The following is a 57,671-nucleotide window of genomic DNA, read 5'->3' on the forward strand; positions in this document are numbered from 1 at the left end:
ATGAGCCGCATCAACTTCAGGAGTAAGGATCTGTTCCAATCCGAAAGCTTCCAAAACAGCCTTGTGCACGTCATCGATGGCACGCGCATAGATGTGTTGCACTTTTCGCTGTTTCAACAAAGCAACGACACGCACCGACGCACCAAAATTCTCACCGATAGCAACAATAACAACATCAACGTTATTCAAAGGAAGAACAGAAAGTGACATTTCATCGGTGACATCCATCACAAAAGCTGTCGCAATCTTGTCTTTGATGGCATCAACACGACTCTCGCTTATATCAGCGCCAATGACTTCATGCCCCAACGAAGCTAACTCTTCAGACAATACTCGTCCGTAGTCTCCTAAACCCAAAACTATGTATTTCATACTTACTAATTAATGATGTTCATTTTCTGTTTTACCGCTCCGGTAATCATCCTTAAGGCTGTTGATAAAACAAATATATCCTTTTTTATCCTGATGAACAAGATAAAAAAGGATATAATATTAGAGCCCAAATACCTAAGACGATTAAAAGCTTAGCTAAATTCCATCATTGAGTATTCTTTTTTCGCTACTTATCTATTAGGTGTCATCCATTTCTTAGTCTGACTGCACGTCACATTCAGTGTCTGATTACCGCTCTGCATACGGAAATCACCTTTTTCCAACACCCATTTACCATCTGCACCGACAAAAGCCAAATCGCTACCCTTAATAGATAGTGTAACAGTTTTTGTTTCACCGGGTTGTAGCTCCACTTTATCAAAAGCTCTCAACCTGCGATTCTCGGGAGTCAGCGATGCCACCAGGTCCCGACTAAATAGCATCACAGCTTCTTTTCCTGCACGGGCGCCACGGTTGGTCACATCTACAGAGAAGTGTAATTCGTCATCCGCCGTGAATGAATTTGCATTAACTCGGAAATTATGATATTCAAAAGAGGTATAACTCAGGCCAAATCCAAACGGCCATTGTACCGAGACAACCGCATCATAATCATAAACACCTTCCATCTTATCCATTTCTTCACTCACCCTGTAATCATAGGTAGTTAGTTCCGCTTGATTGCGAGGGTATGTATAAGGCATCTTAGCACTGGGATTTACATCACCGGCAATTATGTTAGCCAATGCATCGCCACCGTAATTTCCGGGCAACAAAACATTGATGATGCCTTTAGCCAAAGGCTCAATATCACTGATGATACGAGGTCTTCCCTCATTTAGTATGAGAATAATAGGCTTACCTGTGGTAGCCAGCGCTTTTACCAACTCACGCTGATTAGCAGAAATAGCAAGGTCCGAAAGATTACCGGGTGTTTCACAATACGAATTCTCGCCAATGCAAGCAATGATAACATCCACATTACGGGCAGCCTCAACAGCTTTCTCTATTTCAGGCTCATTTTCTTCTGTGTAACTGCCTTCGGGTTTATAAGTAACGCCTTGTTCTAAAGAAACATTTCCTGAACCGAATTTATGGCATAATGCTTCATAAATAGTATTGTATTTACCAGCAAACCTATCGGCCAGATGTCCCTGCCACGTGTAACTCCACCCGCCATTCAAACAACGCATGGAATTAGCGTTAGGACCTGTCACCAGCATTTTTTTACCAGATGCAAGCGGCAATATGTTATCTTTATTCTTCAACAAAATCTGTGATTCTTCTGCCGTGCGAAGGGCTACCTCAGCATGTTCGCGACTTCCAAAAAGCGGATAATCAGCAGATTGAGTATTAGGTCGGTCGAAAAGTCCTAAGCGAAATTTCAAGCGGAGAACCCTACGAACAGCATCATCAATACGACTCATGGGCACTTTACCTTCCTGTACAAGTTCTTTTAGTAAGGTGCAGAAATTAAGATCATACGGTTCCATTGCCATGTCTATTCCTGCATTAATAGCTATTTGAATAGCCTCTTTTTTATCGGCAGCAATGTGCTCACGCGTATAAAGGTTATTGATATCGGCCCAGTCGGTTACCAACATACCGTCCCATTTTAAATCTTCTTTCAGCCATTGAGTAAGCAAATCATAATTGGCATGTACCGGTACTCCGTTTATTGAGCCGCTATTCACCATAATAGTCAAGGCTCCTGCCTCAACGCACTCTTTAAAAGGTGCGAAGCATTTTTCACGTAGTTCAGAGATGGGAATATAAGCCGGTGTACGATCCTTACCTGTGCGCGCCATGCTATAACCCATGTAGTGTTTCACCGACGTAGCAATACGGTCGGCCGGAATGTTATTAGGATCATCTCCCTGAAAACCACGCACCGCAAAACTACCCATTATTGAGTTTACCAGGCAGTCTTCACCATAATTCTCCCACACACGAGGCCAACGCGGGTCTCGTGCCATGTCTACCGTCGGAGAATAAGTCCACGGACAATTACTGGCACGTGTTTCATACGCGGTAATACGTGCAGCTTCGTAAGCTAATTGAGGGTTAAACGAAGCGCCTACATTGATGTTTTGAGGGAAAAAAGTACCATCAAGCGTATAAGTAGTACCGTGATTCTGATCTAGTCCATAAATGCACGGAATACCTATTTCTTTCATTGACACAGACTGTATCTCGCCAATAATCTCTTGCCACTTCTCTCTGCTTTGTGCAACAGGTCCCGGAGCATTCAGTACAGATCCTACTTTGAACTTCCCGATGGCTTCATGAAGTTTATCCTTATTCAGTTGGAATTCGCCATTGACAACACTTCCCAATACATCGATGGAAAGCTCTGTCATTTGACCAATTTTCTCATCCAACGTCATCTTTGAAAGAACTTTTTCAATCTTTTGTTCTGTTCGGACATCTTTTTTACGGACAGAAGCGGCTGCCTGCATAGAGCAGGTAGCCGTTGTAACTAATATTAAAATATTTATTATTCTTTTTACTGTCATAATTGAAGTTATTTATATTTCAGGTGATTATTACTGTAAAGTCACCATATCAACGTAATATCCATGTCCCACACAAAGGAATCCGGCCTGTTCTTTAATTTGATTCAGAATGTCTTGCGTTAATTGTATTTCCTTTACACCATCTGTAGAGAACTCTATCACCGAAGTACCAACCAAATCATTCCACCAACCACTTGTTGTGCGCAACTGATGATATTCGGCTTCAGGTGCCACAGAATAATGTATGCTCATAACAGCACCTGCTTTTATCTGATCAAACGCATTTGCCCCGATCAAATTAAAAGTCTTATTCGGACTTTCATCCGGAAGATCCCATGATACATAGTGGTGTCCTTGCCAAAGAACGACTTTGGAAGAAACAGTAACCACCTGTTCAACGCCTGTTCCTTGGGTACTATAGAACTGTACATCTTCTCCACCCTTTGTCTTGCCTACCAGCTTATAATCTCCGTCTGACAAAGCAGGACATATCAGTGCTATCTCCGTTGCTGATTGTTTCGTAAACTCTGTAATGACCTTACCGTCAAATGTAAATGAAGCAATCTGATCCAGATTGATACCGGTCATGGTCCACTCTCTGTTAGCATTTGTTCTACTAGCTCCCGAAGTGATCAGTGCAAGCTTAGTTGCCTTCACTACATTGCCACCATATTCATTACCATCAGCATCAACCAAAACCACGCGATAATCGGCTTCAGCCAAATCAGCAGGCACAACATATTCAATATAACTTTGATCTTCAGCGGCAACAAAAGCATCAACAGGTATGGTTTTACCATCAATCACGAGGCTTTTTACTTTGTCTAGGTTGGTACCATAAAGACGTGCTTTAGCCCCCGGAGCAATCATGCGTTCGAACCCGACTTCCGTTGCCCACGGATCATCAGTCAGCGGATTAACCTGTACAATACCTTCGCGATAAGTTGATTTACCGGCTTCTGTTGAAACAACAACCTTCAGGTTATATGTTCCGGCTTTGAGATTCATATCAAGTGCTGTACCGGTATGAACTACAGTACCGTCAAGCTGCCACGCAACCGTGCAATAGTCGGCCGGTGTAACTGTCAGCTTCATTGTAAAATTAGCATCCCGACTGATATTGGCAACGGTGGGTAAATTTCCGTTTACACGATCCGGAAACACCGGATCGAGTATTCGTGGTTCATCATTTGGCGTAGCCGTTGAGAAGGGCGCTTCGTCACTACAAGCTGTGAATACAAAATTCATAGCAAGCATGGCAAGCAGCATAAAATATATCTTTTTCATATTTGCTCTTATTTATTGTTATCGTTATTCCGTAATATCTTTATCCCACCATACATGTGTGTACCAGCTATCGGTTCCACCCATACGGCTCAATGCTTCATTATAGCTCTCCTTGTTGTATGACGATTCGAGTACGGGATAGCAAAGACGCACAGGGATTTCGGCACCTCCGGTCAGGAATTGTCCAAATCCGTAAGCTTCGGGCGATTTCAATTTAGGATAACCAGAACGACGCACGTTGGCCCAGCACTCAGCAGGATTGGTAAAGTGAAGAATCCAGGCTTGTGTATTGATAGCCTCTTTCTTTTGTTCATTGGTATAACCGATTCCGTTCTTTTGCATAAACTCATTAAAATCGTCGTCAGATACTGCGGGGCAACCATAATTCTTGGTCAGAAAGTCCATTGAAGCACGCACGCCTTGTTTGTAGAGATCATTTACAGATGCGCTACCCACATTCCATCCTTTCAACTTAGCCTCAGCCAACAAGAATTTCACCTCTGCAGAAGTCATTACCACACCCGGATTACTTCCTTTAAGGAAATTATTGGCCAGCTTAGGCTCCGTTTCACGGGCTACACTCGGATTTACGGCCGCATTATTCTTGGCGAGTTCTTTTAAAACATCGCTGTCATATCCCGTAGGCCATGGTTCCCAAGAGTAAGCACCCGGATCGCGTGGCTGAAACTTGATGTTTTTGGTTATCATCTCATCCGTGAGGTCAACACGGTTAGCAGGACTTGTTGCACTCATAAGTCCGTCATAATAGAAGCGTGCCATTCTGAAAGTACGCGGGTCGCCGGTATTGTTGAGCTGGTTAAACAAGGTAGAGCATAAATAACTGGGGTTGTTAGCGGGATCATTACCGAAAAGCAATTGCGACAACGCATTGCCACGATAATCAGAATACGCCTCTTGCCCGAAACTGAACGATATATCCATGTATTTTATAAGCGCGTCATCGTCGGCATTTTCAAAGATACCGCCATCAGCCTGAATGGCTTTTTCAAATTCCTCTTGAGCCTTTTGAGGAGCAGCATTCGAAATTCGCATGGCAAAACGCAGGCGAAGAGAGTTGGCTAACTTCTTCCACTTGGCAACATCACCGTTGAATATCACATCCCCCGTAATTGGATCCTTGCTAGCATCCAGATTGGCAACAGCAGCAGTCAACTCCAAGAAGAAATCATTATATATATCTTCTTGTTTATCATATTTAGGATTGTATTTGCCTTCGATAAAACCTTTTCCGGCCTCGCTGTAAGGCACATCACCATAAATATCCGTAATAATTGACATCAGATAGACTCTGTACACGCGTAAAACCGAGTTGATATTTACCTTTTTAGCATCATCGGCAGTACGATGCTGTGCATCTGTAATGTTTTTAATGGCCATGGGATAAAAAGAGGTCCAAATGCGACTCATCTCACTATTATCCACTGTGTGCCTACCACCATAGTTCGTAGTATTCCAACATCCCATCAGATGTTGATTGAATGCATAAAGATAGTTACGGTAAATTTCTACCATACCGAGATCACCGTAAGTCTGCAACTGTGCCGTAGTAAGCTGTGCATTCGGATCAATGGTGGCTGCTTTTGACGGATCGGTATTCATCTTTTCCATGTATTCATCACTACACGCAGAGAAGAACACAGCACATGCCACCCATATCATTATAATATATGATTGATAATGTTTCATTGTATATTTTCTTTATATGTGAATTAAATTTGAGGTCTCCTTAAAATTTCACGTTAACGTTGAAACCGTAACTTTTACGCGATGGCAACGAACCATATTCCATACCCATACCGGTTGTGTTATTGTAATTAGAATCCGGATCTATGTTCGGAATGTTCTTCCAGACAATGAATGGATTACGCGCAACAAATGAGAGGGTCAAACCTTTCACCACGTCTTTCAGCCATAGTTTGGGCACGTTATAGCTCAATGTGAGCTCACGACATTTCACATACGAATTGTCATAAATAAACATAGAAGGAGCATTACGAGATACACTCATCCAATAATCTTCGGGATTGATGCGAATATCGTTGGCACGATAAGTACCATCACCATTATCGATAACGCCGGGAGCAACGAAGCCCGCAGTTGGTTTCCATGCGGCAGAACCTTTGGCAATACCGGCAGCCTGGCGTTGTTCTTCGGACATATACCATTCTTCACGGCCGGCAAGTGTTTCTTTGCTCTTACCCGATTCATAGGCAGCACGAGCCGACATGGAGTAGAGATCGGCACCTACTTTCACATCAAAAATAGCCGAAAGAGAAAGATTTTTGTAAGTCAAGGTAGTAGAAGCACCTCCTGTCCAGTCCCACGAAGCATTACCTAGCACATGGTTGCTTTTATCATATTCGGGCAAACCGGTTTGAGCACTAATAAGCACGTCGCCGTTAGGGCTTCGTTTAAAATCGGGTCCTACAATTGAGCCGAAGTTCTCACCCACTTTCGCAGCAACCTGCACATCAAGCCAAGGAGCTTTTTCTAATTCAAACATATCCATACCATCAACAAGTTTCTTTACCTTGTTACTGTTTTTCGAGAAGTTCAGATTCAAATCCCAAGAGAAATCTTTAACCTGAATGGGGCGCGTATTAAGCGCAATTTCTATACCCTTATTTTGAATCTCACCTGCATTAATCAAACGGTAAGTGTAACCGGATGTCCATGAACTGGCCATACCCATAATTTGATTCTTACTGCTTTGTGTATAGTAAGTAACGTCAAGCCCGATGCGGCTTTTCAGGAATTTCATTTCCAGACCCATTTCAAACGAGTTGGTTTTGGTTGGCTTCAGGTCTTTGTTGGGAATTGTATTGTTGTAAATGGACCCAATGGTATAACCCGGATACGCGAACTTCGATTTGGTGTAAACGAGCCCTAACTGATAAGGATCCGTATCACTACCTACTTGCGCCCATGACATACGTAGTTTTCCGTAAGGCATTAAATCGCCTAATTTCGTTAATTCAGAGAACACAAAGCTACCCGAAAAAGAAGGATACACATACACGTTATTGTCAACAGACAAAGTAGATGACTGGTCGCCACGCAAAGTTGCATCCAGGTAAAGCATGTGTTTCCATCCTACGTTGACCGCTCCATAAACAGAATTAATTTGCTTGCGATAGCTATTCTGTTCTATACTGATTTCATTGAAACTCATCAGAGCCACTACATCACGAATTTGCATATCTTTGGCAGTAGTCAAAATTGTCAGGTTGTTCACCTTATACACACTTCCACCCAAGGTACCATTGAAATCAAAATCGCCCCAGCTGTTGTTGTAAAGACCAAGCACTTCAAAATTGTACATCCGGTTTCGGAAGTTACTATTTTGTAAGCGTCCGGCTTCATAGCCCGGTGTTGTAGGCGCTTTATAATCTTCAAAGATGAACCAATTGAGTTCAGTACCAACAGTTCCCTGCACCTTCAGGTGTTTGTTGATATTCCAAACTGCTTTACCGTTAAAACGGAATTGGTCTTTTTTAGAGTCATTTGAATTCTTGTAGATGTCCCAGTAAGGATTCACGTTATACGGATCCATACCATTCCAGTTGGCATATTCACCCCTTTCATCCTGATAAGTTTTCAACCACTCTTGGTCATACGTAGTGGCCAGTGTCATCAGGTTCTTACCAATGTTCGACTTGCTATCACCCAATGCCGGACGATTCTTCACATTCTCGCGCGTGTAGTTAACACTGAAGTCAAAGTCAACATTAGCCAAAGAAGTATTGGCACGCAGGTTAAAAATATCACGACTCATGTGAGTCTTTGGTACAATATCTTTGTTGCGCATGTCAGTATAAGTAAATCGCACACCTGTGTTGCCATTGGTTGCACCGATTATAGCGGTGTTACTTGCGGTAAGTCCTGTACGAAAGAACTCCGAGGCATTATCGGGTATGATAAGATAAGGACGTTCAACTCCATCAAAATACTTCAGCATGTTGCTTCCGTCGGCCTTAGGGCCCCAGCTCTTATTAGTGTTTGACACCGCATCAATGCTATAAGTACCGTTACTACCCATACCATAAACATCTTGTACGTCGTTCCACTTGGCCAGCTGTGTGTCAAAAGTCAGCGTACCGTTATACTCTACAGTCAGTTTCTCTTTGCCATTGGCTTTCTTGGTGGTAATCAAGATAACACCGTGACTGGCACGGCTACCGTAAAGAGCAGCTGCTGCAGGTCCTTTAAGAACCGACATATTCTCAATGTCATCGGGGTTAATGCTCGAAATGCCATCACCTAAGTCGAATCCTCCCGATGTGCCGGCGCTTCCGTAGTTGGTGTTATCAAGCGGCACACCATCAATCACATACAGAGGTTGGTTATTACCTGTCATCTCAGTGCTACCACGCAGAATAACACGAGTTGATCCGGCGGGTCCGCCCGCAGTCTGGCTCACAACCAGTCCCGGTACGCGACCTGCCATGGAGTTAATCACGTTGGTTTCTTTTGCTTTCGTGAAAGCATCACCTTTCACTTCATCGATTCCATAACCCAACGCCTTACGCTCTCTCTTGATACCCAATGCGGTAACCACCACCTCGCTAAGCATCTTACTATCTTCTTCGAGTACAATGTTCAAAGAACTTTGAGAAGCCTTCACTTCTTTGGGTTTGTATCCTACATAACTGATAACAAGTGTAGCGCCGGACCGAACGTTCAGACTAAACTTACCGTCCAGATCCGTTATGGTTCCGTTGCTGGTTCCTTTCTCCATAACAGATGCCCCGATAATCGGGCCAAGGGCATCTTTCACAGTTCCCGTTACTTTGTTGGCTTGTTGTACAACTGCTAAATCATTAAGTTTGGTTGTTGCTTTCATTTGCGGAACAACTCCCAACAGACAGAGAGACAGTGTACCACAGAACAACGTGTACTTACAAATTCTTACTTTCATAGAATGTATAATAAAGATTAATAAAAGATTTTCACCCAGTCAATATACATGTTCACCTTCTCTCCATCTTTCAATGCTGTAATATCATTGATGTTGGTGATTCCGGTGAAAGAACCGCCCACAGCGAGATTAAACAACATATAGAAATTGTCATGGAAATAATCATAGCGTCCGCTATCTTTGCTGATATCGAAAGAATGCAGTGTCATGTTATCTATGGCTATAGTGAGGGTATTTTCGTTCCAGTCTAATGAATAGGTATGATACTTGCCATCTTGCAAACTGCTTGCGACATTTGCTAAATGGTATTCTTGCCTATGCCCGGTGCCGGCATCGATTCCATAATGAATTGCAGTGTTCACCTGAATTTCGGTAGTTCCCGAAGCAATACCTCCGTGTTCACCCATCTCCATGATGTCAATTTCGCCACATTGCGGCCAAGGTTTATTATTGTCTCCCATCATCCAAAATGCCGGCCATAAGCCGTTGGCTGTTTTGGGAATTTTGATGCTGGCTTCAATCCTTCCGTATTTAAAGCTCTTTTTCCCTTTGGAATTTACCCGTCCGGAAATGATTTTGTTGCCTTTACGTTCGGCTGTTAGAATTAACACTGATTTACCATCGTCTTTACCGACTGACACATGCGCCTCATCGTATGCTTGCAGTTCCTGGTTTGTCCACCCGGCTTCATGCACTTCTTTCGTCCATACGTTAGCATTAAAGGAGTCGAATTCTTCTTTGAAAACAGTCTTTTCTTGTTGTTCGTTGGGGTTTAAATCAATATCGTTCGATGAGCAGGATTGCTGTATGGAACACACTGACAATAACAATAAGGCTGTTACCTTTTTCATAATAATAGTATTTTAGTTAAACTTATCCTTTAAGAACCACTTTGTCTTAAAGCCGGGTACAAAGTTGGTAAGAGTGGATAAAATCAATGGATTGATAGCTGACATTAAAGGTTTGATTGCAGACAATTTTGCATTCAAACCTCTCAAAAGCAGCTTTTAACTAAGGCTGTGACAGAAATAGGAACCTCAAAGTATTACTGAGAAGAATCATTTTGTTGGTACTTGCTTGGTTGGGTACCAAACTGCTTTTTAAATAAAGAACTAAAATATTTTGTGTTTACAAATCCTGTTTCAACTGCAACTTCAGTTACGTTTTTACCTTCTTTCAATAACTCAGCAGCCTTTTGCAGTCGGATGATGCGGATGAATTCTTGCGGTGCTTTACCTGTCAGTGATTTAAGCCGGCTATAAAAGAGCGTTCTGCTCATAGCCATTTCCTGGCATAACATGTTTATATTAAAGTCCGTTACATCTATGTTGTTTATAACCAGTTGAGTGGCGCGTATCACAAACTGACGATCGCTTTCAGACATGGAATTCACCTGCATGGGCTCTTCCTTGTCACTACGAGTCTCTGTTATTGCAGTTTCCTCCATGCTCTCTTGACTAGTGAACTGATTTCTGTGTGCTTCAACCTGCGTTATAGCCTGTCGCATAAAGAAATCTCTTTGCCTCTTTCTATTTTCAATCAGGCCCTGTACCTTCATTTTCAGAATCTCCGTACTAAAAGGTTTGGGTATGTAATCGTCGGCTCCTTTCTTTAGTCCCTCAATCACTGCATCATGGTTGACTTTTGCCGTTAGCAGAATAAATGGGATGCCTGACGTATCGGGATTGTCTTTGACCAATTTACAGAGTTCATCTCCCTGTATTCCCGGCATCATAACATCAGACAAAATTAAATCGGGGTACTCGTTGGCCAGGAAAGAAAGAGCCTCGTTGCCATCGGGTACTTCCACCACCCTATAATCCGGTTCAAAGGTCTTGCGAAGATAATAACGAAGAGCTTCGTGATCTTCCACAATCAGCAAAGTGTCTTTAGCCGTCTGCTTACTGGACCTTTGCTTTTCTTCACTTTTATATTCTACAACGTCGATAGCCTCGGCAGGTAACAATTCTCTGGAAGCCAGCGTTTGTTGGCTGGTAGCCGGCACAGGCATCAAATCCGTTCTTTTTAGCACCACCGTAAACACACTGCCTTTGCCCTCCTCTGATTGAAAAGATATCTTTCCACGTAACATTTTCACGATGCGATGTACCTGCAAAAGGCCGAATCCCGTACCTATTTCATGCGTATCAAGTGCGTTGTCTGCCCTATAAACATCTGTAAACAGGTGTTTCCATGCTTTCTTGGGAATGCCGATACCGTTATCTTTCACCTCTATCACGACTTTACGTTTCGTGCAGTTTAAGCTCAGTTGAACCGCACCTTCAGGTTTGGTGTATTTACAGGCATTGGAAATCAAGTTATCCAATAACATTTCCACCAGGTACCTATCTGCCATGACACATACCTCCTCATCGGGAAAAGAGACGCTCAAATGCAACTGCTTCTTGTCGCAGAAAGATTGAAAGCTGGCAACTTCTTCGGCCAAGATATCATTCAGATTCAACGGAGTTAGCGTGAGTTGTTGTTTGCGGGTATCGACCTTCTCGAATTCCAGCAATTGGGTAATAAGCGAATTAAGCTTACGGGTATTACTACGTGCCAGATTTAATAGATAAAGAGCCTTATCCGAAAGTCCTTTTTCTTTGTATAAGTCTTCCAAAGGCGCCATGACGAGTGTCACCGGGGTTCTGATATCGTGTGCCGTATTGATGAAGAATCGAATCTTATCTTCATCATATTTCTTCTGAAGTTGATTGCTCTTGTATCGCAATATGAAATAAAAGACGGTGCCCAGCACACAAATATAAAACACCCATGCCCAAATGGAATTCCACCAAGGCTGAGAGACTTCCAACACCAGCGTGCGTTCGGATATAATCTTTCCATCGCTGCGACGCAGGCTACGCACCTTGAGAACGTAGGTACCCGGAGATACATTGGTGTATTGAGCCATGCCGTTAACCGACAAATCACTCCAATATTTATCATATCCGTCTAAAATATACTGATAGGCAATGTCACGCTGGAAGCGGTAATTAATAGACTCGAATGTGATAACAAATGAATTGTGGCCATAGTCCAGTTGAACCCTACCTTGTGCCAACATGTTGTGAATCACAGGCCGCAAACTACTTTCCTCGTCTTCACTAAGGTAATCAACCGTGAGTCCCGTAAATCGTAGCGGAGCCTGATAGTCGGTTCCGGTTATTGCATTGGGGGTAATAAACACAACGCCATTAGTGCTTCCATAGGCAAATTTTCCATTGGCTAGCCGGGCAAACGACGACTTATTGTATTCTTTATCTATGTCGCCCACGTAATTAAGGTTGGCAACATGAGAGCGATCAATCAGCGCAAGCCCTTTTCCGGTGCTCACCCATAAACGTCCCTTTGGGTCGCGTTGCAAACTATACACATCGTTTGACGGCAAGCCTTCACTCGTGGTGAACGTTTTCAGCTGGCGCGTTTGCATATCATATAGGTTCAGTCCACCGCCTTCGGTGCCTAGCCAAACTGTGTTGTCATCATTGAAAAGCATAGCAACAATATAGGCGCTCGTATTTTGTTTGTGGTACTCTTGAGCAGTGGCATAGCGCCGTATCTTTCCTGTGCGCTTGTTCACCAAACAAAAACCATTTACGGTAGCCACTGCTATGTGGTCATGGTCAACCACTTCAATGGATTGAATCCATTTTATATCATAAAGTTGTTTGCCTTTTCCTCCTTTTTTCATCATGAGCAGACTGCCATCTAACCCTCCAATCCATAAATCTCCATCTCTATCTTGCTTGATGGAGAAGATATGGTTGGTAGTGAGCCCTCCCTGTTGTTTGCTGAGATGCTGGATGACACGCCCTTGAGCATCTAACAAATAGACTCCGTCTCCATAAGTGCCAACCCATACTGAACCCTTCTCGGCTTTGCACAACGTAACCGCTACGGCACCTTTCAAACAATGATTCCATTGGCGGGAAGATCTATTCCAAATGCTGATACCGAGATCAGTAGCAAACCACCATTCTCCATTGGCATTTTCTTCTATGTCATTCACATTGTTGTTTGCCAGGGATTGCGGATTCCCTCTTTCGTGTGTCAAAGTCGTAATAGGATATTTCAATAAGATAGCGATAGATACCCCTCCTGTGTAACTTCCAATCCAGATATTCCCCTGTTGATCTCTCGTTACTGCATAGATGCCATTGCCCCGTAAAAAGGTATCCGTACTATCTTCTGTATTCATAAGCAGATGCGCTCTTTTCAGTTCCCGATCAACAACATATACACCGCCGCCGTCTATTCCTATGAGCAGGGTGTGTGAGTCATAGTTGGTGATGGCACGCACCGGATTAAGAAAACTAGGAGACTGCTCCTTCAAAGGAAGTAAACTGTGTGTATTCAAATTCATGACTAGCAAACCGCTATTGAAAGTGCCTATCCAAAGTTCTTTTTTGGTCGTATCACAGAACAGTGTTTGCACATCATGTCCGCCCAGCAACTGACGCGGTTTGTCTAAGTTAGAATATGAAAGTTGTAAAACCCCTGTAGAAGTACCTATAAAAAGTGTTTTCTCAACTACCACAATGTCGTTAACGTACTTTTGCTGCACAATAGGAACAACGTTATTATCCGCATCATTCTTATAAAGTCCTTTGTTGAGCCCGAACCAAAAAGTTCCTTCGTGATCAAGATAGAGCTTATTGAGAATGATTTCGCCCGTAATAAACTCACCTAAATAGAGATATTGTTCAAAACAATCGTTCTCGATGGAATAATGATAAACTCTTCCGGTGTGGTCATACGCCCAAAGGCCGTACTTTTCATGGTAGAGGAGGCCTAGTTTACGCCCCGCCAAATCACCATAGTAAAAGTTGCCAGGCAATGTATAGCTTTTTATAATGTGCCCATTGTAACGATCTATTCCTGTTTTGGTAGCAATCCACATAGCACCGTGGCTGTCTTCTACAATAGAAAAGACCCGTTGACTACTAAGGCCTTCGGCATAACCAATATGCCTAATATTGAACATGTTATTGGTTAGGGCGGCCCTGACAGTAGTGCCTGCTATCCATAATGTTAAAGCTATAAAACATTTCAATATTATTCTCATCATTCGAATCTCACAAGTACATAATCGGCTTACATCTAAGGCTAAAATTGCTATGCATTGCAAAAATAGTCAAATCATATTATAAATAAAATGTTTTTCCATAAAGTTGCGCCATTATCCATTCGCTAGTTAATAATGATATTATCACTGGGGTATTTATACTTCGTATTTTTCTTCTGTTTCACAATACCTAGCATCATGGTGATAAGTCCCACACGTCCCACAAACATCAGTACGACTATAACCAATTTGCTGCTTTCTTGCAAAAGCGGAGTTAAATTCAGACTGGAGCCTACGGTACTCAATGCAGAAACAGCCTCGAAGGTAAGTGATAATAATGGTAAAGTAGGTTCCAGCCACGACAAAAGGAAAATGGACACAAAAAGTATAATCAACGACATAACTACCGTTGCATTGGATCTTCTGATGGAGTCATGCGCCAGCTCTCTACCGTGCACTTCCACGCGTTGACTGCCTCTGATTACAGCTGCCAGATTCAATATCACAACTGCAAAAGCATTGACTTTAATACCACCGGCGGTTGATTGGGCTCCTCCTCCAATCCACATCAGCAAGATGTATATTAAAATAGACTGAATGCCGAACAAGGAGAAATCAACACTGGAAAATCCGGCTGTACGCGGACAGGCAGCATTGAAAAAGGCATGGGTACATTTCTCGGCAATGCTCATTCCGACAAATGCATGGTTCCACTCAAATGCCAATAGAATAAGGGTTCCCGCCGCCAATAACAGAAAGGTCATAGTTACTACAATACGCGTATTCAAATTATAGAGTTGAACCGACTTGGCAGAAACTTTATTTTTCCGCAGCAGGAACTGAGTCATACGTTTCAGGCGATAGAAAATAATCTCTTTCAAATTCACCAAAATAGGAAAACCAATACCACCCAATATCACTAAAATAGAAATCAAAACATAGAACAGGTTGTGGTTATTCATCATTAACGGATTGCCTAAATTGCCCGGAAGCGTGGAGAATCCGGCGTTACAAAAGGCCGAAATAGAATGAAAGACTGCAAAGGCGAGTTCTTCTTCCAAGTTCATATCCATGGTTCCATGTATGCTCAACCAAATGGTTATCATTCCCATGGTTTCAATAACAAGGGTAAATCCCAGCGTATAAAGCAATGTGGAGAGTAAAGAACCTAACGACTTTGAATTAACCATATCTCTTACCACCAATTGGTTATACAAAGAGGTATTTCCCATAAAAAACAAAGCAAAGAAACTAGTTAGTGTCATAACACCCAAACCACCAATTTGTATTAACAGTAGTATAACGACAAAACCTTCGGTGGTGAATGTGGTCGTTAAATCGACGGACGTTAATCCGGTTACACAGACAGCGCTGGTTGAAATAAACAGCGAATCAACCCATGATATGCCGCTGATGGTACAACGTGGAAGCATAAGCAGCCCGGTGCCAACGAGGATGATAATAAAAAAACTAACGGCCAAAATCAAAGAAGGGTTGGTACGCTTGCCCAACAAACGAACTAATCCGTTGGATAACTGCAACAAAGACAAAACAGACAATACAACTACGTGATAAAGCTTGCTGTGCAGTATTTCCCAAAACATTAATATGCTACCATTATCCTCCGGACGATGAAAAATGACCGGAACAAGGGTCAGGTAAAGCAGTATGCTTAGCACCCACGCCAGCTTACGGTATTTTTTTCGGGTATCGGCATACTCCAATAGCCAGTGTAGACTCATATCTGCAAGAAATACAATCCATACTGCCTTATACAAAGTATTTAGTTTGTCGGCGGTTTCAGGGGTTAGTTCAAATCCGTACTGATAAATCAATGCACACAAAAAAGCAATGGACGCAACGTAGGTTATCACTGCGGTTGCCGCCAAAAAAGAACGGATATAGGGTTGCAGTAGTTTATTCTGGTATAAGAAGTATTTATGATAAAGTTTCATTCGTACAACAGTTTTTAGGCTACACAAACATAATGAAAATACGGTTGAAAAACTATTCTCTGCTGCATTTTAGTCGTTATCAGAAAAAAAACTGCTATTTTTGGCTTCGTATTCATTTAAATTATAATATCATGAGCAATAAAACAAAGAGATTCATACTTCCTGAAGAGGAAATTCCACACTATTGGTACAACATACAAGCCGACATGGTAAACAAGCCCATGCCTCCGCTTCATCCGGGCACCAAACAACCTTTAAGTGCAGAAGATCTTTATCCGATCTTTGCAGAAGAACTTAGCCGTCAGGAGCTCAACCAGACTGATCAATGGATTGAAATTCCCGAAGCAGTCAGGGAGATGTATAAGTACTATCGAAGCACTCCACTAGTGAGAGCTTACGGTTTGGAAAAGGAACTGAATACTCCCGCTCATATTTATTTCAAGAATGAAAGTGTAAGTCCCATTGGTTCTCATAAGCTCAACTCTGCCTTGGCGCAGGCTTACTATTGCAAGAAGGAAGGGGTTACCAATATTACCACCGAAACCGGCGCAGGCCAATGGGGAGCAGCGCTGGCATACGCTGCCAAAGTCTTCGGGTTGGAAGCTGCTGTTTATCAGGTAAAGATCAGTTACGAGCAAAAACCTTATCGCAGAAGCATTATGCAAACGTTCGGTGCTCAGGTTACTGCATCTCCGTCTATGTCGACCCGAGCCGGCAAAAACATTCTGACGGCTCATCCTAACTATCAGGGTTCCTTGGGTACAGCCATTTCGGAAGCCATTGAGTTGGCTCAAACAACTCCGAACTGCAAATATACATTGGGGTCTGTACTGAGTCACGTCACTTTGCATCAAACCATTATCGGTTTGGAAGCAGAAAAGCAGATGAAGATGGCGGGTGAATACCCCGACATGATCATTGGCTGTTTCGGAGGAGGTTCCAACTTCGGAGGTATTGCGTTTCCGTTTATGAGGCATACAATTTTAGAAGGAAAGAAAACTCGCTACATAGCCGCTGAGCCGGCATCTTGCCCTAAACTTACCCGTGGTAAATTCCAATATGACTTTGGCGATGAAGCGGGTTATACTCCCCTACTTCCTATGTTTACGTTGGGTCATAACTTTGCACCGGCCAACATTCATGCGGGTGGTTTGCGTTACCACGGAGCAGGTGTTATCGTTTCGCAGTTGCTGAAAGACGGACTTATGGAGGCGGTTGACATCAAACAACTGGAATCATTCGAAGCAGGTTGTCTGTTTGCCCGTGCCGAAGGCATCATTCCTGCACCCGAATCTTGTCATGCCATTGCTGCTGCCATCAACGAAGCCAATAAATGCAAAGAAACCGGCGAAGAGAAAGTGATCCTGTTTAACTTATCGGGTCACGGACTGATTGATATGGCTTCTTACGATCAGTATTTGTCGGGCAACCTGACTAACTTCTCTCTCTCTGATGAGGACATTGAGAAGAATTTGAATGAAATTGGTGATTTAGTGTAAATGCAAAAGCCTCTGTACCAATTGGCACAGAGGCTACAAACAAAACAAACAAACATAACCGTGATTCACATCATGGGTTTTATCATTACCATTCTTTGACGCACCGCACGTTCATACCGAACGCGCGGCTTGCGTTATTTAAAGGATGTACGTACGTATCAGCGAAGCTCAAAAGTCCTCCGGCTACAGAATTGCAGGTATAGGGAGAAGAAGTCCAACAATGGCCACTTGTATTGACATCAAGCAAAGTGCCTAAATTCCAGGAAAGAGAGCCGCAAGCTCCCCAATAAAAATAAGAGCCATAAGCATCACCCGTACTATAAAACAACCATCCTTTATCAAAATTGCTTTGGTATACATTATATTCTGTTAGAGAAATCGTATTGAGTCCTGATAATGTAAAGCGTGTAAAACTATCCTGAAGAGGGACACGCCAGCCTGGCGGACAAGGATCATAAATAGACTTACTACCACTTTCAGTATTAGGAACCTTTGCCGTATAATTCGGATTACCCCACAGATTATCGCGCTGATCAGCGTAAGCAGTAACATTAAGCCAGTCATAAGTTATTCCTCCATCATTCTGAGGCGCATAAATAAAATGCGTGGGATGCTGAATTGAATATGCAATTGTGGCACTTGCACCACTACCCGTTGTCTCTCTTTGAATGGCATTTCCACCAGTACGACCATCAAGCCATTCACTGCCCGTGGCATTAAATGTTTCAATACGAGAACCTCCATTTATCCATCCAGCAGCACCTACAAACGGATCTTTACGACCCCACTGATAAAACAATCCCAAATCACCGGCATTATCAGTTGTGTTATCAGTGGCTATTGCTCCCAAATTATATTTCATTATTCGATACACACGTGAATTAGAATGATTATAATCGGGGTAGTCAAGACTATCTATTTGACGAGTATCATGGACAACATAGTCCGTTTCCGGGTTATAATTGGTTTTCCATATATGCCAACTCCACAAAGTATTACCTTCAGTATCTTTTATTCCGATTAAGGCATTGCCATTTTTCAAATTATCAGCAGTCTTAAATAATACATACCCATCCAAAACCTGCAGGCTTCCATCTTCAATTACGTCTCCTTTATTTCCGGTTTCCCAAATAACATATGCCGAAGCAGGAGCAAGAGTTGAAGGCTTTATTTCAGGAGCGGTTTGAATAATATCTGAATTACTATTTTTAATTATAGCGGCAGGCGTCACTTTACCGTTTCCCATTATTGTAGCATTAAATTTATACAGATGATTATTCGTGTTGACAACATAACAATTTGCCGTCGACAGAGTCTTCGTATTATTAATACTTAGATTTTGCGGCACTATGATTCTGCTATCTAAATCATTCATTCCTTTAATAACTACAGATAACTTATAAATCTTATTTCTTAAAACATCAAAGTTGGTAGTTAGATTAGTGCCAAGATATATCCTATATCGTATATATTCTTTTGCTCCTGAAGCAAGTTGATAAATCCCGTCTATTTCGACATAAGTACTATTTACAGGTGCACTTTTTTCCCCTTTATCAACAGGCAGTAGGATTGTTTCAACAGAGCCACGGATGTTTTCTGGGATATACCAAATCAAATTAGTATTCTCCGGGTATGAGCTAATACTACTGCAATCAATATGACTATCATTGTTGACAGGGGTTTGATTAGGAGTTCCCATCAATACTTTATTTGATACAGAACACAAGCGAACTGATTTTATAATAAAGCTCTCAGAAACATCTGAGAACTCTGTTTTACAAGTAAAGTTCACTTTTGCTACCATGCGTTCCATCGTAAGATTGTAAACATTAGGTTTTGTGGTTCCCACATAAACTCCAATCATTGGAAGTAATGACTCTGAAAAAAGAGATTCTGTATTAAAATTAAAACTGGAATTCTGAAAAGAGCTTAATGTCGTAACACCAGTAGAATAAATATTGGTAATATCTCCAACATTAGCAACGATACAAACCGTCTGCGAGCTAGAGGATTCGATTAATGTGGTGATTATATTAGAAGTACTACTCAATGCATAATACTCCTTTTTCACGAGTAAAGCATTGGCTGTTGTTCCATTAAACTGAAAAACAGAAATATTTTTAATTGTAGCTTCATCAAGTACTCCGGTAAATCTTGTCGTTGAATTATTATACGTACCACCAAGTGTCACGTTGCAACTTTCATTCTTATTTTTAGTCGATACTGCGTCAACCCCCTCCATCTCAATTGGATTTAAATTGAAATGTAATTGCACAACAGGAGCATTCTCCATATTATCATTATCACAACTGCATCCAGGAACCAAAATAAAAACTAGGTTGACAAATAGAAACAGAAATAATTTATTAGAAATATACATTATTGTAATACTATTAATTTCATTCTTTTACACATCTAATACCACATGCTATATCTCGGTTCGAACCGCCAGTGCCTCCATAACCATTCATAAAATTAAAAACAGTACCTAGATTCGCCTGATTACTATAATATGGATAAGCTGACCAATAACTTCCACCACTTCCAAATATTTTTGTTCCGCTCATATATCCATTAATCGGATAATAACCAATAAAGGAACCATTCTTTGTGAACCTATATCCATAATTTTCATAAACACCACCATACCCTTCGTCAGCGTAAAGAAATTGTCCCTGAGCTACGACAAGCTTTTCCCATGGGTAACATTGCCCTCCATCATACGAATCAACCGGTACACGCCAACCTTGTGGACAAGGGTCAAAGGCTGTTTTCTTACCCAATTCGCTATTCCATAAATAATAGTTGCCGGAAACTGACCAGTCTTTAGTGATTGATGAATTGATAACAAGTTCCGGATGACGAATTGCCTGAGTGATTCCGGTTGTCGTTGTTTTTTGTATCTGATTAATTTCTCCATATAAACGAGTTAATGTACCGGTCCAATCGGATCTATTAGGGAACGGATCTTTCCTACCCCATTGGTAAAGCAAACCCACCGTACCAATATCTCCTGGTGTAGCAGATGTAGCTCCAAGATTCCTATCCATGAATATATAATCTCTGCGTCCGTTACTAATAGTAGCGTGTTCTGTATCTGTGGAGTTTGGGTTATAATCTGTAACCCAAATGTGCCATGACCATAAAACACTATCCGAAGCATCCTTAATTACAACAACAGCGTTTCCATGAACAGAAGTATTATTGGCATTAACTGTGAAATGACTTAAGTATCCAACGCCACTCATCGTGTTTTCATCTATAGATATTAAATCTGGTGCTGTTTGCCATAAGACAGATGCTTTCCATTGTGTAGCAGAAAAAACCTGCAGGTATTTGCCATTAGCAGCTAATGTCGCTCCTTCTATAGGGAATACACTTTCATTGGCCTGTGAGACCGGTATTTCCACAGATGAGCCAGGGGCAACAATGTAGCAATTCGATGTTAGCATGGTATTGGCCCCTAAATCATCTGTTGACAAGTCGACCTCATACCAAGAGCTTATTGATAATTCCACTACAATCTCGTCTCCATAAAGTTTGAGCGTATAAAGATATTCTTTCCCTTTTTCAAAAGTAGTTGACGGCAATGGCACCGGTCCTAAATTTCTCGCCGCAGTATGACCGTTAAAATTCACATTCATACTTAGTTCCATTGCACCATCACTCTTTGGCAGCACAATAGCTGATGCTGATGCTTGCCAAGGATTGCTGCCCATTTTGAAATCAGTATTTAAAAGCGAAAGTTCCGTTTCGTTAGTAGATGCCATTGGCAAATCCTGAGCAGGTATTGCCATTAAAGGTCCACTACTCATACTTGTCAACGTCAATGAATTCACCGAAACATTAGTGATTGAGCTTGCGCCACGATCTATATTAAACGTTATTTTGCTACATTTCCTATCTAAAGTCGTAAGCATCACATTTTGCATACCAGTTTCCGAATTAACATTAACTGCTCCTGTTAGAGACGTAGCATAGTCAACCCCATGAGAGACATGCAAAGATGCCCCTTCAGTCCTTGTAACACTAATGGCAGGCGAAATTGCATAAAAATCATAGCAACCGGAAAGTAAAACCATATCCGTACCGTTGTCGGAAGTTTGATTTCCATTTTCATCTGTCAAACAAGCCTTTAAAGAACCATCATTCCCTATTACATATGTGTTTTCATCAACGTATGTATCTGATGATATATCATTTAAAGATCCACTACGTTTATAAACAAGAATACGTACTGTAGAATTGACTGACAATTGGGCACGAGTAGTACTAGCCGAAGATGCAGAGATATCTGCTTGTATTGCCTCAAATGAAAAACGAATGGTTTTATTACCATATTCATTTTCATTTTCGGCGTTACAAGAAAACAAACACAAACCTATTATTGGTAGTATATACAACTGATACAAAGTCAATCTTTTCACCTCAGGAATCTTATTTATTGAACATTTATTTCACCATTATCAATAGGAGTACTCCACTCACCAATTGAAACTGTAGGAGAAATGTCTGAACCGTTAAATTTTAGTGTTATCTGGTATGCATTGCTCTTCAAATAATTGAAAGAAGGAATTGTCACTTCTGTCTCTCCTAGAACTCCTCCTTTCTCAGTCTTGATTTTAAGTGTTATAATTTTTATTGCAGGAGGTATCATTATGTGACCACAATCTAGGGCAGATGCAGACCCTATTGGTAGACCAACAGGATTAGTATATCCTTTAAGAGATATATTTTGCACTGTAGTTCCTTCAGCAAAAGTATAAGTAGTACTAGTTGCATCAATAGGAAATGTGACTATATATTCAGTTGGACTACCCACTACCTCAATACTTTTAATCGTTCCCCAAAGCTCACTTACAACAGCAGAAGGCGAGTATGCTTTGATCTTTAACTGTGTAAGGAGGTGTTTTAAGGTAAATGAAGAGAAATTCGCACTCCTACTTCCTGACATATCCTCACTGAGCATCACATCCGTGTCACCATCACTAATATCAAAAGTAGCTTTTGCAGTCGTCTCATCTAAAGCTATTTGAGGATACCAACACACCATACGTGAACTATTACTTGCCGTCCTAGCAAGGTAATATTGTGGAGTTGAAAAAGATGCTTGTTGATCATTAAGAGTCGCATTTGTAGAATTGATACCTTTGTAACCATTTATAGGATAGTTACCATCCGCATCCATGTCTATGCGAGCAAAAGACAATAACAGCTCTCCTGAATAATCCTTATCAATAATCCCCCCTGCTCTTGTAGAGCTATTCACAGATTCAATACCAGCAGTTAATTTAATTTCCATCTGTTCCATATTGTTCGCTATTTGCGGTTCATTGTCTGAGGAACATGCTACAAGCAACAATGCAGACAATGCAATAAAAGATTTTTTTTTCATATCATTTTGTTTTTAGTAATAAGATCACTTTTTATAAATAGAGCAATTACATATCCGTATTTTGAGTAATATCTTCCCAATCGCTGACGGTCACAATTATTTTTGAATGCGCTGAAGAAAAATCAATATTTAAGTTTAATATCTTTCCTGTTAGTGCACGCAATGTATTTCCATCTTCGTCCATGGACGTTGAAAAGACTTTATTTTGTCCTCTATATAAGTCTATTGTAAGGTTGCCATCTTGTTCAGTCGGAAAGATCCGAAAAGGAGGTACATAAAGATCTCCGGAAGCATTCAAAACAGTCTCGGGTTCATAACCGGATTGTTTCCCTGTTGTACAACCTAAAAAGTTTAGCGAATCACCCGCACCGTGAACTATGATGTGCCATGTTTCTGCAGACGCACCGAAGTATTTCTCCAATGCATTGGTCCTTATGCTTATTCCGGCTACCAATCGTTGTAACACGATAACACTGGAGCTTCCGTTTACTGATGTTCGTGTATCAGCATTCAAATCTAATCTATTGTAGAATAAATCCGAAGAAGGTAGATTGTTGCCGTTACTACGCTTAAGCAATGCGATTCTTGCATCTTCCAAGGATGTACCCACAAGTAACTCCGGCACTTCTAAACTATCTGTTTCTAAATTACCCCATGCAACTAAAGTCAAATCTTTATCTGAAGCTTCTCCGATAAGATAATCAGTAGATGTTCCTTTGGGAACCATTCTAAGAAATCCGTTTTGGTCAAACAAATACAAGTTCACAGAAACAACCGCTCCTGTAGATGTTATATCATGGTTCTCTGCATCAACAATCTTAACGGAAACTGCATATTGAGCACATCCGTCTGTATCTTCACGAATACAACCGTAAAACATTAACAGCAGCCCCATGCCTAGCATAAAAAAGCAAATATGTTTGTAGAAGAAGCTCATTCTTATCGTTTCTTTTATCCTTTAAACGAATTAATAGATCACGACATCTTGTAAAAAAGAGAGTTCCCAGTCAGCAACTGTTACAGAGAGCTGTACGCTCACTGGTTCCATATTTTCTTCGGGGCTCTCAACACCTACGCCTTTTATTGTAGCGGTTATTGCATAATCACGATTGCGTAGAACTGTAGATGTTCCTCCTCCTGATCCCGTTATGTCAGTTCCCGTTTGCGCCTTATTCACTATAATAGGATAGTACACTCTCCGTTCACCATAATTTACACCAAGGCCATCAGCATCAAAAAAACCAGATATAACTAATTTGGTTGGTCTGCCGTTTGTGGTATTAGAAAATGTATAAAACCAATAAGGAGTAGTCACTATACTTTGAGCTGTAGATAACTCATCTAGCAAATATTCAGTTTCTTTCTCCCAAACCCCGTTGCTAACAACTCCTCCACTCAGCCATGTAGGTGTATCAGGCATCGTTTGATCATTTGTAGCCGTTTTTGAACTTCCGCAAGCATTATATAAAAATATCCGATCCGTTTTGAATGTTGCATTGGCATACTGACCTTTACTATCGAAAGCTGTTTTTATGCTATTCACAGATACTTTAGCGACCAAACGAGAAAGATTAACTGTGGCTTGCGCTATTAATCCTACTTTCAGTGTAACCCCATCTGTTTCTCCTGACATAGGAAGATTATTGGATAGTTGTTTCCCTTCAGAAGTGGTACAATCTAAAGAAATAGTCCTATTTAAAAACTCGGTTTTATTAGTTACTCCAATAAATGTTCCCGACGGAGCATTAGCAACGACTATGATATCACAGGTTCCCGGATTACAATTAATTTTAGAAACAGCAGTACCCGACAATGTAGGTTCAGCAATCACATTAGTTGTTCCGTCAGCATTAAAGATCCCCACAGCCAAAGTATTAATTTTATCTTCTTCGGATGGAAGTGAAGGAGCAGTCGCTTTTGTATGTGTACCGGTACCGGCTATATTAAGTTGTAAGGATGCGTTAACCTCATTGGACGGATCATTATGGCCTTTGCTACAAGCCTGCAAGCACAAAAGGATGATACAAACAATAATATAAATAGTTGTTTTCATATTCTTATATTATTTATTTTCGTTCAAATATTCAAGCGCCTCTCTTGCTTGCGAAACACCGGTCGCCGCAGCCATTTGAAGATATACCTCTGCCTTATCACGGTTTCCTTCCAGCAGATATAAAATGCCCATGTTATTGTAAGCTGCAGGAAGCGTTGAGTGCTTTTCCAAATAAGCACGAGCTTTAGTAACATCTCGTTTACTCAATGCCACAGCAGCCGCATTGATCGCAGCCTCGGGCGAATCAGGGAATAAACGGGCAGCCAAATCAAATGCATCATTGTACTCGTTACTACCTTTGGGATAACTTTGTGCAACAGCGAAGAATTCGGAGAGTTTCAAACTGCGAGATCCCATTTCAAACAAACGTCGTCCTTCGGCAGTGTCCATATTACGTTCCGTGTAGCTAATGGTGTATTCTATGCGACGAACTTGAGGAAAAATACGATCCCGCAAGTAACGATATGACGTTCCATCAGCCAACTGCATTAGCATCCGTTCTCTCCCTTTGGTCAAATCAACCGTATTGATTATATCTGAGACTGCGTGTCCTAATGGCATATCCGACTTTGATACCAGTGCACGAATCGAATCCCAATCTTCTGCAACCCAGTTCACACGAATAGGAAGATTACCTATAAGGTAATTCTCACGCAAATAATCTTTGAGTGCTAGTGCCCGTAAAGAAGCGGTCTTCTCATTTTTCCGATAATTTCCTTGAGGAGCACCATAGCCCGTAATACTTAATTCCGTAACAGTAACTCCGTTGCGGGATTGCAAAGAGCGGATTGCCTCGCGAAGGCGAAAATATATTTCATAGTCTAGTTTTTCATCGGAAAGGGTGGCTAAATTACCGTTCCCGTAAAAGGGAATAGTGCCTCGGTTCACACTGAAAGTATCTTCTTTTTGGATTAAGCACACAATATTGGCTAATGACAGGTATCTATCGTCAACATCACTCCCCATTGAAAATAAGCGTGTTTTAGGAGCAGGAATCATATCGGATATCTTATCTTCCACAGTTAAAGCAGGCCTGCCGTTACAACCGCATTCTTGTGTACGAAGAACTAATACCGCATCCTTCATCCAATCGCTATAAGGTACCTGAACTTTATAAGAGAAATGACGTGCCGAATGTGGATCGTCTTTAACTACCACAGAAGGAATCTTATTACGCGGAGTATCCTTCCCTTTGGATAGCACTCGGTTGCGGTTATAAACCTTTTGTTTTAAAGGACCGTTAATCAAAATGGAAGGAAGTTCCAGACTTTGTCCCGAACTCTGCAAAACCGGAGTCAGTGTTAGTGACTCATCCGAGGGCAGCTTTAGATCCTCATAGCTGATACCCATACTCAGGTGTAATTTACCCGAAGAGACAGAAAGAACTTTGTTTGTAATCTGCAGCTGTCCTTTGTAAGCCGACTGACTGTGTACCATCCCACAAACAAGCAGGAGAAGTAGCAACGCAATTGCATCCTTTTTCATTGTCGTTAGATATATCGTTTTCTTATTTATTTTGTTTATCATCTTTTTATATGGTTATATTACTACTTTAGTAGGTAAACCAACGAAATTGCCACTTTTGTGGGGCCCAAATAATATTTGTAGCCAGAGCCTGTCTGCTCCCCACAATGAGCACAGCGGTAACGCGTGTAGCTGGCACGAACCCAGCCAGCACCGATTTCCGTTTCTATTCCCCAGCGGGGAGAAATAATCCACTGGTAACCGTAAGACAGACCTGCACCCATAACCCTACCTTCATAACGCCACGAGCGGGTACCTCGATAAAGCCCCAGCGGCAAAACCATATTTCCTATATTATACTCACCTGCTAAGATATGCATACCCCAAAAGTGACCACTGAAAGGTTGACACTGCCAAAATCGTAATTCCGGCTGAACAAGCCAATGCTTGGAACGATGCATACCATTTGAAAACGGATTATAATGAGCTGCAATATCTAGACTAAGGCGTCGGCCAAGCTTCAACTCCGTTCCTAAATTAGGGGAAGCCACAGCATCAGCAGCCAAGTTACTCTTCAGAGCAAACACCTGAGCATTAAGAGGCAGGCATGAGAATAAAGAAAAAGCCATTAATATAAATATCCGTGTTTTATTTATAACCTTCATTTTGTCTGTTTATCTGTGAGTTTGTCTATTAGTGGATTATTTATCTTCCCCTCCAAGCCATTCATCAGGCAAGACTATTTCTGCTAAATTAATTTCCGAGAGAAAATGACAGGTCATAAAATTAGCCACTCCAAGTCGATGGCCTGCCATACCGTAACGGTCATAAATTTCTATTTCATCATCAAAACACAACTTTATATTTCCGCCTGTCACTTGAATAATATCACAAATGCTAATTTGCTGCAAGGGACGACTAAGTTCATAAAGATATCTAATAGAGCCATTCTTTTCTTTTTCAGATTTACGGAGTAAACCTGCCATGCATAACTGATCCAACAACACAGGTTCAAACTCACCAACAAATTCATTTCGGGAGAAATCAATCTTCTCGGAAACATTTTGAACGTAACTGATATGTTTTAATAAAGAAATCACTTTTGTTATTTCGTTGGTTAACATTGAAACATATTTAAAAAAATACTCGATTATAAACTAGTTCAAACATCTCCGTTACTTCACAGGTAACGGAAAAATGTAATAAAAGAGTATATTAAATATTTATTTATATGATAAATATTTAATATATTCAAATACATAGAAGGAACTACACCAAATGGGGGTAAGGGGGGATTATATCGCTATTTAAAAGAATTCAATTGATTTTAAAATCAAAAAAAACATTATTTTAAACGCTAAGATATTTCAAAATAAACACACACAAAGAAAGATAAGCTAAAATCCTAAAAAGTTATTTTTTGCAAAAAAAGCAGAAAATAGAGGAGCGATACAAACAGTAAATGTTTATATAATTTAAAAACAGGTATCATGTATATTATAAGACACCAGTAAAACAAACAATAAATAGTATGAAAACAGATACAAATCGAGGTCAGCTAATAATATTTATTCTTTTATTTAAAATTATAGTGATTTTATTTGGCTTATAATGAAAATATTTCAATATTTGCACCCGTAAACCATTTTTCCGTTACCTGTGAAGTAACGGTACCTTCCACAAAGGGTAAAAGCACTAATTACCAGCAATTTACATTTTAATTTTGTCGATTATATTTCGTAATTCCTGCTTCATCATAGAACGCTATCTCAGCATAAAGCAATACGTTTCTTCACTAATCATAAGCCTTAAAATTCATGTTACTAAATTTCCTTGGATAACTAAGCGATTTCATCTCAGACTCTTTTTTAGCAAAGATTAAAGCAATTATTTTACGATTAGCTCGCTTAAGCGTACGATTATCGAAAGAAGCCAAATAAGTATAAGTAACTTTCTCCGAAGCATGGCCCAAAGATTCACTAATGACTGCCACAGGGATTCCTTCATGATAAGCTGCCGTAGCCCACGAATGACGAGCAACATAAGACGTCAGGTTCGTTTTTAACTTCAGTAATTCTGAAAGTTTATGCAAATGCAGATTATAGCGCCTTAATGCATTTTGATATTCTCTATATCCAGAATACCCTTCGCTACAAATCACAGGCAGCATATATGGAGAACCGCTTGTTTTATGAGAATACTTACGCAAAATCTCTTGAGCACAAGGTTCTACAGCCACAGTAAGCAATCGTCCAGTCTTGCTTCGTCGATAACGAAGAATCCCTCTATTTATATCACACTTACGCAGTCTGATGAGATCCACAAAAGGGATGCCTCTCAAATAAAACGAAAGTAGAAATAAGTCACGCGCCATCTCAAGAGTAGGATGACTGCTCAAATCAGCCTCACGGAGTCGACGAATGACAACCGGTGACACAGCTCGTTTCTCCGAAGAGTCTGTACCTGTAAATACGTCATTAAACAGTCCTGAACGAATCCCTTTCACTCCACGCCGTTGGGCTTGATTACATATAGAGCGCAACATGCGCATGTAGAGAGAGATAGTGTTTCGCTTACAACCTTCCTTAAAAAGATGCTGTTCATAACGCTTTAGTAAACTTGGATTTAAATCAGATAAAAGCAAGTTTTTGTTTCCTGTAAATTCCGTCAGACGACGTAACGAGCTCATATAGGCTCGGGCTGTACCATGTCGACCACTCAATGAGAGGTCTTGCACCAATAAAGGCACAAATGAGTTTAAGGATTCCATTGATTTTGTTAGTTTGTTTGCTTTGAATGTTAATTTGTCCATTGTAATTATATTTAATACAGAATACTGCTTACACAATATTAATTATAAAAATCAATAAAGTAAAATCAGCACAAATGGATTATTAACACATTTTTTTGAACATAATTATAAAAAACAAATAGTATTTGTCATATTTAATCTAAAAAAAACATAGCGAATTAATAACGCATAATAAAAAAGTCTTGATATGAAGATTTCATAAAATAAAACGTTCTGTAACTCACGAATGATTTACGATCAGCGTATTACAACAATAACATTATTAAAGTGGAGAAGCTTGATTAGTACTACTCACCTCACTCAAGTTGTTCATAATGAGTTGTCTCAACTCATCTTCAGGTAATATAACATTGAAGTGCTCCCAAAAGTCAGCATCGTATTCGTGTTTCGTCTCCGAAAAAACATTGCGTGTTGATAACCGCTCTTCCCGTGGAAAGCTGTTCACATTCTCTGTATCCGTTCTGCAATTTACCATCTCAAACCAAATATGCAACGGTGAGCTGAAGAAATTTCTATTGCGTTTTACTTTGAATTCCAAATCCCCTCTGATATGATTTAAATAATAGATATGATCGCTGGAGGGTTTATAAGAAATTTTATAGGTGGCCGAACGAAGGGTTAACTTATAATCACGGCTTCGCTTTTCCAGAAACATATTGGTTGCTTTCTCGGCATACAAGGGATTGATTTCAAAACGAATCTCCACCAACGCATAATTGTCGGTATCAATATAAAGTTGCCCTTTATAAAGAGGCTCTTTAATCTCTTTTTTCTGCTCGAAAGAGATGACATACACTCTTCTACCATCTATCTCGGTTATATCTGTATAGGTGTAGGTGAAGTTTGACTCTATTCCGCGAGTCTCAAGGAAATCGGGCATACTTCGCATGACATCCAGAACGAGACAGGTATTGATACCCGATTTCATCTTGGTAAAAATGGTATCTGTGGCTTCTTTTTTAAAAACTCTACGCATTTTAATCAGCTTAACCTGATCAGTCATGACTGTAGTCCGGTAAGACTGTTTATAGATTTTCAGGACAGACTCCGTAATATCCAACTTCTTATTTTTGTGTTCAATCGCTTCACGGTAAAAGGTGGTCAGGTAAACCGGACGGGATGAATAGTTCAGCTTGCGGTTTTCAATCATGCGGTTAAGTACCTGCACGGGATTTACAGCCCGCACAATGACTTCCTGAAGCGGTATAATCTTTGGTTCTAGGTAAAAATCAATGTGTTTACCATTCAAAGCGGAAATCTGATATTCGGAACTTTCATAACCTACATGTGATAACTTGACAGATAAATGACTCAGTGAATCGGGCACTATCAATTGAAATTGACCGTTTTGGTTTGTCACCGTTCCGATAGAAGTACCACTCACCCCCACCGAAGCATAGGATATGACTTCTTTGGATACCCGATCATACGCCATGCCTTTGATAACATAGGGTGTCTTTTCAGGGGAAGTGAGTGGTGTTACAGGCGCCTTTTCGGGCACGGGAAGGCTTAATAATATATGATTACCTAAAATACCTATTTTGATTTGTTCGTTTCCCGTTATAAGATGTATGGCGTTTCTGACTGTATATTCTCCTTTGCGGATTTTAACCTCTTCATCATTATTGATTACCTGACTATCGTAAATAAAATAATAACCTGTTTGATCTGACACTTGCCTAAGTAACTGATAACGGCTGCCTTTCGTCGTCGTTATCTTCACCAGACGACTAAGTACATCATCTGTACCTCCGGCTTGAATGGCTACTGAAACAAAGAGTAGCACAAACAGCGCGGAGAACAAACGAACAATATGTCGTCTTTCTTTGCTCACAGTAATTACCTAGGTTGGTTGATATTAATAATATTCTGTTGTACAGTCAGTTCCAAATTTAGAGCCAAGCAGATAAGCTGAGCCATGGTTTGCGGTGAATCATTGTGGAATGTCACTGTTAACAACCGGTCACCCAATTCGGGGGATATTTTTAGCTGTATAGAATCTGTATTCTCATTGATTATACGTACCACATTCGACAAACGCTGATCTTTAAAATGAATGAATTTCAAGTAACGGTTGAACTGGTCAAAATCTCTTGTTTGCAATGCGCGTAGCTGATCATCTCTTAATAAAGCAGTTTGTCCGGCCGTAACAAAAACGCTTTCCCCGCTTTTTTTAGACGTAACCTTCACCTTGCCGGTGCGCACAGACAGAGAAAATGACTCATTATCTTTGCTTCGCACATTGAAAGTAGTACCTACAACTTCAATCCGTGCCTGTTGAGTTTCTATAACAAACGGCCTTTGCTTATTACTGCTCACTTCAAAGAAAGCATCTCCTTTGAGATAGATCTCCCTGCTGTCTTCAGCAAAATGCCGGGGGTATTCCACAGAGGCCTGCTCACTTAAATAAGCAATGGATCCGTCTTCGAAAGTGGTAACCAACGTAGGTTTTCCTTTCTCGTTAGCCAACAAAAGCTTATCTTCTCCCGCATAGAAATTCGTTTTAATAAACCATGCCGCCACTGTGCCTGCTAAAAGCAAAGCGATACAAGCCGCCCACCGCAACGGAACAGACTGCATAAAATGCTGCTTTACAGGAGCATCTGCTTGTGGCAACAGACCGTCTTGTTCCAAACGTGCATAGAGTTCATTCCATGCTTTGTCTGTTTTCTGCTGTTTTTCTTCTCTGCTTTTCATAAAACATAGGTATATTTTTCAATTTCACGTCGTAATTCCTGATAGGTCTTTGTCATTTCTGCCTCGATGGTTTTCACTGACAAAGATAGCGTGTCGGCTATTTCTTTATATTTCAACCCTTCCAAGCGATGCATCCTGAATATGGCCTGCCTTCTTTGGGGTAACTTCTTTAACGTGCGGTTTATCACTTCCTCCAGTTCTTTGTATTCCAACATTTCTTCGGGGGTTGAGTCCGGCACCTGTTCTTCTGCATTCAGCTGGTGTTCCTTATATCGTTCGCGCACATTGACGTGTTCGCAGTACTGAAGTGATTGGTTCCTGATGGCACCATACAGATAAGATTTAACCGAATGAAGAATCTGCAATTTATCACGATCTTTCCAAAGAACATAAAACAGTTCCTGAACAATTTCTTCTGCAATATCTTTGCGACCGGTTATGCTGAATGCATACAGACAAAGAGGGGAATAATAGAGTCGAAAGACAGATTCGAATGTCTTGATATCCCCCTCTTTAATTTTTCGTAGAATAAGTAAATCTTCCAGCATAACCATTATGAGTTAACCAATTGAATATCAAATATATATAAAACTTTTCAATGTATGTTCGAAAAGGATTAAATTATCTGCTACCATTTCTTTTTCAATTTGTTGACCGCACTTTCTAATGATTCGGTAGGTTCTATAATGTTATAGTCTTCCCAGAAATTCTCATCGTAGAAGTTAGAGACTTTATCGGAAAGTGAATTTCTTTCGTGGAACGCCAATTTGTAAGGAATAACAGCAACACCCTTCTCTTTTATATTGGTAACAACCATCTCTGACAAAACCGAATAGTTGGTAGAGAATAAACGGCGCTTCCAATCACACTTGAAATTAAATTCCGACCGGATGTAATTCAGGTAACTTCGTCCGTTATGTTGTTTATACGTTACCAAGTAGGTTATCTCCTCGGGTTTAAAGCGCAGATTAAACGGTTTCTTCTTTAACACAGCCTGTGTTACTTTATTTCGGTCTTCCATGCTAAAGCTGAATTCAGCTTGTGAAAAGGCCAGACTTTCCTGATCAATATAGAGCTTGCCGTTAAATAAAGGGTACGGCATAGTTACCTGTGGTTCAAAGCCTACTACAAAGTGAGGGCGTTCATTGATCATGACCGATTTGTCCATCCAAAAACGGTAATAATGAAGCGTTTCTATATCCAGCATCATGTCACGGTTCTTCACAAAATCGAGAAAGATAGACAGGTTCGGACCGCCGGCCAGCTTCACAACCAGCGTATCACCCGCTTTGGGACTTAATAGTCGTCTGCCTTTATGAATCTGTATCCGATCCAGATTAATATTTTCTGTATAGGGGGTTTTATAGATGTTGATGACTGCTTCTGATATATTAATATAACTCCTTCTTTTCTTAATTGTTTCACGATAAAATCCGGTCAACATATTGGGGTTGGCACTATTATTCACCTTTATTTTTCTAATGGCTTCGGTTACCAGTTTAATGGGATTGGCCCCGCGAATAACCACTTCCTGAAGATTTACCGCATTGGGCATCAAGAATACAGTTACATCGTGCATGTCATGTCTCTTTATTGATAAACGTTGATTGAAATAGCCTACATGAGAAATCTCCAATGCTTCTGCATGGATACTGTCCGTTACTTTAATTGAAAAGCCGCCGTCTGCATTAGTGATGGTACCTATACTCGTACCGGGAACAGATACATTCACATAGCCCAGCTTTTTCTTTGTTTGTCTATCCTTCACCACACCGCTGATCTCAGTGTATCCCGATCCGTCTTTTGCAGAGGCTGTAACAGCTGTTCCGCCCAGAAGTAAAAGGGTAAGGATGATTGCTACTGTAATAAAATGCAAGGTTTTCATAATTGTATGATTTTAGACATTAAACATAACTTGAATAACCGGTTCACTAATATGATGGGTTAGCAAAGAGAAACCCTATGCTTTATTCCACTTTTTTTTATCTTCACTGAAAATTTAGAAAACAAAAGCCTCATAGCGGGCGTTGAATAGAAAAAAATAATCAGATGAAGTACATAGGAGCACATGTCAGTGCATCAGGAGGCGTTGAATACGCACCGGTTAATGCACACGAAATAGGGGCCAATGCCTTTGCCCTTTTCACAAAGAACCAACGTCAGTGGGTTAGCAAGCCGCTTACCGCAGAAAGTATTGATTTGTTTCAGCAAAACTGTGAGAAATACGGTTTTCTTCCGGAATACATCTTACCGCATGACAGTTACCTTATCAACCTGGGCCATCCAGAAGAGGAAGGCTTAACCAAAAGCCGGGCAGCTTTCTTAGATGAAATGCAACGTTGCGAACAACTTGGACTGAAACTGTTGAACTTCCACCCCGGCAGCCATCTCAATAAGATAGATACCGAAGCCTGCCTCAGTCGCATTGCGGAGAGTATCAACATAGTCCTCGATAAAACAAAAGGCGTGACTGCTGTTATTGAGAATACAGCCGGTCAGGGCAGTAACCTGGGCAATGAATTTTGGCACCTAAGGTACATTATCGACAAAGTAGAAGATAAAAGCCGGGTTGGTGTTTGCCTGGATACTTGTCACACCTTTACTGCCGGATACAATTTCTTGCAAGATTACGATCAGGTGTTCAATGCTTTTGAGCAAGAAGTCGGTTTTTCTTTCTTACGGGGAATCCATCTGAATGATTCTAAGAAAGAAGTAGGAAGCCGAGTGGACCGCCACGACAGCATTGGGCAAGGATACATAGGCAATGCCTTTTTTGAGAGGTTGATGAAAGATACTCGTTTCGACAACCTACCTATTATACTGGAAACACCCGACGAAACTCTTTGGACAAAAGAAATCGCCTGGTTGAGAGCAATCAGTCAAGGGTAAGTATCCCCTCGCCTTTTTCAGAACTCATCATCATTAAGCCTTCCCGACCACAAGTACTTGCGGGTTTCCCTGACTGCCACTCCCGACAATAACAACAGTGCTATCAGGTTGGGAATGGCCATTAATGCATTCATGCTATCGGCAATGTTCCACACCACGGTGAGATTCATGACCGATCCCACGAATGCCGCTGCAATGTAGGCTATGCGATAATAAATGATCCACTTCTTCCCTCCCAAATACTCCATAGCCTTTTCACCGTAGTAAGACCATCCCAATATAGTAGAAAAGGCAAAAGTCAGGATCCCGACCGATAAAATGGCAGGTCCTACATAAGGAATCTTTCCGAATGCCATTTTCGTTAGTGCTCCGCCTTGCGTATGGTCAATTTCTGGATAAGCAATGATGCTGCTCACCAAAACCAGTCCGGTGAGCGCACAGATGATAACCGTATCCCAAAACGTACCGGTAGAAGAAACCAAAGCCTGACGTACCGGATTGCGCGTGCGTGCCGCTGCAGCCACAATGGGTGCCGAGCCCAGACCCGATTCATTTGAAAACAGTCCGCGAGCAATACCGAAACGGGCAGCCATCATCACCGTGGTACCCATAAAACCTCCTCCGGCTGCTTGGGGAGTGAAAGCCGAATTGAAAATAAGAACGACGGTATCTTTGAGATAGGCAGCATTCAGCCACAAAATGATGATACATCCCACAATGTAAAAGGCAGCCATGAAAGGCACCAGAGTAGAACAAACTTTTGAGATTCCTTTTAATCCGAAAAGGATTACCAGCGCCAGAAGCAAACAAAGAATGCCACCGGTAACATACGTTGAAATGCCCCAGCTTTCATTCAGCAGCATGGAAATAGAATTTGCCTGAACGGTATTACCAATGCCAAACGCCGCAATTGCCGTGAACACGCAAAACAGCACAGCTAGCCATTTCATTTTCAGTCCGCGCTCCAAGGCATACATCGGTCCCCCAAGCATCTCACCGTTTTCTGTCTGCACCCTATATTTGATGGCAAGCAACCCTTCCGCATACTTTGTTGCAATACCAAACACGCCGGTCAGCCAGCACCAGAGCACCGCCCCGGGACCACCAAACGCAACCGCGGTAGCCACACCCACAATGTTGCCTGTACCAATGGTAGCAGCCAGCGAAGTGGCCAATGCACCAAACTGGCTAACATCACCACTCGCATTATCGTCTTTCGTGACCGATAAACGAATTGCCGTGAAAATCTTGGCTTGAGGAAAGCGCAGTCTGATGGTAAGAAACAAATGTGTTCCCAGAAGTAATATAATCATCGGCCACCCCCATAAAGCCGAACTAATCTGCGCGGTTAACTCTTCGAACCGTTCCATACGTGCTATGTATTACAATTGTACAGCAAAAATAGTTTTTTAATATCAAATAGACAAGTATAAATCATATTAGTTGCATTTAGCAGATAGCCATTAATTCTATTACTCTTCTTAAAAACCTTTCGTAACCACTATAATAAGTAAGGTATTTTCCATACGCAAGAGAAGGCTAAACGATTGCATAAGCAAGCAAATAGTTGGTTCACCCCAATTTTCGAAAGGAAGAAACAAAAACAAAATTACTACCTGATTATCAGAACATTAAAAACAAAAGAGAGGCAGACAAAAAAGAAATTTAGGGTCACTTTAGGGTCACACTTCTCGGGGCGACCCTTCCCGTACAAGGTAGCCCTTTACAAAAGGGCTATTTGTATAGTAACAAGAAAATATTAGCACAATAAATCCGCCTACCTTAATAAGCTGTTTTTTTCCACTTCCCCCTACCATTCTGCTAAAAGCAGTGAAACATGTATATAGTCTTTGCAAGCGAGCCATCATGTACATGCACGCTTTATCGAAATAGAGCCTGCTGCTCAGTAATTCGTTTTTCTAAAGGCAGCAAACAGAAAATACAAGCATTGATCCCTCATAGCAAAATGGTAAATAGAATAGACTTGGCGCAAGTTTCATGAAAATGTTAAGTGTTGGTTGTGAGAGGAATTTCATTGGCACTTTTACCAGCATCAGCAAACACCTTACTCAGAAAGATATTATATGCTAAAAAGCCTATGAATAGGGCTATTCACTCTAAAAAAGGCAGAAATGAGCCACGAAAAGATACGCTAAGGGAGAGTGAACCTAAAGTGACCCTAAAAGTGGTCCTACCTTCCTTTAAATCAAGTGAGTATTTTGTTTATTTAAAGAGAATTACATAGTAATAATTAATAACATTAAAGTCGTTTTATCTTTTTAGTTAAGTTCTGCCAGAAACCTCTTTATGTTTTCAAAAAAGCTCTTTATGTTTTTGAAAAACATAAAGAGCTTTTTAAGTGAAGGTGATAGCAATGAAATACAGAACATTTCTATAACTTTGGCTCCCAATTGACTTTTAAAATGGATACTAATTAAAAAGTATTTCAGTTACCAACAAAACCACCTACGAAAGTGTTAAATACAAAACAAATCCGTGGCAAGATTATATATATATAAATATAAGCAGTAAATTTGCCACGGAAATAAGAACCACGAAATAATAAACAGCCATGAATAAGCTCGTAGGAAATAACCTCAAGAAAATAAGATCTATTTCAGCTTTCACTCAAGAAGAAGTAGCTTTAGCTCTCGGAATCAACCGTTCTGCTTATAGCAATTACGAGAGTGGAGAACGTGAAATGCCATTGGATTTATTGGAGAAAGCAGCAGATTTATTCGGTTGCGAGCTATATGTATTCTTTGAAGAAAATGTTTCTGAAGACATGATTTTGGCAACAGCTTTCAGAATAGAAGATCTTAATAGTAATGATTTACAAGAGATTATTCATTTTAAAGATATTGTTAAATCTTACATCAAAATGGACCAATTAGTAGCATCTCTATGAGAACAAATCAAATAAGATTGATCGAACAGATGGTTGTAAAATTCCGCCAAGATGTTGGATTAGGAAATACAGATGCCATCAACCTAAAGAGCTTACTTCTTAAACTGAAAGTTGTTAGTATATTCCGTCCATTGTCGGATGATTTCTGTGGAATGAGTTTAAAAGACTCTTCCTCGCATCGTTTCATGCTTATCAATTCCAATCATTCCAAAGGAAGACAACATTTTACTATTGCCCATGAGTTGTTCCACCTTTTTATAGAAGAGAATCCAAAACCACATAAATGTACCTTAAGTAACGGATCAAAAAATCCAATTGAGCAACAAGCCAATATGTTTGCTTCCATTCTACTGATGCCAGAAGATGGGATCCTACAATTATTATCAAAAGATGAAGTTGAAAAAGGCGAAGTGACTTTGGCTTCTGTATTGAGAATAGAACACTACTATTCTGTGTCACGCCAAGCCCTTCTAAACAGATTAAGTGATTTGTCATTCATCAACAAGGCATCAAAAGAAGAATTACTAAAGATATCGGCTACTCAGTCTGCACGTGAATATGGATATGACACCTCCCTTTATCAGCCAGGAAATGAAAATCTAATTGTCGGTGATTTTGGTGAAAGAGCTCGTATTCTCTTTGATGCAGGTAAAATATCGGAAGGCCATTATATTGAGCTTTTGAACAAATTGGATTACAATGGCAAATAATAAAACAAAAATTGTACTTGATTCAGATGTTGTCATTCATTTCATGAAAGGTGATTGTTTTACTATCCTGTTCGATATTTTTCCAGAATATCAATATTTGATACTTGATGTTGTTTATGCAGAGCTAACTAGAAACCCACAGACTAAAACTTTCATTGATAACATATCTAAGTTCATGACTTCCAAGATTCAAATAATTAAATTCAAACCTAACGGTTCCATGATGAAAGAATACGCTTTGTTATTGAAGACTTTAGGCAAGGGAGAAAGTGCTTGCATGATTTATTGCTATAAGAATCACGATGTACTAGGAAGTAGCAATCTCAAAGACATCAAAGAGTATTGTGAATCACATGATATCACCTATTTAACAACGCTTGATTTTCTATATTACGCCTATATAAGGAAGAAGATGACAAAACAGGAATGTGATTCATTTATTCAACAGGTTATAGCTAAAGGCAGTGTATTACCGATTGTTGATATATCAAAGTATTCTTGTTCAGTTATAATCTGATTAACGTATCACATCGTCTAACAAAGAAGTACCGGTACGAATATAACTCAAATTGCGAAACGAACGATAGTCAAACACAAGATATAAAAGAAAGGAGCGTAACTCATTGAATTACGCTCCTCTTATATTTTTTGATAGGTATTTATCTATTTCTAGTTATTCACCTTACTTCACTTCCTCAAAAACAACTTAATATGTCTATCAGCGACTTGCGTACAAGTGTTGCAAATATAACGCAAACCCAAAAATCAAAAGAAAACGGTGATTTTAACAAATTCTTCAGTTTTATCCGTATCTTTCCTCTAAAGAAAAAAATGATTTCTTTATTATGCCGGTGTAAAAACTCATGCTTTTTATGTACTTTTGTATGTAATATTCTGTTATGCATCTGAATAATAAACAAATCAATTGCATTAGTAAAAGTAAACAGAGAAAATTGACTAACAATATAAAAAAGAGTAACATGAAAAGAATAACAACAGTCATTGCCATACTTTTATGTTCAGCAATAGGGGTTGCCCAAACGAAAAAAAGCAACCAACAAGCCCCAAAAGATTCTGTTTTAAATAGAATAGATAGCCTTTTTCAAATAACGAATGCTTGGCTAGAACAAATAGAACTTGACTGTTCTCTGAAACAACGTTATAAATTATATCAGACAGATAACATATACACCCTACTTCAATTAGATACTAAAACAGGAATGATAGAACAAGTTCAATGGTCTTTAGATTCAGAAAACGAAGGTAGCGTAACTATAAATAATGATGACTTGAATTATGGATTTGGTCATGGTTCTGGAAGTTTTGAACTATATCCCACAAAAAATATGTACCAGTTTATTCTACTGGACAAAACAAGTGGAAGAAAATGGCACGTTCAATGGGGAATGAAAACAAAGGAACGTTGGATTAGAAGAATTTATTAGTATTTTCACAAAAGTGATATATATGAGAGTAGGAATATCTATCAAGAACAGTAGATTCCTCTAAATAATAAGGGAAAATATGCATATACATAACAATATATTGATAGCGGAATGTTCGAGTTACGATTTCAAGGAAATGTTGGAACGCAAGAAAGTGAAATCATGGCTTAAATCCGTGTCGGCTTTTGCCAATACAGACGGTGGTAGTCTATTTTATGGAGTGAACGATGACGGAGTTATTGTGGGGCTAGAGGAGCCTCAAGCTGATGCTGATTTCATCAGTGAAATGATAAAGGCAAGGCTTGATCCAGTGCCGGAAATACAGCTCATCCCTATAGAGCACGAAGGTCATTCTTTGCTTGAAGTCAAAGTAAAAGCCGGAACGTTGACACCTTATTATTATTATCAAGACGGAACACGTACAGCTTATACACGAGTCGGTAATGAAAGTGTGGAGTGTAATTCGCAACAACTTCTTTCACTGGTATTGAAAGGCACACACATGACTTGGGACTCGCTGCCTACACAAGTGGATGCCAACAAACATTCTTTCATAATCCTTGCCAACACGTTCCGTGAGCAAACCCGCCAGGAATGGAATGACAAATACTTGGAATCGTTCGGGCTGGTAACATCGAATGGAAAACTGACCAATGCCGGATTGCTGTTTGTTGATAACTGCACTGTATTTCAATCTCTAATATTCTGTACCCGTTGGACTGGACTCTACAAAGACGATGCCATCAGTTCCATAGAACATCGGGCAAATCTTGTATTGCTTTTGAAATATGGCATGGATTTCATCAAGAACTACACCATGAGCGGATGGGTTAAGATGCCGAACTATCGCTTAAACCTCCCCGACTATTCCGACCGTGCTATCTTTGAAGGATTAGTAAACCATCTTATTCACAGAGATTATACCGTAATGGGTGGTGAAGTACATATTGATATCTATGACGACCGAGTAGAATTGGTATCACCCGGTGCGATGCTTGATGGTACGCAAATTCAAGACCGTGACATATACAAAGTGCCGTCCATGCGCCGTAATCCCGTCATTGCGGATATGTTTACACAATTGGACTATATGGAAAAACGTGGCTCGGGTTTACGGAAAATGCGGGAACTTACGGAGAAGTTGCCTAATTTCCTGCAAGGCAAAGAACCGCAATATCAAACGGAAGCGACTTCATTCTACACCACTTTTTATAATTTGAACTGGAACGAGAATGGTAGAATACCTGTTGAAGAAGTGGCTGAAAGAGTAAATGATACTCTCGAAAAGCGTTCAATAAATGAAGAAAAGTTCGGTGTAAACAACAATGGTTCGGAGAAAAAGTTCGGAGACTCCCCTAAAAGTTCGGAGAGAAGGTTCGGAGAGGTTGTGGATAAACCTAAGAATATAGGAAAAACAGCACAACAAATTATTGATTTTGTCATTTCCGATCCCTCAATATCAGCCGAAGCTATGGCTTATAAAATTGGAATAAGTTCTCGAGCTGTAGAAAAGCAAATCGCTAAGTTACGTTCTATGGGTATTTTGTCTCGTGAAGGCGCAGACTTTGGTGGTTATTGGCGCATTGTAATTAATCCTCAAACAGAGCAATAAACCTATGGGAACATCTTTCATTCCACTTTATGCAATAATTGCCGTTTTGATTATCGCCTTTTTGTTTGCCTCCTTGCCACAGGTAAACCATAAAACGCGATACAGAGCGCTTTATTCAATAGCCATCATCATGTTATTAGCCGTCATTCCCATCAGTGAATACATGGCTAGAGATACTCAAAATTCAAACAACAATTATCTGCTTGTCCTAATATTCTATATTGCAGTAGGGTATTTCTGTATGTACATTGCCGCATTGCTGAAATTCAACGTCCTTAAACAGAAGAATCAAGCATTGGAAAATGCCTTGACCGAAAAGCAACAAAAGTTTATGTACTTTGTCTGCTTTGATTTTTTCAACATGGAGAAAAATCGTAGTGATATTATAAGTTTCTTATATCAAGCTTTCAGTCTCTACTTTCCAGCCGAAAAAAACACATTGACAAAGAAGATGCAAGTATTGGAAAAGGTCAGTGAAAGAAAATAGTTTGAAATAGAACTTTAATTAATAAAATATGGATAAAACAGTAAACATCAACTCTAATTTCTTTACAAACAGAGATAATAACACCCTTATAAAGGAATTTGAGGGTGTATTACATCATAATCCTCATATTAGCAATCTTGACGCTGTTGTTGGATTCTTACGAGCATCAGGTTATTTCTCATTGCGTCCATTCCTTGATGGTATTAATAAAGCTAGAGTGCTGATAGGCATTGATGTAGATAAGTATATTGCACAAGCTGCAAGACAAGGAAAACTTTTTTTTGGTGCAGAAGAAGAAGTTAAAGAAGATTGTCTTCGTAAAATACGTCAAGATATTGAACAGTCACACTACAGTAAAGAGGTTGAGGATGGTATGTTCCAAATGGTACAAGACCTTATTGAGAGTAAACTAGAAATACGTGCTCATCCTTCAAAAAAAATTCATGCTAAAATTTATGTGCTCTATCCTAATGAATTTAACCAATACACTCACGGTATGGCTATTACCGGGTCAAGCAATTTATCTGGCAATGGACTCGGCATTACAGAAAATCGGCAATACGAGTTCAATGTAAAATTGGATAGATATGATGATGTTAAATTTGCAAAAGATGAATTTGAGCTGCTGTGGAAAGAGGCTGAGGGATGTGAAATTACAGCCGACGATATTAAAGTTTCTATTGATAGAACTTATCTAAAAGGAGATGTTTCTCCTTATGACCTTTACATCAAAATGCTCATGGAATACTTCTCCGATCGAGTAATGGCTACCGATGATAATAATCCTTTTGATATGCCTGATGGCTACACAAAATATGATTACCAGATGGATGCTGTCGAAGAGGGATTTCAGAAACTTATTCGCTATGACGGTTTTTTCCTCGCCGATGTTGTTGGTCTTGGAAAAACAGTCGTCGCCACCATGATAGCCAAAAAGTTTTTAATTGAAAATGGTCGTGACAAGACAAAAATCCTTGTGATATATCCTCCTGCTGTAGAACAAAACTGGAAAGCCACATTCAAAGATTTCGGTATTGATAAATATGCAAACTTCGTTTCTAATGGAAGTTTATCAAAAGTGCTTGATGAAGACAACTATAATTATTGGAACGCTGACGAGTTTGACCTTATATTGGTGGATGAAGCACATAAGTTCCGTTCGCATACAACAGCAGCTTTTGAACAATTACAGGAAATTTGCAAAATGCCACGCATCGAGAATGGCAATATACCCGGTTATAAAAAAAAGGTCATGCTTATATCTGCAACGCCAATGAACAACACTCCTGCCGATATATACACTGAGATACAACTCTTTCAAGATCCGCGTCGTTGTACAATTGATGGTGTTTCAAATCTAACAGCCTTTTTCGCTCCGTTAATTAAAGAATTCAAACAATTAAGGAGAGAATCAGATTTCGATGTTAGTCGTTTCAAAAAATTAGCAGAAAATGTTCGTGATCGAGTTATAAAGCCTTTAACAGTACGCCGAACAAGAACAGACATCGAAAACATAATTCGTTACAATAAAGACATGAACGGATTTCCCAAAGTTGAGCAACCTAATGAGAGCCGCTATGAATTAAATGAACATCTTGCTGACTTATTTGAACATACTATACTTACGCTCGAAAAAAATCTGACATACGCACGTTATCAGGCAATAGCTTATTTAAACCCTAAAGTTGCACAGGGACTATACGATAATGCAGAGTTGATAAGCCGGAGTTTGGCTGGTATTCGTAAAAACGGATTAGTAAAACGTTTGGAGAGTAGTTTCTATGCCTTCCAGGTTTCTTTGGATAATTTCCGACAAGCGAATCAAAATATGATTAAGATGTTCGATCGTAACAAAGTATTCATTGCTCCAGACCTCGACATTAATATGTTGTTGGAATCAGGTTTGAGTGATGAAGAAATAGAGGAGAAACTTAATGCTAAAGCGGAAGATAATCCGAAAAATGCTGTATTTGTTGCTGACGATTTCAAACCTGAATTTACAACGATGCTCTATAACGATCAAAGCATACTTGAGAAGTTATGTGCAGAATGGAAGAATATAACAGACGAAGACGATTCTAAATTTACTAAGTTTAATGAGTTACTTAAACATGAGTTATTTATGAGAGAACGTAATCCAGAGCAAAAGCTTGTCGTATTTTCTGAATCTATTGACACTGTGAAATATTTATATCGTCGCATCAACCGTAAAGATGTATTAGTCATCTCTGCTGATAATCGTAGTAAGCAATTCAAAATCATTCGTGAGAACTTTGATGCAAACTACAAAACAAAACTCAACGATTACAACATCATCCTTACTACAGATGTGTTAGCAGAAGGTGTAAATTTGCATCGTGCCAACGTAATTGTAAATTACGATACACCATGGAATAGCACACGACTAATGCAACGCATTGGTCGTGTAAACCGTATCGGTTCCACATCCAAGCATATATATAACTATGTATTCTATCCGTCGCGTGAAGGGAACCGTGAAATTAATCTAAATCAAATAGCGTTAAGTAAAATTCAAACTTTCCACTCAACATTTGGAGAAGATAACCAAATCTATTCACAAGAAGAGATCCTTGATCGTGACCTCAGTAAACTTTTTGACGAAGGTATGAAACAGCAGAAAGAAGAACGCAATCAGGAACTTCCATATTACGAAGAACTCCGTACTCTCTATCAAACAAATAGGAAAGAATACAACCGTATAGCAAAACTATCGTTACGTAGTCGCACAGGTCGTGAAACTAAAAATTTAGATAGACCGACACTTTCAGATAATACTCTTGTTTTCTTGAAGACAAACTTCCGCAAAGTATTCTTCTTAGTATCTGAAACGGCAGAAGAATTGTCCGTGCTTGATGCACTTAAATATTTCAAGGCGGTAAAAGATGAGCAACCTATAGAACGTATAGAACAACACCATAAGCATATAAATATGGCATTACAGAAATTTCGCTCAATGCAAGATGATGAAATGCGCTCACAAGAAACGAATCACGATGAACAAACATTGATGGGAGCCCAAGTCAACATCGCTGTCAACTTACTGAATAACTTTATTCGAGAAATTGATGATAATGACTTATACATGAAAGTCATTCAACTCAAAACTTTAGCAGAACGCGGTGTTATAACTTATATAGCCAAACGTTTACAACGTATACAAAAGGATTTACGCAGAACAGGAGGAAAAGCTAGAATGACCCATAACGAAGCTCTTGATGAAATCATTGAAATGGCAAAAAAATATGCTCCCTATTATACTGCGCAAGAATCCTTACTAAACACACAGGAAACCAAAGCAAAAATTATCCTATCAGAGTCATTTAAATAAATAAAAAGCAATATGAACTACAAAGAAATCATTGAATCTAGATACAACCGAGGAGCATGGCAACAATTGCTTCACGACATATTCCTCAACAAAGTGAGTTTTTGGAACCGGCCTTCGACAGTGCAAGTGAACAGCCGACTAGCCAAAGAAGCTCTCAATATAGGTAAGATTTCGCTTTCCGATGATGAAGCCATTGCCATCTACGAGGTAGAACTGACCGAGAAAGTTGATATCGAGTATAACCGTCAAGGTATCCGTGATATGCTTACTTCTGATTGGCGCAACATGGGGTATGCTGGTGCGTTCATGTTCTACTATCGTAAAAATGAAAGTGTACTTCGTTTCTCATATATAAGTGAAACGTGGGGTTTCAACAAGCAGGGAAATTATGAGAAAATATCGACCAACACCAAACGCTATACCTACCTCCTAGGTGAAGGGCGTGGATGCCGTACTGCAATAGATCAATTTGGTATTCTAAAAAAAAGTAAGCAGACGCTCAGTGACATTACAGCTGCATTCTCTGTCGAAGCACTCACTAAACAGTTCTACAAAGACTTGTTCGGATGGTATCAATGGGCTGTAGAGCCTTCTTCTCATGTGTCTTTCCCAAACGACACAACAATAGAAGATGATGACCGTGAAGATTTGGAAACAAAAATTATCCGCATGATTACCCGTATTATGTTCGTATGGTTCATCAAGCAGAAAGATTTAATTCCCAATAAAATCTTCAACATAGATTATTTACAAACTATTCTGAAAGAATTCGATCCCTATAGTGATACGGTTGGAAACTTCTATAATGCCATTCTTCAAAACTTATTCTTTGCCACGCTCAACCGTGCAATAGAAGATGAACAGGGCAATAAACGTAAATTTGCCACTAACGTGAAGAAAGATATTAAAACCCTCTATCGCTATGCTGAAATGTTTTGTATCAGTGAAGATGAAGTCATAAATCTATTTTCAGAAGTACCATTCCTCAATGGCGGTCTTTTTGAATGTCTTGACAAGACAAAGATGATTGACGGTGTGGAACAGGCTTTCAATTATGACGGTTTCAGCCGAAACGACAAACGGTTTGCAGATGGGCGTTATCGTAATCGTGCGATTGTTCCGAACAACCTTTTTTTTGAACCTGAAAAAGGACTAATTTCAATTCTTAGTCGCTATAATTTCACGATTGAAGAAAATTCACCCGAAGAGTTGCAGGTAGCCCTTGACCCTGAATTATTGGGAAAAGTATTCGAAAATCTCTTGGGCGCATATAATCCTGAAACGAAAGAAACAGCTCGTAATCAAAGTGGATCGTTCTATACACCTCGTGAGATAGTCAACTATATGGTAGACCAAAGCCTTATTGCATACTTAGGCAATACACCATTAGTCCATTCACTGTTTGAACAGGACTTCTCTTTCGACAAAGATAGAATAGAGGACTATAACTCTATTGCCGACAAGTTGAAGGCAATAAAGATTCTTGATCCAGCCTGTGGTTCGGGGGCCTTTCCTATGGGGTTACTCAACCGTATGATTGATATTCTTGTTCGTATATCTCCAAACGAAAAATTATACGATTTAAAACTAGTAATCCTAGAGAACTGCATCTATGGTAGTGATATTCAAAGTATAGCTGCACAGATAACCAAACTACGTTTCTTTATCTCACTCATTTGTAATTGTGAGAAAGATGAATCCAAACCAAACTTTGGCATTCCAACATTGCCTAATCTTGAAACAAAGTTTGTGGCTGCCAACTCTCTAGTAGAAAAGAAGAAAAAAGCTGCACAATACAATCTCTTTGAGAATCGTGAAATTGAATTAATAAAAGAAGAACTAACAAAAGTACGTCATGATCATTTCTCTGCAAAGACAGCAAATCGCAAAAGCATTCTACGTGAACAAGACAAGGTTCTTCGCGAAAAATTAGCAAAGTTGCTTGCTGACAATGAAGATTTTGCACCAGAAGATGCAAAACAATTGGCTGCATGGAATCCCTACGACCAAAACACAGTAGCAGAGTTCTTTGACCCAGAATGGATGTTCAATGTGAAGGATGGCTTTGACATAGTGATAGGTAATCCTCCTTACATCCAGTTACAGAATAATGGTGGTGAATTAGCAAAACTTTACGAACCATGTGGATACAAAACATTTGCCAAAACAGGAGATATTTATTGCCTCTTCTATGAACGTGGTTGGCAGTTGCTCAAATCGAATGGACACCTTTGCTATATAACATCCAATAAGTGGATGCGTGCAGGTTATGGCGAAAAAACTCGCAATTTCTTTGCTAATAAGACTAATCCGCAATTGCTCATAGACTTCGCAGGTGTTAAAATATTCGAAAGTGCTACCGTAGACACAAATATATTACTCTTTGCTAAAGAAGCAAACAAGCATAAGACCCTGTGCGCTGTTACCAACAAACAAAATAAAGATAGCGTTAATAATTTGAGCGTTTTCGTCCAGCAATGTGGGTCGTTATGCGAGTTTAGTAGTTCTGACTCGTGGGTGATATTATCGCCAATAGAACGAAGTATTAAGAGAAAAATAGAAGCTGTCGGAACTCCTCTCAAAGACTGGGATATAAATATCTATCGAGGTGTGCTTACTGGTTATAATGAAGCATTCATCATTTCCACAGAGAAGCGTAACGAGATTCTTGCCAACTGTAAGTCGGAAGAAGAACGTATCAGAACCGCTGAACTTATACGACCGATTTTAAGGGGCAGAGATATTAAAAGATATAGTTATGAGTGGGCAGATTTGTGGATTATCAATACTCATAATGGCATCAAAAGAAAATTTCCACGTATAGATGTGAATGAATATCCTGCTATAAAAGCTCATTTAGACCAATATTGGGATAAAATCTCAAAGCGTGCAGACAAGGGGGATACACCATATAATCTTCGCAACTGCGCTTATATGGAGGATTTTAGTAAGCCAAAAATTGTCTACCCTAATATGACAAAATATATGCCGTTCGTTTATGATGATTGTGCATATTATACCAATCAAAAATGCTTCATTATTACAGGGCAAGCAATAGCATATCTTACAGCCTTCCTCAACTCCTCGCTTTTTAAGTTTTGCTTCCGCGATTCATTTCCAGAATTGCAGGGCGGAACTCGAGAAATGAGTAAAATATTCTTTGATAAAATTCCTGTACTTCAAATATCAAGTGAGACAGAATTCGTCTTTCAACATCTAATAATTGAGATTCAGAGAGAATATACCAAATCAAAAGCCATAGCGATTGATGCTATGATTTTCGATTTGTATAAGCTCACAGATATTGAACAGCAAGTCATAGGCTTTGTTGAGATTGAGTGACATAATCAGTAACGTATCCTATCTCTTCAGGAGATAAATCGTATAATTTAAAGACTAAGCGATTTATCTCCTTTTCTGTTACATTGGAGTCTTCTGATAACAGTTCATACAATAATTTTTTGAAGATGATTTCCAGTTGTATGTCGATTGGAATCAAAATTGGTTCAATAGCCTGAACGCTAACAAGTAAATCTCCTGTCCCTGTTTTTGGAGAATCCTTGAACATATAATGCCCCATCAACGAGTTCAATATACAGCACAAATATGCAATGTGTTCTCCTGTTGCAAAACAAGTGCTATCAAGTCCGAAGCTCCCATTTACATCATATGCAAAACGAAGTATAGAGCCTATACGTTTCCATATGATTTTTGGCTTACTAAAATCCTCCCAATAACTGATACTATCTTGTGTCTCAAACCATTTATTATTAGTTTTCTTACGAGCTTTAATCTTCTCTCCATTGATAGTATATGTCTTTCCTGTTTGTTCCAATCGCTCCTTTCCAAATGAAAGTAGATATTGTTTCACTGTTGGATATTGTTCAATATCGTAATGACGAGAAGGAAATGTAGCAATAAGATACTTATCTGCCCACTCATAACCATACCTCTTAATATCCCTGCCTCGCAGAATCGGTCGTATAATTTCAGCCGTTCTGGTACGCTCCTCCTTTGTTTGGCAATTAGCGAGTATTTCATCTCTTTTCTCTGTGGTAATAATGAATGCTTCATTATAGCCTGTCTTTATTCCATAGTTGATTTGGATATCCCAATCCTTCAAAGGTGTTCCGACTGCCTCTATCTTGCGTTTGATGCTCTGCTCAATGGGTAAGAGAATCACCCACGAGTCAGAACTACTAAACTCGCATAACGACCCACATTGCTGGACGAAAACGCTCGGTTTCATTCCGTCAAAAACTGTTTTATGAAACGGTCAAGCGTATTTCTATCCACTTTACATAATTTGGAAATTTTACGCTTAGAAACTTTTGCCTTTAAAAGTTCATGGATAAGATTCTCTTTCCCATGAAGTTTATATTTTTCCACAGAGCTTTTTCTTCCCTTTGGTCGTCCCAACGTCACACCTTCCGCTTTCTTTCTTGCCAAAGCCTCCTTCGTGCGCTGGCTAATAAGATTACGTTCTATCTCAGCTGATAGTCCAAAAGCAAAAGCAAGTACCTTACTTTGGATATCATCACCAAGGCGATAATTATCTTTTATAGTCCATACACGGCATTCTTTAGTCATACAAGTATTTAATATTTCCATAATCATGAACAAATTTCTCCCCAAACGTGACAACTCTGCACAAATAATGAGATCATCTTTCTGAATTTGTTTCAAAAGTTTGCCCAATTCACGTTTATTATACGATTTCATACCGCTAATAGTTTCCTCAATCCAGCCATCAATTACAAGTTTATTGCGTTCACAAAAATTATTTATTTCGAAACGCTGATTCTCTACCGTCTGCTTGTCGCTACTTACCCTAATGTATCCGTAAATCATAATATTCAGATCTTTTATATTAAGAGATAAAAAGTCCATAATAAGAGGCATATAACAACCATGAGCCCCATAAAAGCAAAAAGCGTGCAGCTCAATGAGTTGCACGCTTTTCCTTATTGTCCGTTATCTGTTTCCTTATCGAAATTACTTCACTTCTTCAAAATCAGCATCTTGAACATTATCACCATTCTTGCTGTCATCTGCATTAGCTTGTCCGGCATTCATGTCCGGTCCGGGCTGTGCTCCGCTTTGTGCATACATCTCAGCACTTGCAGCTTGGAAAGCAGTATTAACCTCAGCCATAGCTGTGTCAATTGCTGCTAAATCCTGAGCTTTATGAGCATCTTTCAATTTGGTAAGTGCAGCTTCAATAGGAGCTTTCTTATCAGCAGAAAGTTTATCACCTAGTTCTTCCAATTGCTTTTCAGTTTGGAAAATCATGCTGTCTGCCTGGTTCAGCTTATCAATCTTTTCACGTTCTTTCTTGTCAGCTTCTGCATTGGCTTCCGCTTCGGCTTTCATACGATCAATTTCCTCCTTGCTTAAGCCGCTGGATGCTTCGATACGAATAGCCTGCTCTTTACCTGTTGCTTTATCTTTTGCAGAAACCTTCAAGATACCGTTTGCGTCAATATCGAAAGTAACTTCAACTTGAGGAATACCACGACGCGCAGGAGCAATACCTGTCAGGTTGAACTGACCGATTGATTTGTTCTGTGAAGCCATGGGGCGTTCACCTTGCAACACGTGAATGGTTACCTCAGTCTGGTTATCGGCAGCTGTCGAGAATGTTTCGCTCTTCTTGCAAGGAATAGTGGTATTGGCATCAATCAGTTTGGTCATTACACCACCTAATGTTTCAATACCCATTGAAAGAGGAGTTACATCCAACAATACCACACCTTTAATTTCGTCAGTCAAAACAGCACCCTGTACGGCAGCACCTACAGCAACTACCTCATCGGGGTTCACACCTTTGGAAGGAGTCTTACCGAAGAAATCTTCAACTAACTTCTGAATAGAAGGAATACGTGAAGATCCACCTACCAAGATCACTTCATCAATGTCTGAATTGCTAAGTCCGGCATCGTTCATCGCCTTCTTACAAGGTTCCAAACAAGCCTGAATCAAATCGTGAGCCAATGATTCAAACTTAGCACGAGTCAGCGTTTTAACCAAGTGTTTAGGTACACCGCCAACCGGCATGATGTATGGCAGGTTGATTTCTGTTGAAGTTGATGACGAAAGTTCTATCTTTGCTTTTTCAGCAGCTTCCTTCAAACGTTGCAGGGCCATTGGATCCTGAGTAAGATCTGCTCCTTCATCGTTTTTAAATTCTTGTACCAACCAGTTAATGATAACCTGGTCGAAGTCATCACCACCCAAGTGAGTATCACCGTTGGTTGAAAGTACCTCAAACACACCGCCACCGAACTCAAGGATTGAGATATCGAAAGTACCACCTCCTAAGTCGAATACGGCAATCTTCATATCCTTATGAGCTTTGTCAAGACCGTAAGCCAAAGCAGCAGCTGTTGGTTCGTTCACAATACGTTTTACCTCAAGTCCGGCAATTTGTCCGGCTTCTTTGGTAGCCTGACGTTGTGAGTCGCTGAAATAAGCAGGTACAGTAATTACGGCTTCAGTTACCTCTTGTCCCAGGTAATCTTCTGCTGTCTTTTTCATTTTCTGAAGAATCATGGCAGAGATTTCTTGCGGAGTATAAAGACGTCCGTCGATGTCAACGCGCGGAGTATTATTATCACCCTTCACTACTTTGTAAGGCACACGTGCAGTTTCCTTCTGAACCTGATCCCAGTTCTCTCCCATGAAACGTTTGATGGAGAAGACTGTTCTCTGAGGATTCGTGATTGCCTGACGTTTAGCAGGATCACCTACTTTACGTTCGCCGCCATCAATAAATGCCACAATAGAAGGAGTTGTACGTTTGCCTTCGCTATTTGAAATAACAACCGGTTCGTTTCCTTCGAATACAGAGACGCAGGAGTTTGTTGTTCCTAAGTCTATACCAATAATTTTTCCCATGATTATCTATTTTTTAATTGTTATTATTCGTTTTGAATGCTACCAAAGTCAAACCTCGGCAGACGTCAATGAAAGGACAAACCTTGTGCCAAAACGTAAAGCCCAGAATCCGGCATCGGTATCTGACAGTAGAAAATGTCGTTTTTAGTCCTTATAAGAAGAGAAAACTGACAGAAAGGCAGAATTTTGAGAGCCGAACGTGAAGAGTTGGTTCATTTAGATGCTTCATTAAAGACTGTGGTATTTATAAAATGAATATCTTTGTGTACTGAATCATTTTAAATAAAAAAACGAATGAAAAAATTGCTTTGTTTACTATACCTGCCTCTGTGTTTATTGCTTCTGTCTTGTGGCAATTCCAAGCAGAATCGTAACTCCGAAGTAGCTGAAGGCAAACCAGTAGATTTGTTATACGCCAAACGCTTCAGCATCGTTCACAACACTGATTACACAACGGTAACCGTATATAATCCGTGGCAGAACAACGAGGTATACGATACGTATTACTTGGTTAAAGACGAGAATGTTCGGGTTCCCGAAAATGGTCATAAAATAAAAATCCCTTTGCAATCGCTGATGATCAACTCGGCAACACATTTAGGGTTTATGGAGTTATTGGAAGAGCTTGATAAAGTAAAAGGGGTGTTTAGTTCTGCCTATATCTATAACCCTACTATCTTAAAAGGGGTAGCAGAAGGAAAGATAAAAGATTTGGGAGATGCGTTCAATCTGGACATAGAGAATCTCATCTTATTGCATCCGCAAGCTATTATGACATCGGCTTATAACGCCGATGATGAGAACAGCAAACGTATGAAGCAGACTGGTATTGCTATTATTTATAATATTGAGTGGCAGGAGAAATCGTTGTTGGGCAGGGCAGAATGGATCAAGTTCATGGGAGCTTTCTTCGACAAAGAACAGTTGGCCGACAGTATTTTTCATTCTGTTGAAACCAGATACAACGAAATCAAGGCAGCTGCTGCAAAGGTTCAAAACAAACCCGGCATTTTATCGGGACAAGATTACAGGGGCAGCTGGTCTATGCCTACCGGACTAAGCTACAACGCTCAACTGTTTCGTGATGCGGGAGGAAGTTACTTTTACGCCAATGACACAACGGCAAGCGGTAGCCGGAGCAGTACCATTGAAGAAGCTCTGGTACACTTCGGACAAGCGGATGTTTGGGTGGGTGCCGATGCCTCGTCTTTAGAGGAATTAGGAAGTATAGACAAGAAATACCAACTATTCAAAGCATTCAAAAACAAACAGGTATACAATATTAATAAGCGCAAAAATAAAAACGGGGGGAATGATTATTGGGAAAGTGGTGTAGCCCGGCCCGACTTGTTATTGAGTGACATGATTCGCATCTTGCACCCCGAATTGCTTCCCGACTACGAAACGGTTTACATGGAGAAACTAAGATAACCGACTGGCTAATGAGGTACAGATTTACACTATTATTCGTCGCATTCGGAATGGCATTGTTGGCAGATATCATTCTGGGCAGTGTTAACATTCCGCTCAGTGAAATATGGGGAACATTGACCGGGCATGAAGGGAATGAGATTTACCGTGAAATTATTCTCAACCACCGCATTCCCAAAGCGTTAACAGCCATATGTACCGGTGCAGCCTTATCGGTGGCGGGCGTGATGATGCAAACGCTGTTTCACAACCCGCTGGCCGGACCGGATGTGCTCGGGGTGACCTCGGGTGCCAGTTTGGGAGTTGCCTTACTTACCTTAAGTACTGCTGCACTTCCTTTTGCTTTTGTTTCGGGTTGGGGACAGGTACTGGCTGCCGTAATAGGAGCCACTGCTGTTTTGCTGCTTATCATCGTGGCCTCTGTCAAGATTCCCCAAACCGTGTCATTACTCATCATCGGTATGATGTTCGGCAACTTTGCCGGAGCCATTGTCAGCATCATGCAAAGCATCAGCAACCCCGACATGCTAAAGCTTTTTATCACATGGACCTTCGGCAGCTTATCATCCGTTGGTTGGGAGCAGATGTGGGTGATGGTGTTCGCTATCATGGGCGGACTTTTTATGGCTTTCTTGTTACAGAAGCAATTAAATATCTTCCTATTGGGAAAGAATTACGCTGCCGGACTGGGAATTTCCGTCATGCGACTTCGTTTTCTGGTCATCCTTGCCACGGCATTACTTGCCGGCACATCAACCGCATTCACGGGTCCCATCGCATTTATAGGTATTACAATGCCACACATTGCCAGGGGATTGATGGAAACATCCAATCATCGCATTATTTTTCCGGCTGTGATATTGTGTGGTGCCACCGTTATGTTGTTGTGTGATATTATTTCTCAACTTCCGGGTACGCAGGGAACTCTTCCAATTAATGCCGTCACCGCTTTGTTTGGCGCCCCGGTTATTGTGTGGATTATCATTAAAAATAAAGGATAAACAGATGGAAAAACGTGTATTCGTTACCGGAGCTGCATCCGGAATAGGCAAAGCAATTGTAGAGGCATTTTGCATGGACGGAGCAAAAGTCGCTTTCTGTGACGTTGATGTGGTCAAAGGAAATCTACTCAGCAAACAAACCAATGCCCGCTTTTTTGAGGCGGATGTGAAGAATGAAGAGGCTCTGGAATATACCATGCGCGTTTTATTCGATGAGTGGGGCGACATTGACGTAATCGTTAACAATGCCGGTATCAGTGAGTTCTCTCCGATTACAGAAACTACCGTAGCGGAGTTTGATAAGATTTTGGCAACCAACCTGCGCCCTGCATTTATTACTTCTCGTTTGCTGGCCGTTCACAGAAGCCTACATACAGAGACTAATCCTTATGGGCGTATCATCAACATTGCCTCAACCCGGTATTTGATGAGTGAGCCTCACAGTGAAGGTTATGCCGCATCCAAAGGCGGAATTTATTCACTAACACATGCTCTGGCTCTGTCGCTGAGTAAATATGGTATCACCGTCAATTCTATTGCTCCGGGGTGGATAGAAAACAATAACTACGAAACATTAACCGACGCTGATCATGAGCAACATCCGTCACAACGGGTAGGCAAACCGGAAGACATAGCCCGTACCTGCCTTTTTCTTTGCCAACACGAGAATAATTTTATTAACGCAGAGAATATTGTGATAGATGGAGGCATGACAAAGAAGATGATCTATATATAATTGCGTTCCGATTTATTTTTTTATCTTTGCTCTGTTTATTTCAAACGACGACCTAACAAACCTGTTCGTTCGTTGTTATAGATTGATACTAAATATATAAAGCTAAATAATTAAAATGGGTAGAGTACTTATTATTGGTGCCGGGGGTGTAGGAACCGTAGTGGCACATAAAGTGGCACAAAACGCCGACACTTTCACTGATATTATGATTGCCAGCCGCACACGTTCAAAGTGCGATGCTATTGTTAAAGCCATCGGTAATCCGGCTATCAAAACAGCACAGGTAGATGCTGACAACGTAGAAGAACTGGTTGCACTGTTCAATGACTTCAAACCTGAACTGGTTATTAATGTGGCACTTCCTTATCAGGACCTTACCATTATGGAGGCTTGTTTGCAAGCCGGTGTCAATTACCTGGACACAGCCAACTATGAGCCGAAGGATGAAGCTCATTTTGAGTACAGCTGGCAATGGGCTTACCACGAAAGATTTAAGGAAGCCGGACTAACTGCTATCCTGGGCTGCGGTTTCGACCCGGGTGTGAGCGGTATCTACACGGCTTATGCAGCTAAACATCATTTTGATGAAATACATTACCTTGATATCGTTGACTGTAACGCGGGCGATCACCACAAGGCTTTTGCCACTAACTTCAATCCGGAAATCAACATCCGCGAAATTACGCAAAAGGGTCGTTACTACGAAAACGGTCAGTGGGTAGAAACGGGTTCTCTGGAAATTCACCAACCCATTACTTACCCTAACGTGGGTCCTAAAGAATCATACTTGCTTTACCACGAAGAGTTGGAATCTTTGGTGAAGAACTTCCCCACTATTAAGCGTGCACGTTTCTGGATGACTTTCGGACAAGAGTATTTAACTCACCTGCGTGTCATTCAGAACATCGGTATGGCTCGTATCGACGAAATTGATTATAACGGACAGAAGATTGTTCCTATTCAGTTCCTCAAGGCTGTATTGCCTAACCCACAAGATTTGGGTGAGAACTACACTGGCGAAACTTCTATCGGTTGCCGCATTCGTGGAATCAAAGACGGAAAAGAGCGTACTTATTATGTGTACAACAACTGTAGCCATGAGGCTGCTTACAAGGAAACGGGCATGCAGGGCGTAAGCTATACAACCGGTGTTCCTGCTATGATTGGTGCCATGATGTTCTTCAAAGGATTGTGGAACCGCCCCGGAGTGAATAATGTGGAAGAATTCAATCCGGATCCGTTCATGGAACAACTCAACAAACAAGGTTTACCTTGGCACGAGGTATTCGATGCTGATCTTGAACTCTAAATAAAAAAGTTATGAAAGTAGGAGATAAAGCCCCGGAAGTTCTGGGCACAAACGAAAAAGGAGAAGAAATACGCCTTGCCGATTACAAAGGAAAAAAGCTGGTGCTTTACTTCTACCCGAAAGACAATACTTCGGGCTGCACCACTCAGGCGTGCAATTTAAGAGATAACTATGCCGAATTGCGCAAAGCAGGTTACGAAGTAATCGGGGTAAGCGTGGATGACGAAAAGTCTCATCAAAAATTTATTGATAAGAATGAGTTACCCTTTACGCTAATTGCCGATACGGATAAAAAACTAGTGGAACAGTTTGGCGTTTGGGCTGAGAAGAAGATGTATGGAAGAGCCTATATGGGAACACTCAGAACCAGTTTCATTATCAACGAGGAAGGGGTCATTGAGCGAATCATCGATTCGAAAGAGGTGAATACCAAGGCTCATGCCGAGCAGATAATGAACATAAAGTAGCATACAAGAAACTACTAACCAAGAATAATATGGCCAAGAAAGACGAATTAAATTTTGAATCAGATACGAACAAAATGGCATCAAGCGAAAAATTAAAAGCCTTACAGGCAGCCATGGACAAGATAGAAAAGAACTTCGGTAAAGGTTCTATCATGAAAATGGGCGATAACATTGTGGAACAAGTTGAAGTAATCCCAACAGGATCAATAGCTCTTAATGCCGCACTAGGCGTGGGAGGCTACCCCAGAGGAAGAATCATTGAAATCTATGGTCCGGAATCATCGGGAAAAACAACGCTCGCCATTCATGCCATTGCCGAAGCTCAAAAGGCCGGTGGTATAGCAGCGTTCATCGATGCGGAACATGCATTCGA

At 40.3% G+C, this 57,671-nt stretch carries 41 protein-coding genes (2 of these 41 cut by a window edge); 16 read left to right on the forward strand and 25 right to left on the reverse strand.

What is annotated here, in order from left to right:
* From ACKPCE_RS15320 to ACKPCE_RS15355, 8 genes are all read right to left on the reverse strand, one after another.
* Window positions 1–372 carry the 5' portion of a potassium channel family protein gene (locus ACKPCE_RS15320; RefSeq protein ID WP_277639349.1) on the reverse strand. 315 nt of this gene lie to the left of the window's left edge, so 372 of the gene's 687 nt are visible here — the first part of the coding sequence; its start codon is at window positions 370–372; its stop codon lies beyond the left edge, outside the window.
* Between the two features lie 191 nt (window positions 373–563).
* Complete coding sequence (locus ACKPCE_RS15325; RefSeq protein ID WP_319505994.1) at window positions 564–2,831, reverse strand: glycoside hydrolase family 3 N-terminal domain-containing protein; 2,268 nt, start codon at window positions 2,829–2,831, stop codon at window positions 564–566.
* An 87-nt stretch (window positions 2,832–2,918) separates the two neighbouring features.
* Window positions 2,919–4,175: a hypothetical protein gene (locus tag ACKPCE_RS15330; RefSeq protein WP_319505827.1), complete on the reverse strand. Its 1,257-nt coding sequence runs from the start codon at window positions 4,173–4,175 to the stop codon at window positions 2,919–2,921.
* A gap of 24 nt (window positions 4,176–4,199) precedes the next feature.
* Window positions 4,200–5,882, reverse strand: coding sequence for a SusD/RagB family nutrient-binding outer membrane lipoprotein (locus tag ACKPCE_RS15335; RefSeq protein WP_319505828.1), 1,683 nt, complete (start codon window positions 5,880–5,882; stop codon window positions 4,200–4,202).
* A 40-nt stretch (window positions 5,883–5,922) separates the two neighbouring features.
* Window positions 5,923–9,114, reverse strand: coding sequence for a SusC/RagA family TonB-linked outer membrane protein (locus ACKPCE_RS15340; protein WP_319505829.1), 3,192 nt, complete (start codon window positions 9,112–9,114; stop codon window positions 5,923–5,925).
* Between the two features lie 17 nt (window positions 9,115–9,131).
* Window positions 9,132–9,965 (reverse strand): glycoside hydrolase family 16 protein, encoded by an 834-nt coding sequence (locus tag ACKPCE_RS15345; RefSeq protein ID WP_319505830.1) that lies wholly within the window; start codon window positions 9,963–9,965, stop codon window positions 9,132–9,134.
* 194 nt (window positions 9,966–10,159) lie between these two features.
* Complete coding sequence (locus ACKPCE_RS15350; protein WP_407655041.1) at window positions 10,160–14,182, reverse strand: hybrid sensor histidine kinase/response regulator transcription factor; 4,023 nt, start codon at window positions 14,180–14,182, stop codon at window positions 10,160–10,162.
* A gap of 125 nt (window positions 14,183–14,307) precedes the next feature.
* Window positions 14,308–16,137, reverse strand: coding sequence for a TrkH family potassium uptake protein (locus ACKPCE_RS15355; protein WP_319505832.1), 1,830 nt, complete (start codon window positions 16,135–16,137; stop codon window positions 14,308–14,310).
* 131 nt (window positions 16,138–16,268) lie between these two features.
* Between ACKPCE_RS15355 and ACKPCE_RS15360 the strand changes: the two genes are divergently transcribed.
* A complete protein-coding gene (locus ACKPCE_RS15360) occupies window positions 16,269–17,636 on the forward strand; it encodes a TrpB-like pyridoxal phosphate-dependent enzyme (protein ID WP_277639354.1) in 1,368 nt (455 codons plus the stop codon).
* A gap of 85 nt (window positions 17,637–17,721) precedes the next feature.
* Here the strand turns inward: ACKPCE_RS15360 and ACKPCE_RS15365 are convergent, their stop codons facing one another.
* The 13 genes from ACKPCE_RS15365 to ACKPCE_RS15425 all read right to left on the reverse strand — a co-directional run bounded on the left by ACKPCE_RS15365 (window position 17,722) and on the right by ACKPCE_RS15425 (window position 33,942).
* Window positions 17,722–20,016: a DUF4906 domain-containing protein gene (locus ACKPCE_RS15365; protein ID WP_319505833.1), complete on the reverse strand. Its 2,295-nt coding sequence runs from the start codon at window positions 20,014–20,016 to the stop codon at window positions 17,722–17,724.
* A gap of 19 nt (window positions 20,017–20,035) precedes the next feature.
* Entirely contained in the window at window positions 20,036–22,063 is a 2,028-nt protein-coding gene (locus ACKPCE_RS15370) for a BF2992 family fimbrillin-A clan protein (RefSeq protein WP_319505834.1), read from the reverse strand.
* A 14-nt stretch (window positions 22,064–22,077) separates the two neighbouring features.
* Window positions 22,078–23,031 carry a fimbrillin family protein gene (locus tag ACKPCE_RS15375; RefSeq protein ID WP_319505835.1) on the reverse strand — a complete coding sequence of 318 codons (954 nt, stop codon included), beginning with the start codon at window positions 23,029–23,031 and terminating at the stop codon, window positions 22,078–22,080.
* Between the two features lie 46 nt (window positions 23,032–23,077).
* Window positions 23,078–23,968 carry a FimB/Mfa2 family fimbrial subunit gene (locus ACKPCE_RS15380; protein ID WP_319505836.1) on the reverse strand — a complete coding sequence of 297 codons (891 nt, stop codon included), beginning with the start codon at window positions 23,966–23,968 and terminating at the stop codon, window positions 23,078–23,080.
* A 30-nt stretch (window positions 23,969–23,998) separates the two neighbouring features.
* The gene (locus ACKPCE_RS15385) at window positions 23,999–25,084 is read right to left on the reverse strand and encodes a fimbrial protein (protein ID WP_319505837.1); all 1,086 of its coding nucleotides are present in this window, start codon (window positions 25,082–25,084) and stop codon (window positions 23,999–24,001) included.
* Between the two features lie 9 nt (window positions 25,085–25,093).
* The gene (locus ACKPCE_RS15390; RefSeq protein ID WP_319505838.1) at window positions 25,094–26,569 is read right to left on the reverse strand and encodes a DUF3868 domain-containing protein; all 1,476 of its coding nucleotides are present in this window, start codon (window positions 26,567–26,569) and stop codon (window positions 25,094–25,096) included.
* Window positions 26,570–26,631: 62 nt separating this feature from the next.
* Window positions 26,632–27,213, reverse strand: a complete 582-nt coding sequence (locus ACKPCE_RS15395) for a DUF3575 domain-containing protein (RefSeq protein WP_319505839.1) — start codon at window positions 27,211–27,213, stop codon at window positions 26,632–26,634.
* Between the two features lie 36 nt (window positions 27,214–27,249).
* Window positions 27,250–27,672 carry a hypothetical protein gene (locus tag ACKPCE_RS15400; RefSeq protein WP_319505840.1) on the reverse strand — a complete coding sequence of 141 codons (423 nt, stop codon included), beginning with the start codon at window positions 27,670–27,672 and terminating at the stop codon, window positions 27,250–27,252.
* Between the two features lie 671 nt (window positions 27,673–28,343).
* Window positions 28,344–29,360 carry a tyrosine-type recombinase/integrase gene (locus tag ACKPCE_RS15405; protein ID WP_319505841.1) on the reverse strand — a complete coding sequence of 339 codons (1,017 nt, stop codon included), beginning with the start codon at window positions 29,358–29,360 and terminating at the stop codon, window positions 28,344–28,346.
* Between the two features lie 262 nt (window positions 29,361–29,622).
* Entirely contained in the window at window positions 29,623–31,194 is a 1,572-nt protein-coding gene (locus tag ACKPCE_RS15410) for a carboxypeptidase-like regulatory domain-containing protein (protein WP_319505842.1), read from the reverse strand.
* Between the two features lie 5 nt (window positions 31,195–31,199).
* Entirely contained in the window at window positions 31,200–32,057 is an 858-nt protein-coding gene (locus tag ACKPCE_RS15415; RefSeq protein WP_308764010.1) for a FecR family protein, read from the reverse strand.
* The gene (locus ACKPCE_RS15420; RefSeq protein WP_024996402.1) at window positions 32,054–32,605 is read right to left on the reverse strand and encodes an RNA polymerase sigma-70 factor; all 552 of its coding nucleotides are present in this window, start codon (window positions 32,603–32,605) and stop codon (window positions 32,054–32,056) included. The genes ACKPCE_RS15415 and ACKPCE_RS15420 overlap by 4 nt, the downstream gene beginning before the upstream one ends.
* An 80-nt stretch (window positions 32,606–32,685) precedes the next feature.
* Complete coding sequence (locus ACKPCE_RS15425) at window positions 32,686–33,942, reverse strand: carboxypeptidase-like regulatory domain-containing protein (protein WP_319505843.1); 1,257 nt, start codon at window positions 33,940–33,942, stop codon at window positions 32,686–32,688.
* 164 nt (window positions 33,943–34,106) lie between these two features.
* On the opposite strand from ACKPCE_RS15425, the gene nfo reads away from it, so the two are divergent.
* Window positions 34,107–34,946: a deoxyribonuclease IV gene (gene nfo / locus ACKPCE_RS15430; RefSeq protein ID WP_319505844.1), complete on the forward strand. Its 840-nt coding sequence runs from the start codon at window positions 34,107–34,109 to the stop codon at window positions 34,944–34,946.
* A gap of 17 nt (window positions 34,947–34,963) precedes the next feature.
* On the opposite strand, the gene ACKPCE_RS15435 is transcribed toward nfo, so the two are convergent.
* Window positions 34,964–36,316 carry an alanine/glycine:cation symporter family protein gene (locus ACKPCE_RS15435; RefSeq protein ID WP_276993134.1) on the reverse strand — a complete coding sequence of 451 codons (1,353 nt, stop codon included), beginning with the start codon at window positions 36,314–36,316 and terminating at the stop codon, window positions 34,964–34,966.
* A gap of 1,202 nt (window positions 36,317–37,518) precedes the next feature.
* Here ACKPCE_RS15435 and ACKPCE_RS15440 point away from each other — a divergent pair.
* The 8 genes from ACKPCE_RS15440 to ACKPCE_RS15475 all read left to right on the forward strand — a co-directional run bounded on the left by ACKPCE_RS15440 (window position 37,519) and on the right by ACKPCE_RS15475 (window position 48,799).
* On the forward strand, window positions 37,519–37,854 hold the full coding sequence (locus tag ACKPCE_RS15440) for a helix-turn-helix transcriptional regulator (protein ID WP_319505845.1): 336 nt from the start codon (window positions 37,519–37,521) through the stop codon (window positions 37,852–37,854).
* The gene (locus tag ACKPCE_RS15445; protein ID WP_319505846.1) at window positions 37,851–38,564 is read left to right on the forward strand and encodes an ImmA/IrrE family metallo-endopeptidase; all 714 of its coding nucleotides are present in this window, start codon (window positions 37,851–37,853) and stop codon (window positions 38,562–38,564) included. Before ACKPCE_RS15440 ends, ACKPCE_RS15445 begins: the two co-directional genes overlap by 4 nt.
* Window positions 38,554–39,081 carry a hypothetical protein gene (locus ACKPCE_RS15450; RefSeq protein ID WP_319505847.1) on the forward strand — a complete coding sequence of 176 codons (528 nt, stop codon included), beginning with the start codon at window positions 38,554–38,556 and terminating at the stop codon, window positions 39,079–39,081. The genes ACKPCE_RS15445 and ACKPCE_RS15450 overlap by 11 nt, the downstream gene beginning before the upstream one ends.
* Before the next feature lie 463 nt (window positions 39,082–39,544).
* Window positions 39,545–40,009, forward strand: coding sequence for a hypothetical protein (locus tag ACKPCE_RS15455; RefSeq protein WP_319505848.1), 465 nt, complete (start codon window positions 39,545–39,547; stop codon window positions 40,007–40,009).
* Between the two features lie 79 nt (window positions 40,010–40,088).
* Window positions 40,089–41,621: an RNA-binding domain-containing protein gene (locus tag ACKPCE_RS15460; RefSeq protein WP_319505849.1), complete on the forward strand. Its 1,533-nt coding sequence runs from the start codon at window positions 40,089–40,091 to the stop codon at window positions 41,619–41,621.
* A 4-nt stretch (window positions 41,622–41,625) separates the two neighbouring features.
* Window positions 41,626–42,108 carry a hypothetical protein gene (locus ACKPCE_RS15465; RefSeq protein ID WP_319505850.1) on the forward strand — a complete coding sequence of 161 codons (483 nt, stop codon included), beginning with the start codon at window positions 41,626–41,628 and terminating at the stop codon, window positions 42,106–42,108.
* Window positions 42,109–42,136: 28 nt separating this feature from the next.
* Window positions 42,137–45,457, forward strand: coding sequence for a helicase-related protein (locus tag ACKPCE_RS15470; RefSeq protein WP_319505851.1), 3,321 nt, complete (start codon window positions 42,137–42,139; stop codon window positions 45,455–45,457).
* A gap of 12 nt (window positions 45,458–45,469) precedes the next feature.
* The gene (locus ACKPCE_RS15475; protein ID WP_319505852.1) at window positions 45,470–48,799 is read left to right on the forward strand and encodes an Eco57I restriction-modification methylase domain-containing protein; all 3,330 of its coding nucleotides are present in this window, start codon (window positions 45,470–45,472) and stop codon (window positions 48,797–48,799) included.
* Here the strand turns inward: ACKPCE_RS15475 and ACKPCE_RS15480 are convergent.
* The 3 genes from ACKPCE_RS15480 to dnaK form a co-directional block, all read right to left on the reverse strand.
* Complete coding sequence (locus tag ACKPCE_RS15480) at window positions 48,774–49,706, reverse strand: TaqI-like C-terminal specificity domain-containing protein (RefSeq protein WP_319505853.1); 933 nt, start codon at window positions 49,704–49,706, stop codon at window positions 48,774–48,776. The genes ACKPCE_RS15475 and ACKPCE_RS15480 overlap by 26 nt on opposite strands.
* Window positions 49,703–50,308, reverse strand: coding sequence for a master DNA invertase Mpi family serine-type recombinase (locus ACKPCE_RS15485; RefSeq protein ID WP_319505995.1), 606 nt, complete (start codon window positions 50,306–50,308; stop codon window positions 49,703–49,705). The genes ACKPCE_RS15480 and ACKPCE_RS15485 overlap by 4 nt, the downstream gene beginning before the upstream one ends.
* A gap of 144 nt (window positions 50,309–50,452) precedes the next feature.
* Window positions 50,453–52,354, reverse strand: a complete 1,902-nt coding sequence (gene dnaK, locus ACKPCE_RS15490; protein ID WP_319505854.1) for a molecular chaperone DnaK — start codon at window positions 52,352–52,354, stop codon at window positions 50,453–50,455.
* Window positions 52,355–52,648: 294 nt separating this feature from the next.
* Between dnaK and ACKPCE_RS15495 the strand changes: the two genes are divergently transcribed.
* The 6 genes from ACKPCE_RS15495 to recA form a co-directional block, all read left to right on the forward strand.
* On the forward strand, window positions 52,649–53,785 hold the full coding sequence (locus ACKPCE_RS15495) for an ABC transporter substrate-binding protein (RefSeq protein ID WP_319505855.1): 1,137 nt from the start codon (window positions 52,649–52,651) through the stop codon (window positions 53,783–53,785).
* 11 nt (window positions 53,786–53,796) lie between these two features.
* Complete coding sequence (locus tag ACKPCE_RS15500) at window positions 53,797–54,786, forward strand: iron chelate uptake ABC transporter family permease subunit (RefSeq protein WP_276962089.1); 990 nt, start codon at window positions 53,797–53,799, stop codon at window positions 54,784–54,786.
* 4 nt (window positions 54,787–54,790) lie between these two features.
* Window positions 54,791–55,522: an SDR family NAD(P)-dependent oxidoreductase gene (locus tag ACKPCE_RS15505; protein WP_319505856.1), complete on the forward strand. Its 732-nt coding sequence runs from the start codon at window positions 54,791–54,793 to the stop codon at window positions 55,520–55,522.
* 115 nt (window positions 55,523–55,637) lie between these two features.
* On the forward strand, window positions 55,638–56,831 hold the full coding sequence (locus tag ACKPCE_RS15510) for a saccharopine dehydrogenase family protein (protein ID WP_276993351.1): 1,194 nt from the start codon (window positions 55,638–55,640) through the stop codon (window positions 56,829–56,831).
* 11 nt (window positions 56,832–56,842) lie between these two features.
* Window positions 56,843–57,298 (forward strand): thioredoxin-dependent thiol peroxidase, encoded by a 456-nt coding sequence (bcp, locus tag ACKPCE_RS15515; protein ID WP_319505857.1) that lies wholly within the window; start codon window positions 56,843–56,845, stop codon window positions 57,296–57,298.
* 29 nt (window positions 57,299–57,327) lie between these two features.
* Window positions 57,328–57,671, forward strand: partial view of a recombinase RecA gene (gene recA / locus ACKPCE_RS15520; RefSeq protein ID WP_319505858.1) — the 5' end (the start) only. The gene runs 697 nt beyond the window's last position; 344 of the gene's 1,041 nt are visible here — the first part of the coding sequence; its start codon is at window positions 57,328–57,330; the stop codon falls past the right edge of the window.

Source organism: Bacteroides graminisolvens, from assembly GCF_963666085.1.
Classification (GTDB): domain Bacteria; phylum Bacteroidota; class Bacteroidia; order Bacteroidales; family Bacteroidaceae; genus Bacteroides; species Bacteroides graminisolvens.

Excerpts from the sequence above, each read along its gene's own strand:
- ACKPCE_RS15485 (WP_319505995.1), bottom strand. The coding sequence starts at position 50,308 with ATGATTTACGGATACATTAGGGTAAGTAGCGACAAGCAGACGGTAGAG.
- ACKPCE_RS15415 (WP_308764010.1), bottom strand. The coding sequence starts at position 32,057 with ATGAAAAGCAGAGAAGAAAAACAGCAGAAAACAGACAAAGCATGGAAT.
- ACKPCE_RS15475 (WP_319505852.1), top strand. The coding sequence starts at position 45,470 with ATGAACTACAAAGAAATCATTGAATCTAGATACAACCGAGGAGCATGG.
- ACKPCE_RS15480 (WP_319505853.1), bottom strand. The coding sequence starts at position 49,706 with ATGAAACCGAGCGTTTTCGTCCAGCAATGTGGGTCGTTATGCGAGTTT.
- ACKPCE_RS15455 (WP_319505848.1), top strand. The coding sequence starts at position 39,545 with ATGAAAAGAATAACAACAGTCATTGCCATACTTTTATGTTCAGCAATA.
- ACKPCE_RS15380 (WP_319505836.1), bottom strand. The coding sequence starts at position 23,968 with ATGAGCTTCTTCTACAAACATATTTGCTTTTTTATGCTAGGCATGGGG.
- ACKPCE_RS15385 (WP_319505837.1), bottom strand. The coding sequence starts at position 25,084 with ATGAAAACAACTATTTATATTATTGTTTGTATCATCCTTTTGTGCTTG.
- ACKPCE_RS15400 (WP_319505840.1), bottom strand. The coding sequence starts at position 27,672 with ATGTTAACCAACGAAATAACAAAAGTGATTTCTTTATTAAAACATATC.
- ACKPCE_RS15375 (WP_319505835.1), bottom strand. The coding sequence starts at position 23,031 with ATGAAAAAAAAATCTTTTATTGCATTGTCTGCATTGTTGCTTGTAGCA.
- ACKPCE_RS15405 (WP_319505841.1), bottom strand. The coding sequence starts at position 29,360 with ATGGACAAATTAACATTCAAAGCAAACAAACTAACAAAATCAATGGAA.
- ACKPCE_RS15510 (WP_276993351.1), top strand. The coding sequence starts at position 55,638 with ATGGGTAGAGTACTTATTATTGGTGCCGGGGGTGTAGGAACCGTAGTG.
- ACKPCE_RS15355 (WP_319505832.1), bottom strand. The coding sequence starts at position 16,137 with ATGAAACTTTATCATAAATACTTCTTATACCAGAATAAACTACTGCAA.
- ACKPCE_RS15450 (WP_319505847.1), top strand. The coding sequence starts at position 38,554 with ATGGCAAATAATAAAACAAAAATTGTACTTGATTCAGATGTTGTCATT.
- ACKPCE_RS15460 (WP_319505849.1), top strand. The coding sequence starts at position 40,089 with ATGCATATACATAACAATATATTGATAGCGGAATGTTCGAGTTACGAT.
- ACKPCE_RS15440 (WP_319505845.1), top strand. The coding sequence starts at position 37,519 with ATGAATAAGCTCGTAGGAAATAACCTCAAGAAAATAAGATCTATTTCA.
- ACKPCE_RS15495 (WP_319505855.1), top strand. The coding sequence starts at position 52,649 with ATGAAAAAATTGCTTTGTTTACTATACCTGCCTCTGTGTTTATTGCTT.
- ACKPCE_RS15360 (WP_277639354.1), top strand. The coding sequence starts at position 16,269 with ATGAGCAATAAAACAAAGAGATTCATACTTCCTGAAGAGGAAATTCCA.
- ACKPCE_RS15420 (WP_024996402.1), bottom strand. The coding sequence starts at position 32,605 with ATGCTGGAAGATTTACTTATTCTACGAAAAATTAAAGAGGGGGATATC.
- ACKPCE_RS15445 (WP_319505846.1), top strand. The coding sequence starts at position 37,851 with ATGAGAACAAATCAAATAAGATTGATCGAACAGATGGTTGTAAAATTC.
- nfo (WP_319505844.1), top strand. The coding sequence starts at position 34,107 with ATGAAGTACATAGGAGCACATGTCAGTGCATCAGGAGGCGTTGAATAC.
- ACKPCE_RS15325 (WP_319505994.1), bottom strand. The coding sequence starts at position 2,831 with ATGCAGGCAGCCGCTTCTGTCCGTAAAAAAGATGTCCGAACAGAACAA.
- ACKPCE_RS15500 (WP_276962089.1), top strand. The coding sequence starts at position 53,797 with ATGAGGTACAGATTTACACTATTATTCGTCGCATTCGGAATGGCATTG.
- ACKPCE_RS15425 (WP_319505843.1), bottom strand. The coding sequence starts at position 33,942 with ATGAAAACCTTGCATTTTATTACAGTAGCAATCATCCTTACCCTTTTA.
- ACKPCE_RS15435 (WP_276993134.1), bottom strand. The coding sequence starts at position 36,316 with ATGGAACGGTTCGAAGAGTTAACCGCGCAGATTAGTTCGGCTTTATGG.
- ACKPCE_RS15335 (WP_319505828.1), bottom strand. The coding sequence starts at position 5,882 with ATGAAACATTATCAATCATATATTATAATGATATGGGTGGCATGTGCT.
- ACKPCE_RS15350 (WP_407655041.1), bottom strand. The coding sequence starts at position 14,182 with ATGAGAATAATATTGAAATGTTTTATAGCTTTAACATTATGGATAGCA.
- ACKPCE_RS15340 (WP_319505829.1), bottom strand. The coding sequence starts at position 9,114 with ATGAAAGTAAGAATTTGTAAGTACACGTTGTTCTGTGGTACACTGTCT.
- bcp (WP_319505857.1), top strand. The coding sequence starts at position 56,843 with ATGAAAGTAGGAGATAAAGCCCCGGAAGTTCTGGGCACAAACGAAAAA.
- ACKPCE_RS15390 (WP_319505838.1), bottom strand. The coding sequence starts at position 26,569 with ATGAAAAAGGATGCAATTGCGTTGCTACTTCTCCTGCTTGTTTGTGGG.
- dnaK (WP_319505854.1), bottom strand. The coding sequence starts at position 52,354 with ATGGGAAAAATTATTGGTATAGACTTAGGAACAACAAACTCCTGCGTC.
- ACKPCE_RS15365 (WP_319505833.1), bottom strand. The coding sequence starts at position 20,016 with ATGTATATTTCTAATAAATTATTTCTGTTTCTATTTGTCAACCTAGTT.
- ACKPCE_RS15330 (WP_319505827.1), bottom strand. The coding sequence starts at position 4,175 with ATGAAAAAGATATATTTTATGCTGCTTGCCATGCTTGCTATGAATTTT.
- ACKPCE_RS15465 (WP_319505850.1), top strand. The coding sequence starts at position 41,626 with ATGGGAACATCTTTCATTCCACTTTATGCAATAATTGCCGTTTTGATT.
- ACKPCE_RS15470 (WP_319505851.1), top strand. The coding sequence starts at position 42,137 with ATGGATAAAACAGTAAACATCAACTCTAATTTCTTTACAAACAGAGAT.
- ACKPCE_RS15395 (WP_319505839.1), bottom strand. The coding sequence starts at position 27,213 with ATGAAGGTTATAAATAAAACACGGATATTTATATTAATGGCTTTTTCT.
- ACKPCE_RS15505 (WP_319505856.1), top strand. The coding sequence starts at position 54,791 with ATGGAAAAACGTGTATTCGTTACCGGAGCTGCATCCGGAATAGGCAAA.
- ACKPCE_RS15345 (WP_319505830.1), bottom strand. The coding sequence starts at position 9,965 with ATGAAAAAGGTAACAGCCTTATTGTTATTGTCAGTGTGTTCCATACAG.